The sequence below is a fragment of the uncultured Sphingomonas sp. genome, assembly GCF_964243315.1.
Lineage (GTDB): Bacteria > Pseudomonadota > Alphaproteobacteria > Sphingomonadales > Sphingomonadaceae > Sphingomonas.
In genome coordinates, this window is sequence record NZ_CAXTEM010000006.1 from 1 (window position 1) to 55,454 (window position 55,454).

Sequence of the window (55,454 nt, forward strand, 5' to 3'; positions counted from 1 at the left end):
GGATCACCGTCGGCCCGACATCGGCATAGGGCACGCGGACATATTGCGCCTGCCCACCGTCATAGCCGCCCGCGGTGTGCGAATAGCCGTAGATGCCGCCAACCGCAGTCGCCTGCGCGTTCGACTCGTGGCAGTTGCCGAACAGGCCCTGCTGGCAGAAATGACATTTGCCGCACGCGATGTTGAACGGCACCAGCACGTGATCGCCGACCTTCAGGTTGCGCACCTCTGGCCCGACTTCCTCGACGATGCCGCAGAACTCATGGCCGAAGGTCATGCCGACGCGGGTGTCGGGGACCATGCCGTGATAGAGATGCAGGTCCGATCCGCAGATGCACGACCGCGTCACCCGCACGATGGCATCCTCTGGATGCTCGATCTTGGGCATCGGCTTCTCGTCGACACGGACGCGGTACGGCCCGCGATAATTCATTGCCAACACGCTTCTTCTCCTGCGCTCGTTCGACGTCACGGTGACAAGAAGTTCGTGGGCGGCTTGGTTCCACAGATGTGGAGCAAACTAGTTGAGCCATGTAATTGATTGAAGTTAAACGGAACTTACCCGGGTAACACAGGTTCAAACGCTGCCATCCCATGGGAGAGATATGATGAAACTCATGACGACGATCGCGGCAGCGACGCTGATGTTCGGTTCCGCCGCAACCTCCGCGCAGACCCCGCCGCCGCCACCCCCCGCCGAAGCCAAGACGACGGCAACCGCCTATGTCCCTGCGGCCGGTGCCAGCGACCTGTTCGAGATAAACTCGAGCCAGATCGCGCTCGACAAGTCGCAGAACGCCGACGTGCGCAAGTTCGCATCGATGCTGATCAAGCACCACACCAAGACGACCGCCGCGACGATGAAGGCCGCCAAGAAGGCCGGCATGAACCCGCCGCCGCCCGCGCTCGATCCGGGCGCAACCGCCTCGATCAACGAGCTGCAAAGCGCCTCCCCGGCCGACTTCGATCGCGTTTATCTGACGCAGCAGATCCCGGCCCACCAGGCCGCGCTCGATCTGCACCAGAGCTACGCTTCGAATGGCGACCAGGCGCCGCTGCGGACGAGCGCAAAGGCCGCCGTGCCGATCGTGAAGCAGCACATCGCGGCGGCGACCAAGCTGCAGAGCGGCAGCAAGATGGGCGCGATGTCGGGCATGTAAGCCTCGACGCATAAAGCCTGTCATGCAGCGAGCCGTGCCTCACCAGGCGCGGCTCGTCTGCGTTTTGCTTGAACGTTATGCAAGAACGGGGTTGCGCTCGACGCGGCGACGGGCTGATGATCCGTAACATAAACGAGAGGGGATAAGCCGATGAAGAGGCTGCTGATACTTGCCGCGCTGTTGACCTGTAGCCAGGCGAACCCAGACCCGCACCGTCCCGCGCCGACCTATGACAAGGTCGCGCCGGCGCTGCCCACCGGCTTGAAGGGCGCGGTGCTGATCGTGTCCAAGACCAACGGCTGGCGGCACCTCGAACACCTGCCCCATTCCACCGCGGTGATCGCCGACATCGCCAAGCGCCTCGGCAAGCGCAGCTTTGCGACCGAGAACGCCGCCGTCTTCAACGACGCGCAACTGCGCCACTTCTCGGTCGTGGTGCTCAACAGCGCCAGCGGCGACTTCCTGACCCCGGACCAGCGCGACGCGTTCGCCCGCTTCGTCGCCGCGGGCGGCGGGGTGGTCGCGCTGCATGCCGCAGGCGACAACAGCCATGTCGCGCCCTGGTATGTCGACACTATCATCGGCACGCAGTTCACCGGCCACCCAGGAGGCGAGGACCAGTTCCAGAAGGCGAAGATCGTGATCGCCGAGCCGAAGCATCCGGTGATGTCGGGCGTCAAATTGCCCTGGTCGCCCCGCGACGAATGGTACAGCTTCTCGGGCAGCCCGGCCGCGAAGGGCATGCGCGTGCTCGCACGCATTGACGAGACGAGCTACCGGCCCGGCGCCAAGCTCACGATGGGCGATCACCCGGTGATCTGGTACAACCCGAATACCCGCGGCCGCGTCGTCTATTCGGCACTGGGCCACGATCCCGAGGCGTATGACGACGCCAACTATCGCCGCATCATCACCAACGCGATCCGCTGGGCGGCCCGCTAGGCCCCGAGCACCTCCCGCAGCATCAACGCGTCGCCGGCGGCCGCCGATGACGCGGTGTTGTCGAAGATGCACCAGCTAATCGCGGGATCGGCACGGATCGCCGTTGCGATCGGCTCCAGCGCATCGCGCTCATACGCCGACCGGTAGATGACCGGCGAACCGTGCAGCCGGTAGTAGCGCAGTCCCGGCCACCCGCCTGGCTGGTCGGCGAACGGGTGGCGCGCCGGATCCGTCGCGACCCGCGCGATCCGCCGCTCCGCCATCCATCCGTCGACCTCGGGCGCGAACCAGCTCGCATGCCGCGGCTCGCACGCAATCTCCCCGCCGAATTGCGCCTGCACTGCCAAGAAGAACGCGCCGAAGTCTTCGTCGAACCCGAGGCTGGGCGGGAGCTGCACCAGCACCACCGCCAACTTCGCCCCGAGCGGCGCGCATTGTTCGGCGAATGCGGCAAGGTCGCCGTCGCAATGGCGCAGCCGATGCTGATGAGTGATCAGCTTGGGCATTTTAATCGCGAACCGGAAATCGTCCGGCACCGCCTCCGCCCAGCGCAGATACGTTGCCGGTCGATGCGGGCGGTGGAACGACGAATTGATCTCGGCGCATTCAAGCAGTGCGGCATAGCGCTGCAAACTGGTCCCACCTTGGGGGAACCGGTCGCGCACCGCCGCCGGGATTGCCCAACCGGCCGTTCCGACCCGGTGCCTCATTGCATATCCTTCCCTTGCAGGGGCCGTTCGCGGATCATTCGCCGGCGCAGCGGATCCTTTCCGGCAGTACGCGTTATCCTCGACGATAGCTAAGCGCTCGCTGGAGAAGTCCGTTGCAATTCCTTGTCGCCGAAAGTGAAACGCCCGACGAGCGCGAGGCGCGGCGGGAGAGTGCGGGCAAGAGCTCGGGCGAGACCTACGCCGCGACGCTCGAACAGATGCGGCCGGGCTGCACGATCACCATCGTCGCGCCTGCCGACGAGGATCCGCTGCCGCTGACCCCCGACGAGATCGCCGCGTTCGATGCGGTCTTCGTCACTGGGTCGCCGCTTCACGTCTACGACGACACGCCCGAGGTGCGGCGACAGCTCGCCTTCATGCGCGCGGTGTTCGCGTCGGGTGTGCCCTCGTTCGGATCCTGCGCCGGGCTGCAACTGGCGGTCGTTGCCGCCGGCGGGCGGGTCCGCAAGATGGCGGACCGTCTGGAGGCGGGGATCGCACGCCGCATCGCCGCGACCGATACCGGCCGCACGCATCCGTTGCTCGCCGGCCGGCCCGCGGTGTGGGACGCGCCCGGCATCCATGGCGACGAGGTCGAGACACTGCCGCCCGACGCCGATCTGCTCGCCTCCAATGCGGTCACGCGCGTTCAGGCCGCCGAGATCCGCCATCAGGGCAGCGTCTTCTGGGGCGTGCAATATCATCCCGAACTCGCGATCGGCGAGATCGCAGCCGCCCTTCGCCGCCAATCGAAATCGTTGATCGAGTCCGGCCTCGCGCATGATGAAACCCAAGTCGAGATGCTGGCCGACCAGCTCGACCACCTGCACCGCGCGCCGGACGACCGGTCGCTGAAATGGCTGCTCGGGATCGACGATGAATTCGCGCGGGAGGACCGCCGCCGTACCGAGATCGGGAACTTCCTCGCCAATCTAGCGCTACTGCGAAGGAACGAGGAACATACCATGCCACAGACCCTAAGCGCCAGCTTCGACACACGACGCGAGGCAGAGATGACGATCGAACGGCTGGTGCAGGATCACGGGTTCGAACGCAGCGATATCTTCGTCGCGGCCGAAGGCGATGACAACAGCGCCGGCCTGGAGATCGCCGGCTCCGATCGCGAATCTGCGCAGCCCAGTCCCGAAACGCGCGACGATGCCGCTCTCGAAGGTCGCATCAAGGTGTCGGTCGACATCCAGGATGACGATCGCGCGGAAACCGTGCGCGCCGCCTTCGCCGAATTCGACGCCGAGCACGTCGACGTCGACTGATCGATCGTCCGGGCCGCAGGGCGCATGATTTTCGACGATCGCGCGGCACGTTAGTGAACATGCAGCGTTCCATCAGGAATGAAGCATCCGCGCGAAGCCCCTAATAGCATTAGCAGCTTCGCCTGGTGGCTGATCGTCGCGATGCTCGGCGCCTTCGTGCTGGTCTCGCACGGTGATCCGTTCACGCTGGATCGTTCCGGGGCCGTGGTGCCGTTTACGGGTGTTGCGACCCTTGGCCTTGCGATGTGGCTGGGTCATCGTCTTCACCGCCCGAGGCTGGCGCTGGCGAGCGAAGCCTTTCTCCAGATGACGCTCTTCACGATGCTCGGGGTCGTGCTCGCTTACGCGGTCGCGGCGCGCGGCGGCATGCTGTGGGACGACCGGCTCGCCGCTGCCGATCGCGCGCTGGGGGTCGACTGGCCCGGCCTTCGCGCGTTGCTCGATCGCCTGCCCCCGCTGGTCTGGCTGCTCGGGCTCGCCTATCACAGCCTCATCGTCCAGATGATCGTCGCGATCGTCGCGCTGAGCCATGCCGCGCGTGCGCCGATCCTCCGTATCACCGTCGGCGCGGCGATCCTGTCGGGGTTCGTGACGATCCTCGTGTCCGGCCTGTTCCCCGCAATGGGTAACCTGTTCGACCCCGCGAACTACCGACACCTCTGGCCATCGGTGGCGTGGCTCGAAACCGATCTGATCGGCGGTCTGCGCGCTGGATCGATTCGCGTCGTCGATCTCGGCGCGATGATGGGGATCGTCACCTTTCCGAGCTTCCACGCGACGCTGGCGCTGATATTCATCTGGGCGTTCGCTCACTTGCCGCGCTTCGCGGTGCCCGCGCAATGCTGGGCGGGGCTGACGATCGTCGCGACGCCGGTGTTCGGCGGCCACTACGCGGTCGACGTGCTCGCCGGGCTAGCCCTCGCCCCGCCCGCGATCATCCTGATGCGCCGCCTCGCACGCCCACGAACGGTAGCGAGTGCACTTGTCCGCGCCCCGGTGTAGGGTGACATCGTGAACGATGTATCAGCCCCCCGAACGCCGACCGGCCTCCTGCTCGCCGCCGCGATCGGTATCGCCTGGCTGGCGATCCACATCGGCGGGATCTTCTTCTGGACCTGGCGTGCGGAGCTGGTGCCGGTCGCGATCGTGCTGGTGCTGCTTCAGACCTGGCTTAGCACCGGACTGTTCATCGTCGCGCACGACTGCATGCACGGCTCGCTCGTGCCCGGCCACCGGCGCGCGAACGAGGTGATCGGCACGCTGTGCCTCGCCGCGTACGCGGGTCTCTCGTTCGGTGCCCTGCTACCCAAGCACCACGCGCACCACGCCGCGCCTGGCAGCCCCGACGATCCCGATTTCCACCCCGACGAGCCGCGCCGCGCGCTGCCGTGGTTCATCCGCTTCTTCACCGGCTATTACACCCACGGCCAGATCCTGCGTATCACGCTGGTCGCGAGCATCTACCTGCTGCTCGGTGCGTCGCTGATCGACATCGTCGTGTTCTGGGCGATCCCCGCGCTGCTCGCGCTGGTGCAGCTATTCGTGTTCGGCACCTATCTGCCCCACCGCCATGCTGACGAGCCCTTCGCGGATCGGCACCACGCGCGCAGCAACGGGCTCGGGCGCCTCGGCTCGTTGATCACCTGCTTCCACTTCGGCGGCTATCACCACGAACATCATCTGAGCCCCGGAACGCCCTGGTGGCGGCTGCCGACGCTACGCGAGGCGAAGGCGCCAGCGCCGCGCTGACCAGCTTCGCCGCATGGTCGGCACCCGCCTCACCCGCCATCTCGCCGCCAAGCCGCGATGCCGCCGCCCGATAGGACGGGTCGTTCAGCACGCTACGCAGCGCCGCCGCCAGCCTCGCCACGTTCAGCCGCCTTGGCGAGAGCCGCACGCCCGCGCCGACGTACGCCAGCCGTGCCGCGGTCGCGGGCTGCTCGAACGCGATCGGCACCGCGACGATCGGGATCCGCGCCGCCAAGGCGTCGAGCACGCTGTTGAAGCCGCCATGGAGCACCGCCGCGCTGCAGTGTCGCAGCAGCGCGGTCTGCGGCCAAAAGTCGCGGACCAGCGGATCGCCCGGCAGGCTGCTCGCCTCCGCCTCGGTCAGCCCGCCGCCATGCGCCACCACCGCACGCGCGCCGATCGCCGCACAAGCCGCCGTCATCATCGCGAACAGCCCCTTACGCGCACCCTGCAGGCTCCCCAGCGAACAGAAGATCAACGGCCTCTCGTCCACCGAGGGCCGCGCGATCTCCGCCTCTGGCAGCCGCCATGCCGATCCATACCGAAAAGCGACAGGCGCCGTCTGGCGCGGAAAGTCGAGACCGCGCGGGCATTGCGCGATCTGGAGAAGGTCGGAGAACTCGCCGTCATCGGCAAGTCCCCAGCGTTGCCGCCGTTCCGCGACGACGCGCGTGATCGGCCGCATGAGGACATCGGTGACCGAATAGCCGCCCGAGTTGCGAAACCGCCCCAGCGGACCCGGAATATACGGCCAGTCGACGAACGGCGGCGGAACGTCAGGCTCGCGGATCAGCGGCAACCCGGTGACGCTGGTCACCACCGGCAGGCCCAGGTGCCGCGCGACCGGCACGCCTGCGGCTTCGGCCGAGTCGGCGATCACCGCGTCGGCGCCGATCCGAGTCAGCGCCGCCGGAAGCTCGTCGAGCAGCTGCGCGGTCATCGCCGCGGTCGCCGCGATCATCCGGTTGACCCCGACCGGTCCGGTCGCTGCGGCAAGCTGCGCCAGATAGGCGGGTAGCAGCCCGGGTCGATCGCGCGGACCGCCCAGCGGCTCGAATCCAATCGGCGCGCGCGCCAGCATTCCGCGCGTTTCGGCGACATGCACCAGCGTCGCTCGGTGGCCACGCTCCTGCAGCGCGGCGCCTAGCGCAATAAGCGGATTGACGTGCCCCGGCGTCGGGGGCGCGACGATCGCGATATGCAAAGGGCGGGAGCTCGAGCGTGTCACTCGAAGCGAACGAGCTTGCGCGGGTTCGGTTCAGCGATGCGCGACGTTCTTATGCGCCGAGCGCGCGCCGCACCGCGCCGATCGAGCGACGCACGATCACCTGCACGCCCGCAGCGTTGGGATGCAGCCCGTCGGCCTGGATCAGCGACCGCCGCCCCGCGACCCCGTCGAGGAAGAAAGGATAAAGCGGCACCCGGTATTTTCGCGCGAGCGCGGGATACATCGCCTCGAACCCGCGAACATAGTCGGCGCCGAGATTGGGCGCGGCGCGCATCCCCATCAGCAGCACCGGAATTTGCCGCCGCCGCAATTCCGCCAGCACCGCATCGAGGTTCGCCTGCGCCTGCGCAGCCGGCAAGCCGCGGAGCATGTCGTTCGCACCCAGTTCGACGATCACCAGATCGGGCTTCACCTTCAATCCGCGCAATCCCCAGGCGAGCCGCGCGCGCGCCTGCGATGCGGTGTCCCCCGCCACCCCGCCATTGCGCACCGTCGCCGCGACACCCGACCGCCGCAGCGCCGCCTGCAACTGCGCCGTGAACCCCTGCGCCGGGGGCAACCCGTACCCCGCGACCAGGCTGTCGCCGAACGCCCAGACCAGCGGCGCACGCGGCGCCGCCATGGCGTCACTTGCGACGATCGCCGCGCATAGCATCGCGAGATGGACAACCACCCGGCGCAGTCCGTACCATGAGGCCAGTGACCATCGCTTCATCCCTGCCCGATAGCGCGTTGATCGACGTGCGCAACCTGTCCCTCTCGCTCGGCAACCCGCCGACCCGCATCGACATCCTTCGCGACATCGACCTGCAGGTCGCAGCCGGCGAGACGGTGGCGCTGCTCGGGCCGTCGGGCTCGGGCAAATCGTCGTTGATGGCGATCCTCGCCGGGCTGGAACGGCCGAGCGGAGGCGAGGTGCGGGTCGCGGGACTCGATGTCGGACGGCTCGACGAAGATGCGCTCGCGGTCGCACGGCGCGGGCGGATCGGCATCGTCCTGCAAGCCTTTCACCTGCTGCCCACGATGACCGCGATCGAGAACGTCGCGGTGCCGCTCGAGCTGGCGGGCGAGCGCGACGGCTTCGACGCCGCGCGGGCGGAACTCGAGGCGGTCGGCCTCGGCGCACGCACCACGCATTATCCCGCGCAACTCTCGGGCGGCGAGCAGCAACGCGTCGCGATCGCGCGTGCGCTGGTCGCTCGCCCGGCGCTGCTGTTCGCCGACGAGCCGACCGGCAATCTCGATGCGGCGACCGGTCGATCGATCATGGACATGTTGTTCGCGCGCCAAGCGGATCGCGGCACGACGCTGTTTGTGATCACCCACGATGCCTCGCTCGCGGCGCGGTGCGCGCGCGTCATCGAACTATCGGACGGGCGGATCGTCGCGGACAGGCGAACCGCGTGACGATCGCCTGGCGGCTGGCACTGCGGGATCTGCGACGTGGCGGAGGCGGGCTGATCCTGCTCGCCTTGTGCCTGTTCCTCGGCACCGCGGCGCTGGCGGGGATCGGCAGCCTGTCCGCCAGCCTGCTCGCCGCGCTCGATGCGCAGGGCCGGACGATCCTCGGCGGCGATGTCGAGCTGCGCGTATCGCAACGTCGCGCCACGGTGGAGGAACTCGCCGCCTTCTCGACAGCCGGCAAGCTGTCCGAAAGCGTGTCGATGCGCGCGATGGCGCACAGTGACGGCGGCGACGCGCTGGTCGATCTGCGCGCAGTCGATCGCGCATGGCCATTGTTGGGCCGATTGCGACTTGCTCCCGGCGCGTCCGCAGCACGGCCGACCGGCAAGCAGGTCGTGATCGCGCCCGCGCTTGCCGACCGCCTTCGCGTGAGGGTCGGCGGCACGATACGACTCGGCGCCGCGGATCTGCGGGTGATCGGGCTGATCGCCGACGAACCCGACCGCCTTGGCGCCGGCTTCGCGCTCGGCCCGCCGGTGATCGTCGACCTTGCCGGGCTCGATGCGACCCGGCTGGTCCAGCCGGGCAGCCTGTACGAGAGCCGCTACCGCCTGTTGCTCGCGCGCCCCGATCGTGCCGAGGTCACCGGCAAGCGTCTGGTGGCGCGCTTCCCCAATCAGGGTTGGTCGAGCCGCACCAGCGACCGAGCCGCGTCCGGCCTTCGGCGCGCGATCACGCAACTCGGCCAGTTCCTGCTGCTGGTCGGGCTTGCGGCGCTGGCGATCGCGGGGGTCGGCGTCGGCAGCGGAGTAGCCGCCTATCTCGGCGCAAAGACCCGGATCATCGCGACGCTGAAGGTGCTCGGCGCCCGATCGGGCACGATCGCGACCATCTTCCTGCTGCAACTCGGCATCGTCGCCTTCATCGGCATCGCGGCGGGGCTGTTGCTGGGCGCCGCGGTGCCATGGATCGTCGCCGCGGTCGCAGGCGACGCGCTGCCGGTGCCGCCGGCGCTGGCGCTCTACCCTGCCCCGCTCGCGACCGCCGCAGCGCTCGGCCTCCTTGCGGCGCTGCTGTTCGCGCTGCCCGCGCTGGCGCGGGCGCGCCGGGTGCCTGCGGCGACCCTGCTCCGCGATGTCGTCGGCAGCGCGACGCGGCCCTCGCGGCGGGTGATCGGCGCGATGCTGCTGCTGGTCGCCGCGATCATGGCCTTGGCGGTGCTGACCGCGTCGGACCGGACGCTCGCGCTCGGCTTCGTCGCCGCGGTGACCGCGCTGATCGTGCTGCTCTGGTGCCTCGGTGTCGCGATCCGCTACGGGCTCCAGCGCCTACCCCGGCCACGGCACCCGCTCGTCCGGCTCGCGATCACCAACCTCTACCGGCCCGGATCGCAGATCGACCGCCTCGTCGTCGCGCTCGGGCTCGGCTTCTCGCTGTTCGTCGCGCTCGCGGTGATCGACACGAGCCTGTCCGCCGAACTGCGGGACGCCGCCCCCGCCAAGGCGCCGCGCTTCTTCGCAATCGACCTGCAACCCGGCGACGCGGCGCGGTTCCGATCGACGATCACCGCGGCGGCACCGGGCACCCGGATCGAGGCGGTGCCGTCGCTGCGCGGCTCGATCACCGCGGTGAAGGATGTTCCCGTCGCTACCATGAAGACCGTGCCCGAGGCGGCATGGGTGCTGCGCGGCGACCGTACGCTGACCTGGTCCGCGACCGTCCCCCCGCGCAACATGGTGACCGCAGGCAGATGGTGGCCCGCCGACTACCAAGGGCCCCCGTTGGTCTCGATCGAGGACCGTGCCGCGGCCGCGCTGGGACTGCGGGTCGGTGATCGCATTACCGTCTCGGTGCTCGGCGTCGACATCCCCGCGCGGATCGCGGCGTTGCGCAAGATCGATTGGGGCGGGCTCGGGCTCAACTTCGCGATCGTCTTCTCGCCCGGCTATATCGAGGAAGCACCCTATTCGCTGCTCGCCTCGGTCTATTCGCCGGCGTCACGCGACGGCCTGATCGCGCGCCGGGTCGCGAGCGCCCTGCCATCGGTGACGATGATTCGCGTCGGCGACGTCATCGCCCAGATCGGCGACGTGCTCCGCCAGGTCGCGCTGGCGATCCGCGTCGCCGGCGCGGTCACCGTGGCGGCGGGGATCGCGGTGCTGGTCGGCGCGGTCGTCGCCTCCGGACGCGTGCGACGCTATGACGCCATCATCCTCAAGCTGCTGGGCGGAACCTCGCGCCAGGTGCTCGCGGTACAGGCAGCGGAATATGGGTTGCTGGCGCTGGTGCTGGGATCGGTCGCGGTCGCAATCGGCAGCGCGGCGGGCTGGTACGTCGTCGTCGAGGTCTTCGATCTCGGCTTCGCGCCCGATTGGGCAACTGTCGCGATGACGCTGGGCGCGGCGATGGCGATCACGCTTGCGATCGGCTTGATCGGCAGCCTACCCGCGCTCAGATCACGACCCGCGGCGATGCTCCGGGACCTTTGAGGAAGCGGACCACGCGATGACCGTAGAACCAGCGCCAGTGAAGATCGACCGCCTCGTCCGGATCATGGCCCGGCTGCGCGACCCGGAGACCGGGTGCGAATGGGACCGCGCACAAAGCTGGGCGACGATCGCGCCCTACACGATCGAGGAGGCCTATGAAGTCGCCGACGCGATCGCGCGCGATGACGCGGGCGATCTGGTCGACGAACTCGGCGACCTGCTGCTCCAGGTCGTGTTCCACGCGCGCATCGCCGAGGAAGCCGGCGCCTTCGCATTGGGCGATGTCGTCGCGGCGATCTGCGACAAGATGGAACGCCGCCACCCGCACATCTTCGGCGATGCTGCGACGAGCCCTGGCTGGGAGGCGATCAAGGCCGGTGAACGCGCCGCCAAGATCGACGAAAGCGCGCTCGCCGGCGTGGCGGTCGGGCTGCCCGCCCTGCTCCGCGCGGTGAAGTTGCAGAACCGCGCCGCGCGGGTCGGCTTCGACTGGCCCGATGCGAGCGGCCCGCGCGCCAAGATCGACGAGGAACTCGCCGAGATCGCCGACGCCCCGCCCGAAACCCTCGAGGAAGAAGTCGGCGACCTGCTGTTCGCGGTCGTCAACTGGGCCCGGCATCTCGGCATCGACCCGGAGGCCGCGCTGCGCAACGGCAACGCCAAATTCGAGAAGCGCTTCCGCGGCATGGAGGCGATCGCGGGCGACGCCTTCGCAGCGCTCGATCTCGACCAAAAGGAAGAGCTGTGGGCGGCGGTGAAGCGTGCGGGTGAGAAGGAGTGCTAGAGCGGAATGACTTTGCATCAATCAAATCCGTCATCCCCGCGCAGGCGGGGATCCATACTGGCTGGCTTCAGTATATAAGTCGCAACGCTTGCCAGTCTGGATCCCCGCCTGCGCGGGGATGACGAAGAAGTTGGCGAGTTCTACCTGAATTCAAGTGGCCCTATCGCTGCAGAAACCGCTCGTAATCGCGCTCTGCCAGCCGAACCTCATACTGGGTCTCAACCCCGTCCGGAGTCTGCCCGAGCACCTCGCCATGCGCGTGCAGCCAAGCCGCGCCCGCGCCGTCGCCCGCATCGAGCGTGATCCAGTAACGCCGATGTGCCTCGGTGAGCTTGCCCGCCACCTCGGTCAGCAGTCGGTCGACGCCCTCGCCGCTCAGCGCGGAGATCGCCACGACATCGTCGCGCCGCTCCGACTCAGCGACCATCGCGTCGTGACGATCACCGTCGAGCAGGTCCAGCTTGTTCCAGACCTCGAACCGCGGTGTCGTATCGGCGACCCCGATCTCGTTCAGCACCGCCTCGACATCGGCGCGCTGTGCCTCGGTATCCGGGTGCGCGATATCACGCACATGGACGAGCAGATCGGCCGAAACGACCTCCTCGAGCGTCGCCTTGAACGCCGCGACGAGCTGCGTCGGGAGGTCCGACACGAAGCCCACCGTGTCCGACAGGATCGCCTTGTCGATTCCCGGCAGAGAGATCTGGCGCAGCGTCGGATCCAACGTCGCGAACAACAGATCCTCCGCCATCACGTCCGCGCCGGTGAGGCGGTTGAACAGCGTCGACTTGCCCGCATTGGTGTAGCCGACCAGCGCGATGACCGGCCACGGCGCGCGTTGACGCCGCTCGCGATGCAGGCCGCGGGTGCGGCTGACCGAGTCGAGTTCGCGCCGCAACCGCGCCATGCGGTCGCGGATCAGCCGGCGATCGGCCTCGATCTGAGTTTCGCCGGGACCACCGAGGAAGCCGAAGCCGCCGCGCTGGCGTTCGAGATGGGTCCAGCTGCGCACCAGCCGCCCCGCCTGATAATCGAGATGCGCGAGTTCCACCTGCAGCCGCCCCTCGGCGGTCGCGGCGCGCTCGCCGAAAATCTCGAGGATCAGGCCGGTGCGATCGATCACCTTGGTACCGAGCGCGGTCTCGAGATTGCGCTGCTGCACCGGCGTCAGGCTGGCGTCGAATACGACCAAGGTCGCTTCCGCCATCCGCGCTGTCGCGGCGAGCTGCTCGACCTGCCCGCTGCCGATCAGCGTCGCGGGCTTGGGCGCGCGGACGCGGAATACCACCTTATCGCTGACGACAAGCCCGATCGCCGCGGCAAGGCCTGCGGTCTCCGCAAGCCGCGCGTCGGCATCGCGCGTGGCATCGCCCTGGTCGGGCAACACCACGATCGCATGCGCGCCACGTGCGACGTCGTCGCGGTCCCGATCAAATCCGCCGGTCAAGACTCCTCGACCTCCTCCTCGCCTGCATCCGACAGATTGAGCGGACGCGCGGGCTGGATCGTCGACACCGCGTGTTTGTAGACGAGCTGCGCCATACCCTCACGCTGCAACAACATGCAGAACAGGTCGAAGCCGGCGATCTGCCCCTGGAGCATCACGCCGTTGATCAGGAACATGGTCACCGAATCTTCGGACTTGCACACCGCGTTGAGGAAGATCTCCTGCAACAACGGCTGCTTGCGCGAAGGTTCTCCGACAGCGTCAACGATCGCGGCGATGTCCATCGGCCCTGACGGCATGATTGTCGAGATCGCGTGCTTGTAGATCAGCTGGCTCTGCCCGTCGCGACGCAACAGCACCGAGAAATTATCGAACCAGGTGACGATCCCCTGGAGCTTGACGCCCTTCACGAGGAACATCGTCACCGGGATTTTGCCGCGCCGGAGCGCGTTGAGGAAAAGGTCCTGAAGGGAGCCCTGCTTGTCGGCCATGTCGGTGGGCCTTTCGGTTCTTGGCAGGCCGTTCGCCCGCAGCGCGCCGGTTCCCGGCGTCGGATGGCAGCACGAAGTTCGCTGCCGTTGCGTAATCTATGGTGCCGGACCCGTTACGTCCAGATGCGCGACATCAATCCTCGCGCATGTCGGTGATCCCGAGCAGCTTCAGCTTCCGATGCAGCGCCGACCGCTCCATGCCGATAAAGCTCGCGGTGCGGCTGATGTTCCCCGAAAAACGCCGGATCTGGACCCGCAGATATTCCCGCTCGAACGTCTCGCGGGCCTCGCGCAGCGGCGCCCCCATGATCGTGCCGCCGGTGCCGCCCCCGATGTCGCCCTGGTCGCCGAGCACTTCGGCGGGCAGAAGATCAAGGTCGATGCGGCCGATCCGGTCGCCCGGTGCCAGGATGATCGTGCGTTCGACGACGTTGCGGAGCTGGCGGACATTGCCCGGCCAATCGTAGGATTGCAGCGCAACCATCGCATCCGCCGCGATTTCCGGTGTCGGGACGCGTCGTTCGGCGGCATAGTGCGCGATGAAATGCTCGACCAGCGCCGGAATGTCCTCGCGGCGATCGGCGAGCGATGGGATCATCACCGGCACGACGTTGAGACGGTAGTACAGGTCCTCGCGGAACCGCCCTGCAGCGATCTCGTCGTTGAGATCGCGTGCCGTGGCCGAGACGACCCGCACATCGACCTTCACGACCCGCGTGCCGCCGACGCGGGTGAAGCTCTGGTCGGTCAGCACCCGCAGGATGCGCGCCTGGGTCGCGATCGGCATGTCGGCGATCTCGTCGAGGAACAAGGTCCCGCCATGCGCCTGTTCGAGCATCCCCGGACGGACGAGATCGCCGCCCTCCTCGACCCCGAACAACTCCTCCTCGACGCGCTCCGGCGTCATCCGCGCCGCGCTGACGATGATGAACGGCGCCTGCGTCCGGTTGCTCCAGCCGTGGAGCAAGCGCGCCGCGACTTCCTTGCCGACCCCGGCGCCACCCATCACCAGCACCCGGCTGCCGGTCGCCGCGACCCGCTTCAGCGTCGCACGGACGCCGTTGATCGCGCCCGAACTTCCCGTCAGATCGCTCTCTCGCCCGGCATAGGCGCGCAACGACGCGACTTCGCGCCGCAGCCGCTCGGTCTCGGTCGCGCGCGCGACCATCAGCAACAGGCGCTCGGCCTCGAACGGCTTCTCGATGAAGTCGGCGGCACCACGCCGGATCGCCGCGACCGCGGTGTCGAGATTACCGTGCCCGGAGATCACCAGTACCGGGATCGACGGATCGCGCCGCTTGATCTCGTCGAGCAGCTCCAGCCCGTCCAGCCGCGAGCCTTGCAGCCAAACGTCGAGCAGCACCAGCGACGGCCGCCGCGTCGCGATCGCCTCCAGCGTCGCGTCGCTGTCCGCTGCGGAGCGCGTCTCATAGCCTTCGTCCTCAAGGACTCCGGTCACCAGTTCGCGAATGTCGCGTTCGTCGTCGACGACGAGGATATCGAGCGCCATCAGGTCATTGTCCGATTTCGAGTAAGTGCCGCCAGTTGGCCGTCGCCGATCGGCTCACGGTCGGTATCCCCCATGTCGAACGTCGCCAGCGTTCCCGCGTCGAAGCACATCCGCACCACGGCGCCCCCTCCCTCACGATCGAAGAAACTGATCGTACCAAGATGTTCTTCAACGATTTTCTTGACGATCGCGAGCCCCAGCCCGGTGCCACGTGCGCGCGTCGTCATGTACGGCTCGACGATCCGGTCGCGTTCGGCAGGCAAGCCGATACCGGTGTCCGCCACATCCACCGTTACCTGGTTGCCCTCTTGGTTCAGCGTCATCACGATCGTGCCGGCGACATCGCCTTTGCTTTCAATCGCTTCCACCGCATTCTTGACGATGTTGGTGAAAGCCTGGCCTAGCTGCCTGCGGTCGCACACCAGCACCGGACCCGGATCGTCATGGACCAGTTCGAACGCGATCCCCGAATGCGCGACCTCGTGGAGGAACATCGCCTGGCGCGCGATGTCGACGACCGACTCCTCGCGGAACACCGGTTTCGGCATGCGCGCGAAGGACGAGAACTCGTCGACCATCCGGCGCAAATCGCCGACCTGGCGGACGATCGTGTCGGTCAGCCGCGCGAACGTGGTGTCGTCGGGATCGATCTTGCTGCCATATCGCCGCTGCAGACGCTCGGCGGCAAGCTGGATCGGGGTGAGCGGATTCTTGATCTCGTGCGCGATCCGCCTCGCCACGTCGGACCAGGCGGCACGGCGCTGGTCGAGCACCTGCTGGGTGATGTCGTCGAAGGTCAGGATCGGCCCAGCGTCGGTCCGCGCGATCCGCACCGCCAGCGTGCGGGTGTCCGACGACCGCGAGACCTGGACGATCGCCTCACGGTCCCGCCCGGCGACGAGTTCCGCCAGTTCCGGGGCCACCGCGGCCAGCCGGTGCCCGACGAGCCCGTCGACCTCGGTCCCGATCAGCGACGTCGCCGACTGATTGGCGAGCCGGATCGTGCCGTCGCCCGCGGTCGCGATCACCCCCGCCGAAACCCCCGCCATCACCGCCTCGATCAACGCGCGGCGGTTTTCGAGCTGGTCGTTGGCGGTGACGAGCTCGGTATTCTGCTCCTCCAGCCTGATCGTCATCTGGTTGAACGCCTTGGCGAGCGTCCCGACCTCATCGCGGCTGCGCGGATCGGGCACGCGCGCGCGCAGATCCCCGCCGGCCACCCGCCGCGCCGCCGCGACCAGTTCCTCGACCGGCCGGACCAGCCGATCGGCGACCGCAAGCGCGATCCATACCGAGATGCCGACGATGAAGAGCGACACGAACAGCAGCGCCGCGTTGAACTGGAGCTGGAGACTGCGCGCGCGGGCCAGCAGCGCGCGGTAATCGGTGACGATCGCCTCCGCGCGCGCGGTCTGCACGGTCATCCGCTTCGTATCCTCGACCCGCGCCGCATAGAGGTAGAGCTGGTCGGAGCCGGGGAGAGCGGTGAGCGTCTGGATCCGGTCGCCGGTCACCGTGACGATACTGCGCCGCCCGGATTTCAGCCGCGCGATCGCCGCGGGGGTCACCTGTTTCGACAGGTCGATCGCATAGGGGTTCACGATCGCCATCGTCTGGATGCCGCTCTTCGGCGACACCGCGAACAGCGCGCCTTCGGACAGGCTGCGGTAATAGACCTGCTGGAAGAAGAACGACGCGAAGCGCGGGTCGATCGAATTGTCGCGCAGATACACCGACATGTCGTCGGCCATCGTCACCGTCGCCTCCTCCCAGCGCCGCAATTGCTGGTCGTAGGAGGTGCGCGCCAGCACGGTCGCGTTTTCGAGCATCCCGCGCGCACGATCCGAATACCAGAATTGCACGCCGTACTGAAATAGTAGCGAGGCGAAGATCGCCACCAGCAGCATCGGCACCGCCGCGACGATCGAGAACAGCCCGACCAGCCGCACATGCAGCCGCCCGCCCCCACCGATCGCCGATCGCGCCGCGCGGCGCATCGCGACCCGGCGGCCGAGCAGCATCATCAGCGCAACGCCCGAGACGAGGTTGGCGACGAGGATCAGCGCCACCACCGGGGGCGGGATCAGCCGCTGCGGCGAATTCTGGTTGACGATGACGAGATAGCTGGTGATCGCGACGACGATCGCGATGGCGACGACCAGCGCTTCGACGGCGGGGGTAATCGCGAACCGGCGGCTTTGCTCTTCAGCGCCTAAATCTGGCGTCGGCGACGCAATCATCGCCATCTCCGTACAACGTGGATTGTTGCACGGAAACCACATAATTGCGCAAAGCTCAGCGTCGCTCGCTCCCATCGTCCCCGGTGACGACAATTCCGAGCGTGTCGAGGCGCTTGCGAAGCGTGTTGCGGTTGATGCCAAGGGCACGTGCCGCGCGCAGCTGATTATGGCCGTGGCGCGCGAGCATCATCTCGATCAACGGACGCTCGACTTCGCCGATCACCCGTTCGTACAGCGTGCCGTCCTCCAGTGCGCCGCTGCGCTCGCCGCCGATCCGGTCGACCAGGTGGCGAACCGCGGCGGCAATACCGGGATCGGGCACCTCGCTCGCCACCGCACGACCGCCGAGAAGCGCGTGGATCGCGGGTGCGTCGATCACCTCGTCGCGGGCGAGCACCGCCAGCCGGCGCATCAGGTTCTCGAGCTCGCGGACGTTGCCCGGCCAGTCGTGCGCGGCGAGCGCCGCCATGGCGTCATCGGCGAGTTCACGGCGCGGCAGGCCCTGCGCGGCGGCATGCTCCAGGAAATGCGGCGCGAGCAGCGCCACGTCCTGCCGCCGGTCGCGGAGCGCGGGCAACGCGATCGGAACGACGTTCAGCCGGTAGAACAAATCCTCGCGGAACAGCCCCGCCGCAACCTGCACCGCCAGATCGCGGTTGGTCGCGGCGACGATCCGCACGTCGCTACGGATCGTCCGCGCGCCGCCGACGCTGGTGAATTCGCCCGATTGCAGCACCCGCAACAACCGCGTCTGCGCCTCCATCGGCATGTCGCCGATTTCGTCGAGGAACAGCGTCCCCCCCTCGGCCTGTTCGAAGCGCCCGGCGTTGCGCTGCGCCGCGCCGGTGAAGGCGCCGCGTTCATGCCCGAACAGCTCGGCCTCGATCAGCTCGCGCGGGATCGCGGCCATGTTGATCGCCACGAACGGTGCCTGCGCGCGGTGGCCCAGATCGTGGATCGCCCGCGCGACCAGTTCCTTGCCAGTCCCCGATTCGCCCGAGATCAGCACGGTGAGGTCGTTCGACACCACCCGCGCGATCACCCGGTAGACATTCTGCATCGCCGGCGACCGCCCGATCAACGGCAGCGCGTGATCTTCGCTTATCGGCAGCGACGCCGACACAGATCCCCGCGCCAGCGCCCCCGACACCGCGCGGGTGAGATCGTCGAGGTCGAACGGTTTGGGCAGGTATTCGTACGCGCCGACCTCCGCCGCCCGGACCGCGGTGGTCAGCGTGTTCTGCGCCGACAGGATGATGATCGGCAGCGTCGGCATCCGCGCGGTGATCTCCGCCATCCGCGCGATGCCGTCGCCGTCGGGCAAGACGACGTCGCTGATCAGCACGTCGGGGATGCTGGTCGCCAGCGCGCGGTCGAGCTGCGCGAGCGTCTCGGCGGTGCTGACCTCATGCCCTGCGCGGCGCAGCGCCTGCGCGACCACGGTGCGGATCGCGCCATCGTCGTCGACGACGAGCACGCGGCTCACGGCGCGGCACGCGGCAGGAGGAGGCGGAGGACGGTCATCTCGGGTGATCCTTCGCGGGCATATTGAACGATTCCGCCCATGTCGCGGGTCAGCTTGTCGACGAGCGCGAGGCCGAGCCCCTGCCCTTCGCGACGGCCCGACACGAACGGGTTGAACAGGTGATCGACGATCTCGGGCGGCGCGCCCGGCCCGGTATCGATCACGCAGATCTCGATCGGCAGCGGCACCCGCGGCCGCCCCGGACCGGCACTGACCGACATGCCGTGGCGATAGGCGGTGGCCAGGATGATCCGGGGTTTCGTCACGGATCGAACGGCTTCGCGCGCATTCTTCAGCAGGTTGATGACGATCTGCAGGACGGCGTCGCGGTTGACCGTCGCAGGGGGAAGCGAGGGATCGAAGCGTTCTTCGATGACGATGCCCCGCGCGAAGCCCGCCAGCGCCACGCTGCGGGCGTGATCGAGCAGCGGGTAGATGTTCTCGGCGGTCAGCGGCAGCGGTCGGGTGTCGCTGAAATCCTGCATCCGGTCGATCAGTGCCGCGATCCGATCGACCTCGGTGACGATCAGGTTGGTGAGTTCACCCGCGCCGATCAACTGCGCCGCGCCGCGAATCCCCGATAGCGGGTTCTTGATCTCATGCGCCAGCATCGCCGCCGCGCCCACCGCGGCCCGCGCCCCCCCGGCACGATCCGCGGCATGTCCCAGCCCGCGCGATCCCGCGGCGGAGTGAAGCGAGATGGTGCGCCAGCCCGGATGGTCGGCGATCATCGCCTCGACGAAATCGACGCGGATCTTGCCGCGCGAAGTCGCGATCTCGGTATCGTACACCGCGACGCCCTGCCCGTCGCGGCGATCGTTGGCAGTCGGCGGCGGCAGGATCGCGTGCAGCGGTTGCCCGGTCATCACCCGTTCGGACAGGTTCAACAGTTCCTCGGCAAGGCTGTTGGCGTGCGCGATGCGATCGTCCGGATCGACCACGAGCACCGCGACCGGCAGGGCGGCGAACAACTCCGCGAAGCCGGGGCGTCCCGCGACCATCCGGATCAGGCGGCTTCGCGCTGACGCCAGGGCTGGTAGAAGTCGGCCAACATCGCCTTCACCCGATCGGGATCCGGCACCTGGTTCACGGCGTTCCGAAACTCCGCCGATCCGGTCAGCCCGCGGGTGTACCAGCCGATATGCTTGCGCGCCATGTTGACGCCGATGACGTTTCCGTAATGCTCGAGCATCGCTTCGTAATGCTCTGCAATCGCGTCATATTGCTCGGCGATGCTCGGATCCGGCCGGCGTTCCCCGGTGGCGAGCCATTCCATGACCTGGCCGAGGAACCACGGCCGACCGTAAGCACCGCGCCCGATCATCACCCCGTCCGCGCCCGATTGCTCCAGTGCCGCGTCGGCATCCTCGATCGTGTTGATGTCGCCGTTGGCGATGACGGGCACGGTAACCGCCTCCTTCACCCGGCGGATGAAGGCCCAGTCGGCCTCGCCCTTGTACATCTGATTGCGGGTGCGGCCGTGAACGGTGATCATCCGGACGCCGAGGTCCTCTGCGATACGCGCGAGCTCGGGCGCGTTGAGGCTGTCATGGCACCAGCCCATCCGCATCTTCAGCGTCACCGGTGCGGATACAGCCTTCACCACCCCGGCGATGATCGCACCAGCAAGCGCCGTATCGCGCATCAGCGCCGACCCGGCATCGCCATTGGTGACCTTGCGCACGGGGCAGCCCATGTTGATGTCGATGATCGCGGCGCCGCGATCCTCCGCCAGCCGTGCAGCCTCGCCCATCTCGTACGGCGTGCAGCCGACCAGCTGCATCGACACCGGCTCTTCGGACAGATGCCACGCCGCCTTCTGGATCGACTGCCGCGTCTCGCGGATCGCGGCCTGGCTCGCGATCATCTCGGTGACGTTCAGGCCCGATCCGTAGCGGCGTACCAGCGTGCGGAACGGCATATCGGTGACGCCGGTCATCGGCGCGAGCACCACAGGGTGGTCGATCCGGACGGGCCCGATCTGGATGGGGTTCAATTTACGCATGTGCCTGAAAAACGGGCACCTAAGGCAAAGCCGCCTCTTAGGCAAGGCTGGCGGCGGCAAGGCTGGCGAACGCGACGATGCGACGCTAGGGCGACGCCATGACCGCCCAGCCCCGCGTAGCCGCGCTGATCGTCGCCGCCGGATCCGGGGTCCGTGCGGGCGGCGACACCCCCAAGCAATATCGTCACCTCGGGGGCCGCGCCCTGGTCGCTCATGCCTATGCAGCCTTCGCGAACCATCCCGCAGTGGACGAGGTGATCGTCGTCGTCGCGCCCGGCGCCGAGGCCCTCGCCCGTGACGCGCTCGGCGCGGCAACGATCGTGACCGGTGGCGCATCCCGCCGCGACTCGGTGCGGCACGGCCTTCATCATGTCACCGCGCGGCTGGTGCTGGTCCACGATGCGGCGCGGCCCCTCGTACCCGCAGCGGTGATCGACCGCGTGATCGCGGCGCTGGAGGAGGTCGACGGCGCTACGCCGATGCTGCCGGTCGCCGACACGCTGGCGATGGACGACGACGAGCTGCTCGGCGAGATCGTGCCCCGCGAGGCGCTGGTGCGCATCCAGACGCCGCAGGGCTTCCGCACGTCCGTGCTCATCTCAGCGCATGTCCATTGGCCCGAAGACGCGGAAGCCACCGACGACGCGCAGATGGTACGGCGGCTTGGCGGCGACGTTCGGTTGGTGCAGGGCGACACGATGCTCGACAAGGTTACCCATCCCGAGGACTTCGCGATCGCCGAGGCGCGGATCGCGTTTGAGAGCCGCAGCGCCAGCGGCTTCGACGTCCACCGCCTCGAAAGCGGTGAAGAATTGTGGCTGGGCGGCGTGCTCGTCCCGCACGACAAGGGCCTGTCGGGCCACAGCGACGCCGATGTCGCGCTCCACGCACTCACCGACGCGCTGCTCGGCACGATTGCCGCTGGCGACATCGGCACCCATTTCCCTCCGAGCGATCCGCAGTGGAAGGGTGCCGACTCGGCGCAGTTCCTCCAGCACGCGGCATCGCTGATCGTCGAACGCGGCGGCCGCATCGATTTCGTCGACCTCACGATCATCTGCGAGGCGCCCAAGATCGGCCCACACCGCGACGCCATGCGCACCCGCATTGCGGCGCTGCTCGATCTTTCGCCCGATCGCGTCAGCATCAAGGCGACCACGACCGAACGCCTGGGCTTCACCGGCCGGGGCGAAGGCATCGCCGCGCAGGCCGTGGCTACCGTCAGCGTACCGCGGACATGAAGAGGATCGCGCTCGCCCTGGCTACGGCCGCTCTGGTCGCCTCGCCCGCCACCGCTCAGCAGCGCTGCATCACCACGCCCGAGGCGGAGGCGATGGCGCTGGTCGCGCTGCCCGACCTCATGCGCCAGACCGGCATCGTCTGCGTCGGCCGGCTGCCCGCGGCGAGTTCGCTGCGCAACCCGCAAAGCCGCCTGATCGGGCGCTACGAAGCGGAGGCGGTGCGCGCCTGGCCCGTGGCCCGAGGTGCGATCGTCAAGCTGAGCGACCCCGCGGTCGATGCGCTACTCGACTCGGAATTCGCGCGTCCGCTGCTGACGTCGCTGCTGGTGCCGCTGCTGGTCGGTCGGATCGCGCCCGCGGATTGCGGCACGATCGATCGGCTGGTCTCGCTGCTCGAACCGCTGCCGCCGCGCAACACCGCGGGTATCGTCGTCGCGACGCTGCAATATCTGAAGGCGAAGAAGGCCAAGGGCGACCGCGTGTCGGTTCCCGACCTGCCGCTCTGCCCGGCGGAGGCACCATGACGATGGACACGATCCTGCCCGATCAATTGGTCGAGGCCGCGCGCAAGGTGATCGAGGCGAACCGCGCGGCAGGCCGCACCGTGACGCTCGCGGAAAGCTGCACCGGTGGCCTGGTCGCAGCGGCGTTGACCGAGATCCCGGGGTCGTCAGATGTCCTCGAAGCCGGCTTCGTCACCTATTCCAACGACGCCAAGCAGGCGTTGCTGAAGGTCAGCTCCGACGTGCTCGACACCTTCGGCGCGGTGTCGATCGCGGTGGCGTGGAGCATGGCGCAGGCGGCGCTGGAGCGATCGGGCGCCGATGTCGCGGTCGCGATCACCGGCGTCGCAGGTCCGGGGGGCGGAACCGCGAAGAAGCCGGTCGGTACGGTGGTGTTCGCGCGCGCGATGAAGGGCGGCGATCCGTCCGACGTACACGCCGATCGCAAGGAGTTCGGCGACCTCGGCCGCGGCGGCGTACGCCTTCAGGCGGCGCTGTGCGCGCTCGAGCTGCTGTTGCCGGTGGAGCCGTAAAGCTCCGCGGCGCGGGTTTCGAACGCGCCGATCATCTTGCGCAGCGCCTGCCCGAACACCTGCCCGGCAAGCATCTCGAACATCCGGTTCTTGAACGCGAAGTCGACCGAGAAGTCGACCGCGCAGCCGCCCTCTTCGCGCCGGAAACGCCATTCGTTGCGCAGGTATTTCAGCGGCCCGTCGATATAGTCGACCATGATCGTGTCCGGGTGCGACTTCTTGACCCGCGACGTGAAGGTCTCGCGCAGCCCCTTGAAGCCGACGATCATGTCGGCAAGCGTCTCGGTCGCACTGTCCGATCGGACCCGCATCGCGCTGACCCAGGGCAGGAATTGCGGATAGCTCTTCACGTCCGCGACCATGTCGTACATCTGCTCGGGCGTGTACGGCAGGTGCCGGGTCTCGCTATGCTTGGGCACTAGGCGCGCGCCAGCTGCGCCTCGCGCGCGGTGCGGAGCTTCGCGAAATCGTCCCCGGCATGATAGCTCGACCGGGTCAGCGGCGACGATGCGACCAGCAGAAATCCCTTGGCGCGCGCGATCCCGGCATAGGCGTCGAACGCCTTGGGGGTGACGAACTCCGCGACCTTGGCATGCCGCGGCGTCGGTTGGAGATACTGGCCCATGGTCAGGAAATCGATGTCGGCGGAGCGCATGTCGTCCATCACCTGATGGATCTCCAGCCGCTCCTCGCCCAGCCCGAGCATCACGCCCGACTTGGTGAAGATCGACGGATCGTGGCGCTTCACGCTCTCCAGCAGCCGCAGCGAGGCATAATAGCGCGCGCCGGGACGGATCGTCGGGTAGAGCCGCGGCACCGTCTCGAGATTGTGGTTGTAGACGTCTGGACGCGCCTCGACGATCGATTCGACTGCAGCCTGCGCCTTGTTGCGGAAGTCGGGCGTCAGGATCTCGATCGTGGTCGACGGCGTGGTCCGACGCAGCGCCTGGATCACCTTCACGAACTGCGATGCACCGCCATCGGGCAGGTCGTCGCGATCGACCGAAGTGATCACGATGTGCTGCAAGCCGAGCTCGGCCGCGGCATCGGCGGTATGCTGCGGCTCCAGCGGATCGACCGCGCGCGGCATGCCGGTCTTGACGTTGCAGAACGCGCAGGCCCGCGTGCAGGTGTCGCCCAGGATCATCACCGTCGCGTGCTTCTTGGTCCAGCACTCGCCGATATTGGGGCACGCCGCCTCTTCGCAGACGGTCGCGAGGTTGAGCCGACGCATCAGCGCCTTGGTCTCGCCGAAGCCGATGCTGGTCGGCGCCTTGACGCGGATCCAGTCGGGCTTGCGCTCTCTGGCGGGCCGGGCGAGCGGGGTCATCTCGTTCATGCCGCGCAGATAGCGATGCGGGCTGTGGTAGACAACCGCAGCGGGGCCTTCGAAAGAGAGCCTGTCGCTGATTGAACTCCTAAAGGGAGTCCGAGGCTATCGGTCTATCAAGTCCTGCAAAGCCGCAACCAGCGGCACATCGGCCGGCGGCATTGGCAAAGCCGCCATCTCGTCCATCGTCACCCACTGCAAAGCACTAGCCTCCAGCGCCTGCGGATCACCCTGCCACGTCCGCGCCGCGTACAGCATCAGTACGAGGTGCCGACCCGCCAGCGCCTCGCTCGCGAACGCCACCGGGGACAGCGTCTCCAAAGCCACCTCGATCCCCAGCTCTTCGCGCAGCTCGCGCACCAGCGCCGCTTCCGGGCTCTCGCCCATTTCGATCTTGCCGCCGGGAAATTCCCACAGCCCCGCCAACTGCTTACCCGTGGGCCGCTGCTGGGCCAGCACCGTGCCATCAGGTCGGATCAGCGCCGCGGCGACGACCAGCAGAAGGGCCGGGGCGGGCACATCATTGGTCATTCGTTAAGTCCTAAATGGCTATTCGGTTCGCATGAGAATTCTCGCGCCCCTGGTCAAAGCCGCCATGCGACATGCCCGCCGCTTCGGCAGGGACAGCAAAGGCGCGACCGCGGTCGAATACGGGCTGATCATCACGCTCGTCGTCCTGGCGATGATAGTCGGCCTGCGCGAGACCGCAAAGGTCACGATCGACATGTGGAACGACATCAGCACCAAGGTTCAGGCCGCGCGCTGATCGTTCACTGTCTACTTACCAACCGGCTTAAATCTTTCTCAACCTACGACCCTTAGATCGATCCTTGCTGCTCCGGAATGCCGGTTCAGCCGGGTGACTGAAGCGTTAGACCATGGAGACCGGAATGCAGAAGATTCGCAACTTCATCAAGAACAGCAAGGGCGCGACCGCCATCGAGTACGGCTTGATCGCCGCGCTGATCGCCGTTGCCGCCATCGCAGCGATGCAGGGCCTGGGCAACCAGCTCAAGACCACTTTTGGCAACGTCGCGACGAACATGAAGGGCCCGACCTGATCGGGACTGCGATCGAACCTGGTTCGATTGCACAAAGGGCGGCGCGACTTCGGTCGCGCCGCCTTTTTTTTCGTTTGGCGGCGCGAGAACAACCTGAAGGTCGAGATCACACCTGCTTCCACGGAGGGAGTCTGCGTGAAATCTTGCTTGGGTGGGCGAATTCTCGTCCTCTACAACCGCCCCATCGCCAGGAACTTGTCGCGGCGTTCCTGCCGCAACACCGCCGGCGACAGCGCGGTGAGCGTGTTCAGCGCCGCCTCGATCGCATCGCCCAGTCCGGCGATCGCCGCCGCGGCATCGCGGTGCGCGCCGCCGACCGGTTCGGGCACGATCGTGTCGATGATCCCGAACGACTTCAGATCCTGTGCGGTGATCCGCATCGCCTCCGCGGCATCGGCCGCACGGTCCGAGGTCCGCCAGAGGATCGACGCACACCCTTCCGGGCTGATCACCGAATACACCGCATGTTCGAACATCAGCACCCGGTTGCCTGCTGCCAGCGCCACCGCGCCGCCCGATCCGCCCTCGCCGACGATCGCCGCGACCACCGGCACCCCAGCGGCAAGACACGCCTCGGTCGACCGCGCGATCGCTTCCGCCTGGCCGCGCTCCTCCGCCTGGATGCCGGGGAAGGCGCCGGAGGTGTCGACGAGCGTCACGATCGGCAGGCCGAACCGGTCGGCAAGCTCGACCAGCCGGATCGCCTTGCGGTAACCCTCGGGCTTACCCATCCCGAAATTATGGCGAAGCCGGCTCGCGGTATCCTCACCCTTCTCGTGGCCGAGCACCATCACCCGGCGTCCGCGAAACGTCGCGAAGCCACCGAGGATCGCCTGATCGTCGCCGAACGCGCGGTCCCCCGCCAGCGGCATGAACTCGTCGAACAGCCCTGCCGCGTAATCCTTGAAGTGCGGGCGTTCGGCATGACGCGCGACCTGCGTCTTCTGCCACGGCGTCAGCCGCGCGAAGGTGTCCTTCAGCAGCTTGTCGGATTTAGCCTGGAGGCGGCGGACATCGGCGTCGATGTCGACATTCCCGTCCGCGGCGGTCTCGCGGAGTTCATCGATGCGCCCCTGCAGTTCGGCGATCGGCTTCTCGAAGTCGAGGAAACTTGGCATCGGCGGCGGTTAGGACCGCGTGCGCCCCGCGTCAACGAGCGGGTGGCGGGTGTTGACCAGCTCGACCAGCCGGCTGGCATCGACATGCGTGTAGATCTCGGTCGTCGCGATGTCGGCATGACCGAGCATCGCCTGCAGCGCCCGCAGATCGGCGCCGCCCTCCAGCAGGTGGCTGGCGAAGGCATGCCGCAGCACGTGCGGGCTGACCCGGTCGGGCGGGATGCCCGCATCGGCAGCGAGCGCCTTCACCAGCTGGTAGAGCCGGATCCGCGACAGGTGCGTTCGCCCCGACGGGAACAGCCAGGCGCGGTCCACCGCGACATGCGCGCGCCATGTCGCCACCGCGGCGCGCGCGCGGTCGGAGATCGGCACCAGCCGCTCGCGCCCGCCCTTGCCGCGCAGGATCAGGAACGGGCGATCGGGCGCGACCGCGTTGCGCGGCAGGCTGACCAGCTCGGTCGCGCGCAGGCCCGATCCGTAGAGCAGCTCGATCAGCGCCGCGAGCCGGAGGTCGCCCGGCGACGGGTGAGCCACCTCGGTACGCTCGGCGATCGTCGCGAACAGCCGGTCGACATCGCCATGGCCGAGCACCTTGGGCAGCGACCGCGCCGCCCCCGGACGCGGCAGCGCTTTGCCCGGGTCGTCCGCGCGCAACCCTTCGTCGGCAAGGAACGCATAGAAGCGCCGCAACGCCGCCGCCTTGCGCGCGACCGTGCTCCGCGCCAGCCCCGCCCATTGCGACGACAGCGCGGTCAGCGCGTCCGCATCCGCCTCGCCCAGCGACCCCTCGATCGCACCCGCGGCCAACATCAGATCGCTTCGATACGCCGCGATGGTGTTCGCCGCAGCCCCCGCTTCGGCCGCCAGCATCTCCAGGAATCGGTCGATCAGCGCGGCGTCGCTGGCGCGGGTCACGCGCGCGCGATCGCCTCGGCCGCGATCATCCGCGCATCGCCGTCGAGCCCGACGCTGCGCAGCGCCGCGAGGATGCGGTAGAGCATCGCCGGCGGCACACCGCGCCACGACCCGGTCTGCATACCGATCGCCGCGAGCAGCACCACCGTTCCCGGCTCGCGCGCCGCGACCGCGCGATCGAGCGCGCGAGTCCAGCTGTTCTGCGCACCGATCGGCACCTCGAGCGCAGTCGCCGCGCGCTCGACGTCCTCCGCCGACATCCGCCCCAGCCCCGCCAGCCCCGCGAACAGCAACCGCTGCTTCAACGCGGTGTCGCCCTTGCCGGCATAGGATGACAGGCTGCCATAGCCCACCGCCCCCTGCGCGTCCGGGTTCGATAGCGTGATCATCGCCCAGCTATCGCTCCCCGCCTCCACCGCGCCGGTCCAGCGCGCGGCGCTGCGGTCCAACCCAGCCGTCAGCATCGACGCGATCAGCAGCGGCGCCTCATCGGTGTCGTTCGCGACCGGCACGCGGGCCGCCGCGCGCGAAGTCAGCACCAGCCTGGCGTAAGCGGGTGCGCCGGCAGGATCGCCCCATACGGATCGCAACGCAGCCAGGCGCGCACCACGATCCGCGCCGACATAGGCGGTCCGAAGATCGGTCGCGATCGCCCCCGCCGCCCCGGCATCCTCGGATCCCGCCAGCGCACCGTAGACGTCGATCAGCGCAGCGGCCGAGATCACGCCCTGCGCCGCGGCGGCTTCCGCGGCAGGCAGCCGGTCGGTTAGCGCGATGCCCGGCGCGATGCCGTACCAGTAGAGCGCCTGCCGCCCGGCCGTGTCGAACAGCGCCGCCGGGATCGCCACGTTGGTCGCGGTCGCCAGACCGAAGCGCCATGCCGAAAGCCGGTCGACCCCATCCCATTCGATCGTCACCGCTTGCCCGCCATCGGGCCCCGCGCCGACCACCTTCTGCGCGAGCTGCAGGTCGATCCCGGTGGCGAGGCCGCGTCGGCGCACTGCGGCGATCTGCGACTTCGCCTCGTTAGGGTTGCCCGACAGTCCCGCGCACATCGCCTGCGCAACCGTCCAGCCGCGCTCGCGCGTCGCCGCCAACGCGGCGTCGGCGATCGGGCACAGCTCGCCCGGATCGCCGTTCGCCAGCGCCGAGTTCATCGCCACCTGGTAGAGCTTGGGCGTGTAATCGCCATTGTCGACCGCCTGCACCACCGCGCGTGCCGCCGCCGCTTCGCCCATCCGCAGCAGTAGCCAGCCGCGCTCCGCAGCGAAGTCCGCCCCGCCGACCCCGCGGGGCGTCGTCACGCGCGACACCAGCGTCCGCCGCAGCAGGATCGACAGCCACCGCGATGGCAGCGGCGCCGCGACCCGGCGCATCAGCGTTTCGAGGAACGGCCCGTCGGTCGCCCCGAACGCATCGGGAGCAAGGCCGCCCTCGCTCGTCCCGGTCGGGCCGACCTCGGCCAGCGACCGGCGCGCAAAGCTCGGCATCTCATATTGCGCAAGTATCGCCGGATCGATCGTCGCCGAGGCAGTCGGCGTCGGCGATGCGCTGTCGGACGGCGTCGGCGTGGCGGACGGCAGCGGCTGCACCGTCGCGACCGGCGCCCCATCGGGGGCCGGCGGCGTCACACGCGTCGGTCCGGTCGGCACCGGGGTTGGCGTAGGCGCAGGCGCAGTGGTGCCGAAACCGGGCGGCAGGATCGATTCGGGCTTCTCCTGCCCGATCGCAGGCAATGCCGCGATCGCGATCGCCAGCCCGGCGACGCCCAGCCGGGTGCTAGCTGAAATTGGCAAGCGTCACGGCCTTTTCCACGCGGGTCTGCGGCTGTTCGGTGGCGCGGCCGGCCAGCAGGAACAGCCCCCCGATCAGCACCACGACGACGAGGACGACCGAGATGGCGAAACGAGTCATTGCGATACCCTGGTACTTAATGGACGCGAGCTTTTGCCCGATGCGTGGTCGCGCTGTATAGCGCCGACCGCCATGTTGCAAAGCGCCAACCCGATGCCCCGCTGGACCGGACGGCCGATCGTGCTCGTCGGGCTGATGGGCGTCGGCAAGTCGACCGTCGGGCGGCGCCTCGCGGGTCGCTTGGCGCTGCCCTTCGTCGACGCCGACAACGAGATCGAGGAAGCGGCGGGGATGACCGTCAGCGAGATCTTCGATCGCTTCGGCGAGCCCTATTTCCGCGACGGCGAACGCCGCGTGATCGCGCGACTGATGGACGGCAAGCCCAAGGTCATCGCCACCGGCGGCGGCGCGTTCATCAACGACGATACGCGCGCGATGATCCTCGACGAGGCGACCGCGATCTGGCTCAACGCGCACCCCGACGTGCTCGCCGAACGCGTTCGCCGTCGCGATACCCGTCCGCTGCTGCGCGGCCGCGATCCGCGCGAGGTGCTCGAAGAACTGGCGCGGGTCCGCGATCCGATCTACGCGCTCGCTCCAATCCATGTGTCGAGCCACAAGGCGCCGCACGAAAACACCGTAGAGGCAATCATGCGAGCGATCGGCCGTTGAAGACCATCACCGTCGAACTCGGCGACCGCCGCTATCCGATCCTGATCGATGCCGGCGTGCTCGGTCGCGCGGGCGAACATATCGCCCCGCTCGCGCGGGGGCGCCGGGTGACCATCGTCACCGACGAGAATGTCCGCGTGCACCTGCCGACGCTCCAGGCGTCGCTGTCCGCAGCGGGGGTCGAGAGCGAGGCGATCGTCCTCGCGCCGGGCGAGAAGACCAAGAGCTGGGGCGTGCTCGAGACGCTGTGCGACCGGCTGCTCGATCTCGGCGTCGAGCGTGGCGACCATGTCGTGGCACTAGGCGGCGGGGTGATCGGCGACCTCGTCGGCTTCGCCTGCGCGATCCTCAAGCGCGGCTGCGGCTTCATCCAGATCCCGACCACGCTGCTCGCGCAGGTCGACAGCTCGGTCGGCGGCAAGACCGCCATCAACACCGCGGCGGGCAAGAACCTGATCGGCGCCTTCTATCAGCCGTCGTTGGTGCTGATCGACCCCGACCTGCTCGACACCCTGCCGCCACGCGAGTTGCGCGCGGGCTATGCAGAGGTCGTGAAATACGGGCTGATCGACGACGTCGTTTTCTTCGACTGGTGCGAGGCGCACGGTGCGGACCTGCTGGCAGGCGACCCCGCCGCCCGCGTCCACGCTATCGCACATGCGGTGTCGGCAAAGGCGCGGATCGTCGCCGCGGACGAACACGAGACCAGCGGCGTCCGCGCGCTGCTCAATCTCGGCCATACCTTTGGCCATGCGCTGGAGGCGGAGGCGGGTTTCTCGGGCCGGCTGTTGCACGGCGAGGCGGTCGCCGCGGGCTGTGCGCTGGCCTTCCGCTATTCGGCGGCGCACGGTCTGTGCTCGCACGCCGATGCCGACCGCGTCGCGGCGCACTGGCGCGCGGCGGACCTGCCGGACGGGCTCGCCTCGGCCGGCATCGCCGCCCCGTCCGCACGGCTGATCGACCATATGCGCCACGACAAGAAGATGGCCGCGGGCACCCTGCCCTTCCTGCTCGCGCGCGGCGTCGGCGAGACCTTCCTCGATAAGACCGTGGCGCTCGCCGACGTCGAAGCCTTCCTCGACGCCGAGCCGCGCTGATGCCCAACGGCGTCCGCAAGCAGGATCTCCCGACCAAGACCTGCCCCGCCTGCGACCGCCCCTTCGCCTGGCGCAAGAAATGGGCGCGGGATTGGGATAGCGTGGTCTACTGCTCCGACGCCTGCCGGAAGAAGCGGTAGGGGCAGAGCTCGTCCTCGGGCGAGCAGAGGGCCTCACCACTTCGCACCACCCCGGCGAAGGCCGGGGCCCAGTTACGCAACGTGCGTGACGTCGCGCTGCGCCCCGTTACCTCCACCTTCGCAACTGGGCCCCGGCCTCCGCCGGGGTGGTGACTTCAGCAAGGCGAGATCACGCGTTGGTCGTGCTCCGAGCGGCCGACGGCCAATCACCCCCGCATCGCCACCCAGGCCAACCACAACCACCCGGCAATCAACAGCGCGCCGCCCACCGGCGTGATCGCCCCCAGCCACCGCGGCGCGCCGAGCGCCATCAGGTACAGCGTTCCCGCGAACACCGCGCCGCCGATCACAAACAACCACGCCGGCCCGCGCGCCTCCAACCGCAGCGCCACCAGCGCCGCCACCGCATGGACCAGCTGGTAATGCGCGCCCGTCTTCAACCACTCCACCGCCGCACCGCCGGCGCCATGCGCGCCGAACGCCCCCGCGGCCACCGCGATCGCGCCCGACAGCGCGGCCAGCATCATCAGCAGGTTCATCTGTCGGTCCCCCACGGCACCTGTGCCGCGGTCTGCGCGCGCGCCGCCTGGATGTCCCCCGCCGCGATCTGGATGCGCAACCGTTCGCGATCCTTCGACCGGTACATGTCCTCGGCGCGGTCGATGTCGACGCGCTCGATGCCGAGTTCCTCCATCGCCAGCCGCGCCATCTTCACCGCGGATTCCAGCACCTCGCGGACCACGAACTTGACCGGCCCCTGCTTCAGCTTGACCAGCGATCGGCGGTCATAGGCCCTGACGTAGATCGCCGCGTTTGGAAACGCCTCGTGCACCGCCTCCAATATGTCGCGGGTGATCTGGTCGCCGTCGATGCAGAACATGATCAGCTCCGCCTCCGCCGCGCCCGCCCGGCGCAGCAGGTCGAGCCGCGTGCCGTCGCCATAATAGACCTTCGCACCGAACTCGCCGGCGATGTCGATCATGTCGATATCGGTATCGATCAGCGTCACCGGGATGTCCTGCGCGAGCAGCATCTGCCCCACGGTCTGACCGAAGCGACCATAGCCAACGATCAGCGCATTGGCGCCGTCCGCGGTCGGGCCGTCGCGCTCCTGGTGCTTGGCGAGAGGCTCTTCGCGGAACCGCCGCGTCGCCGACATCAGGAACGGCGTCGTCGCCATCGACAGCGTGATGATCGCCCCGAACAGGCTCACCGCCTCGCCCGATACCAGCAGCCCCTTCTGCGCCTGGGCAAGCAGCACGAAGCCGAACTCGCCGCCCTGGCTGAGCAGCAGGCCAAGCGCCAGCGCAGCGCGCCACCGCATCTTGAACAACAGCCCGATCGCGAAGATCACCGCCGTCTTGGTGGCGACCAGCGCCAGCGCCATCAGCACCACGAAGAACGGGCGCTCGGCGATCGCGGACAGGTCGAGCATCATGCCGACCGCCAGGAAGAACAGCCCGAGCAGGATCGACCGGAACGGCTCGACATCGGCCTCGATCTCATGCCGGTACGGGCTGTCCGCGAGCATCACGCCCGCGATGAACGCGCCGAGCGCGGGCGACAGCCCCAGCCATTCCATCAACGCCGCCGCGGCGATGACGGTGAACAACCCCGCGAACACGAACATCTCGCGCTCACCCAGATTGCCGATCAGCCGGAAGAACGGCCGCAGCAGGAACCGCCCCGCGATGATCAGCCCGACCACCGCGAGCACTGTATTGATCCCGAGCAGCCACCCCGGCGGTGCGTTGATGTCGGCGGGGTTGCGGGACATCGCCGCGACGATCGTGATCAGCGGCACGATCGACAGGTCCTGGAACAGCAGGATCGAAAACGCGCGCTCCCCGAACGGCGTCCGCAACCGCCCCGACGATTGCAGCATCGGCAGCACCTGCGCGGTCGACGACAGCGCCAGCGGCAATCCCAACGCGAAGGCGGCGGGGATCGAGAAGGCGGTGCTCACCCAGATCACGCCGCTGATCGCCAGCCCGCAGGCGACCACCTGCATCAGCCCGAGCCCGAAGATCTCCTGTTTCATCCGCCACAATCGCGATGGATTGAGCTCCAAGCCGACGATGAACAGCAGCAGCGTGATGCCGAGTTCCGCGATCCCGATCTTCGATTCGGCGTCGCCGACCAGCCCCAGCAGCTGCGGCCCGACCACGGCGCCCGCGACCAGATAGCCCAGCGTCGCACCCAGCCCGAGCCGCCGGAACAGCAGCACGAAAACCAGCCCGAAGCCGAACAGGATCACCCCGTCGCGCAGCAGCGACACCGAATGCACGTCATCCATCCGCGCGGACCAGCCGTGCCGCGGCAGCGGCCTCGGCCGCGGCCTCGAACGCGAGCCGGATCGAGGCGTGGCGCGCGGGATAATCGAGCGCCGGGCCGAACACGTCGATGCCCGGCCAATCGGGGGCGTCGCCGCTTCGCGCGAGCCATGCGGTCAGCGCATCGCGGGTCGCCGCGATCTCCTCCGCGGTTCGCCCGATCACGCTCGCGCCGAGCAGCGCCGACGACGCCTGCCCCAGGGCACAGGCGCGGACCAGCATGCCGACTGCGCTGATCCGCCCCTCTTCGTCGACATCGACGTCCACCGTGACCCGACTGCCGCAGATCGGCGAGCGCTTCTCGACCGTCGCCATCGGCGCCGGCAGGCGTTCCTGATACGGGATCGAGGTCGCCAGCCGCAGGATCTCGGCATTGTAGAGCGGTGCGCTCATGCGCCCTTCTCCGTCGCCTTGGAGGCCGGCGTGCGCGGACCGAACACCGGCAGGCCGCGGCGCCGGCGATCGACGAAGTCGGCTATGCTGGCGGAGGTCGCGTTGAGCAGCGGATAGGTGCGCGACTTGGTCATCCAGTCGGGGCGCTGCGCCCGCCCGCCCCTCGCGGTGTCGATCACCAACGTCGTCAGCAGAAAGGCAAGGCTCGCCAGGATCAGCCCCTTCACCGCACCGAAGCCGAAGCCCAGCGCGCGATCGACCGGCCCGAGAACCGAGGTCCGCGTCCGCTTGCCGATCGCGGTCGCGACCAGCCGCCCGACCAGATAGGTGACCCCCGCGATCAGCGCGAACGCCGCGACCGCCGCGCCCGACACCGTGCCGATCACCCCGGTCAGCGCCGCCGCGACCGGCACGTGGAGCAGTTTCAGCGCAGCGACGATCGCGAGCCACGCGAACAGCGACAGCACTTCAGTCACAAACCCCCGCCACAACCCCATCGCCGCAGCACCGAGGACGAGGAGAAGGACGATCATGTCGAGTGCGGTAAGATCCATGCAGCGTCGCTTACAATCCTGGAGCGCGGGTGGCCACCGAGCTTCTTCCCGGTGCCTGGAAGCAATTCTACACCTATCGACCCTCGCCGCCGCCCCCAGCCGTTCGTCCCGAGTAGCCGTCGAGTAGCCCCGCAGGGGCGTATCGAGACGGCGTATCGAAGGACAGGTTAGCACGTGGAACCTGCACCTCGATACGAGCCCTCGTTACGCTGCTGACGCAGCTACTCGGTCTCTACTCGGCACGAACGGGAAAAAAGGACACGAACGGCGGAGATGGACCGCGAGCGGGACCAGTCAGGCTGGAGTCATCATTCTCTACCCCTTGCCCAACATGTGATCGACAAACGCCCCCAACGTGCGGAACCCCGCCAACGCCATCGCGCCGTCATCCTTCGCCATCGCGGTCGGCACCATCGCGCGTTCGAACCCGAGCTTGCCCGATTCCTTCAGCCGCAGCGCACCGTGCGCGACCGGGCGGATCTCGCCCGACAGCGCGACCTCCCCGAACACCACCGCGTCGACCGGCACCGGCCGCTCGGACAGCGCCGAGATCAACGCCGCGGCGACCGCCAGATCGGCGGCGGGATCCTGAACCCGGTAGCCGCCGGCGATGTTGAGATAGACCTCGCAACTGGAAAAGCTCAGCCCGCAGCGTGCCTCCAGCACCGCGAGGATCATCGCCAGCCGCCCGGAGTCCCAGCCGACCACCGCACGCCGCGGGGTGGCGCCCGACGCCAACCGCACCGTCAGCGCCTGGATCTCGACCAGCACCGGGCGGGTCCCCTCCAGCGCGGGGAACACCGTGGTCCCGGTCACGCCCTCGTCGCGGTGGGTGAGGAACAGCGCCGAGGGGTTGGCGACCTCGGCGAGGCCTTCGGTCTGCATCGAGAACACGCCGATCTCGTCGGTCCCCCCGAAGCGGTTCTTCACTGCGCGCAGGATCCGGTACTGATGGCTGCGCTCGCCTTCGAAGCTCAGCACCGTATCGACCATGTGCTCGAGCACGCGCGGTCCCGCGATCGAGCCGTCCTTGGTGACATGCCCGACCAGCACCACCGCGGTGCCGCGTTCCTTGGCGAAGCGAATCAGCTCCTGCGCCGACGCCCGCACCTGGCTGACGGTGCCGGGCGCGCCCTCGATCAGGTCCGAATGCATCGTCTGGATCGAATCGATCACCAGCAGGGCGGGCGCCCGACCCTGCCCCAGCGTCGTCAGGATATCGCGGGTCGAACTCGCCGCCGCGAGCTGCACCGGCGCATTGCCGAGCCCCAGCCGCCTCGCGCGCAGCCGCACCTGGTCCGCGGCTTCCTCGCCCGAGACATAGGCGACCGGCAATCCGGCAAGCGCCATCTTCGCCGCCGCCTGCAACAACAGGGTCGACTTGCCGATCCCCGGATCCCCGCCGATCAGCGTCGCCGAACCCTCGACAAAGCCGCCGCCGAGCGCACGGTCGAACTCGGCGATCCCGGTCGCCATCCGATCGGGCAACGCGATCTCGGTGTCGAGCCCGACGAGCTGCAACGCCCGTCCCCCGGTCTGCAAATTGTGCTTGGCCTGGAACGGCGTGATCGTCGCGCCCGCCTCTTCGACCAGCGTGTTCCATTCTGCGCAGTCGGCGCATTGCCCCGCCCAACGATAGGCGACCGAGCCGCAAGCCTGACACACGTAACGCTTCTGAGGTTTTGCCATGCCGCCAACCGTAGCAAAAGCGGAACGGGAGGGGAACACCCGACTCGTCGCGCCTGACGGCGCGCGGTGTGGCCACCGCCGCCCCCGCCCGCTATGCCCCCGCGCACCATGAAGCCAACCGAGCTCCGCGTCGCCCTGTTCAGCGGCAACTACAACTATGTCCGCGACGGTGCGAACCAGGCGCTTAATCTGCTTGTGGGGCATCTGTTGGCGCAGGGCGCCGCCGTACGCATCTATTCGCCGACCACCGCGACCCCAGCCTTCGCGCCGATCGGCGACCTTGTCAGCGTGCCCGCGCTCGCGCTTCCCGGCGAGCGTGGCGAATACAAGATCGGTCTCGGCCTGCGCGCGCGCACTCGCCGCGATCTCGCTGATTTCGCGCCAAACATCATCCACGTCTCGGCGCCCGATATGCTAGGCCACGCCGCGCTGACCTACGCCCGCCGGCGCGGGATAGCGTCGGTGGCGTCGCTCCACACCCGGTTCGAGACCTATCTGCGCTATTACGGCGTCGGCTTCGCCGAACCCATGATCGAGCGGCTGCTCAAGCGCTTCTATAATCGCGCCGACCGCGTCCTCGTGCCGAGCCCGAGCATCCGCACCCTATTGCACCAATGGGGCGTCACCACCGGTATAGCGATCTGGTCGCGCGGGATCGATCATGATCGTTTTCACCCGACGCGGCGCAGCCTCGACTGGCGCCGCTCGCTGGGGATCGCGGACGACGAGATCGCGCTCGGCTTCCTGGGCCGGTTGGTGAAGGAAAAGGGCCTCGGCATCTTCGCCGACGTCACCGCCGAACTCCGCCGCCGCGGCGTACGCCACAAGGTGCTGGTGGTCGGCAAGGGCCCCGCCCAGTCGTGGTTCGCCGAGCAGGCGCCGGGTGCGGTGTTCGCCGGCTTCCAGTCGGGCGATGAACTCGGCCGCGCGGTCGCGTCGATGGACATCTTCTTCAATCCCTCGGTCACCGAGACCTTCGGCAACGTCACCACCGAAGCCATGGCCGCGGGCGTGCCCGTGGTCGCTGCGCGGGCGACCGGCGCGGTCGACCTGATCGCGGACGGCGTCGATGGCTATCTGGTCGCGCCGACCGACGTCGCCGGCTATGCGGACGCGATCGAGCGCATCGTCGCCGATTCCGATCTGATGCGCCGACTGGGCGAGTCCGGCCATGCCAAGGCTGCGAGCTACCGCTGGGACACCGCGAACCAGGCGGTGCTCGATACCTATCTCGACCTCATGAAAAACCGCGCACGTTGTCCAAGCTAGACCGCATCGCGCCCGCTCTCCCTGCGTCCCGCTTATAATAGCGAAGACAGGGTTCGACGACTGCGCGGCGGTGTCCGCTCGCAAGGTGGCGACTGAGACGGCGAAGATGGCGACTTACCGCGGCATACAGGTATCGGATCGCGTGCAGGACGTGATCCGTTACATGGACTGCATCGACGAAAGCCGCGAGGCGCTGATGGCGCTGGAGCAGCGCTGGGACCTGCTCGACGTGCTCGGGCGGGTCATCGACGTGCCCACCGAGGTGAGCCGAACGCGGCGCGAGTTCAGCGCGCTCAACGCCGCGCTGATCGACGCGCTGGCCGAGGAGAGCCTCAAGAAGGTCACCGCCTCCCTCGGCACGCGGGCGCAGATGGTCGTCGACATCGTCGTCCGCAATCTGTTCGAACGCACCGCCGACATCGGCTTCCTCGCCACCGACGAAGACCTCCGCCAGTTCCTGTCACCCGGCGCCATGCCCTCGACGGAGGCGATCCGTCAGCGGCTGATCGAATATCGCGCCAAATATTCGGTCTACCGCAACGTCGTCCTCCTCGACACCGGCGGCGAGATCCGCGCGGCGGCCGAGACCGCGGGACTGCCCGACCGCTGCGACGACGCCTTCATCCGCCAGGCGCTCGCCACCGCCGCGCCCTATGTCGAGACCTTCGCGCCCTCCGATCTGGCACCGGGAACCACGCCGCAGCTCATCTACTCGCACCGCATCGACGACGCGTCCGGCCGGCCGCTCGGCGTGCTGGCGCTGTTGTTCGGGTTCGCCGAGGAACTCGCCGGCGTGTTCGGCACGCTGCTCGCCCCGGACGATTGGACGATCGCGGCGCTGCTCGATGCCGACGGGCTGGTCCTCGCCTCCAGCGACCCCGCCCAGCTGCCGATCGCGACCCGGCTGACCGTCAACCCCCAGGCCGACCAGCAGATCGTCCGCCTCGCCGGCCGCCGCTATATCGCCGCCGCGCGTACCACCGCAGGCTATCAGGGCTATGCCGGCCCCGGCTGGCGCGGCTGCGCGCTGATCCCGGTCGAGGTCGCGTTCGACGGCGACTCAGGTGATGAGACGCACGGCGCGATCGCCTGCGACAGCGAGATCTTCTCCGCCGCGGTGCGCGACATTCCGCGCCGCGCCGAAGCGATCCAGGCCGCGCTCAACCTCACCGTCTGGAACGGCACGCTGGCGATCGGCGACGATGCGCAGGATGTCGTCGCCCGCGACAGCGACGCCGCCGCGCGCCGAACGCTATTGACGGAGATCAGCGCGACCGGTGGGCGGACGCGCCAGGTGTTCGCCGACGCGATCGCCACCCTGACCAGCACGGCGGTGGGTGCGATCGTCGCCGATTGCGCGGCGTCGGCGGCGCTCGCGGTCGATATCATGGACCGCAACCTCTACGAACGCGCCAACGACTGCCGCTGGTGGGCGCTGACGACACGCTTCCGCGAAGCGCTCGCTGCGCCGGACACGATCGCCATCTTCCGCGCCGAACTTACCGCGATCCTGCGCTACATCAACGACCTGTACACCGTGTACACCAATCTCATCCTGTTCGATCATGATGGGCTGGTGCAGGCAGTGTCGGATCCCGCGCAGGAGCACCTCGTCGGCACGACCCTGCCCGATGGGCTCGCGACGAGGTTCATGGCGCGCGCCGCCACCGCCTTCTACGGCGTGTCGGACTTCCGGCCGACGCCGCTCTACGGCGATGGCGCCACCTATATCTACGGCGCGCCGGTCCTGCATCCCGCGGAGCCGGGCCGGGCGATCGGCGGCATCGCCATCGTCTTCGACGGTACGCTGCAATTCCAGTCGATGCTCTCCGACTCGCTCCCGACCGACGCCGCGGGCGAGGTGCTGCCCGGCGCGGCGCTGGTCTTCGTCGACGGCGCCGGACGCATCCTGTCGAGTACCTCGGACGATCATCCCCCCGGCAGCAAGCTGACCTTACCGATCACCGCGGGCGACCCGGCCGGAACGCGGCTGATGGAGTGGCAGGGCAACTCCTACGCGGTCGGCGCGAGCGCCAGCACGGGCTACCGCGAGTATAAGGGACCTGCGGACGCGTATCGTAACGCGGTCCACGCGATCTGCGTGGTGCCGCTCGGCGCCCAGCAGCCGGTCGCCGCCACCGCACGGCAGGCCACACCGCTAGCGGCGATCCCGGCGGGCCGGTCGTCGCGCGACGGCCGGCGCGTCGCCACCTTCCAGCTCGGCCACCACCGTCTGGCGCTGCCCTGCGAGCGACTGAAGGAGGCGATGATCCCAGATCGAATCGCCCGCGCGTCGGACAGGTCGCACGGCATCGCGGGCTATGCCGTCCATGACGGCCGCGGCGTGCTCGTCCTCGACCCGCGAAGCTATTTCGGCCTGCCCCCCGCCGTCGAACCCCGCCGTCCTGTCATCATGATGCGCACCGACCAAGGCCTGCAAGGACTCGCCGTCGACGCGCTGGGCGAAGTCATGACGGTTCCCGCCGATCGCCTGAGCGACCCCGGGGTCGGCGACACCGGCAGCGGAGTCGAGGCGATCATCCAGGGCGTCGGCGATCCGATCGTCCTGCTCGACGCCGACGCGTTCCTAGCGGCACTGAACAAGGCACGCCCGCTCGCCGCATGACGCGCGCTAATCGCATCAGCCGAGCGCGGTCTTCAGCAGTTCGTTGACGACCGCGGGATTGGCCTTGCCGCCCATCGCCTTCATCGTCTGCCCGACGAAGAAGCCGAACAGCTTGTCCTTGCCGCCGCGGTAATCCGCGACCTTGTCGGCATTGGCGGCCATGATCTCGGCGATCACCGCGTCGATCGCGCCGGTGTCGCTGGTCTGCTTCAGCCCGCGTTCCTCGACGATCTTAGCGGGGCTGTCGCCGGTCTCGAGCATCACCTCGAACACCTGCTTGGCGAGGCTGCCCGACAGCGTGCCGTCCGCGACCAGGCCGAGCAGCTCGGCCGCCTGCGCAGGCGACACCGGCGAATGCTCGATGTCCTTGCCCGTACGGTTGAGCGCGCCGAACAGCTCCGATGTCGTCCAGTTCGCCGCAGCGACCGGCTTGGTCCCCGTCTCGAGCAGCGCATCGAACCACCGAGCCGCTTCGACCTCGGCGGTCAGCACCGCCGCCTGATAGGCACTGATCCCCGCCGCCTCGTAACGCTTGCGCTTGGCATCGGGCAGCTCGGGCAGCGACCCGCGGCATTCGTCGAGGAACGCGTCATCCAATTCCAGCGGCAGCAGGTCGGGATCAGGGAAGTACCGATAGTCGTGCGCGTCTTCCTTCGACCGCATCGACCGCGTCTCGTTGCGGTCGGGATCATAGAGCCGCGTCTCCTGCACCACCGTGCCGCCCCCCTCGAGCAGCGCGACCTGACGCCGCGCCTCCTGCTCGACGACGGCCATGACGAAGCGCACAGAATTGACGTTCTTGGTCTCGGTCCGCGTGCCCAGCTCGTCGCCCGGCTTGCGCACGCTGACATTGACGTCGGCACGCATTGATCCTTCTTCCATGTTGCCGTCGCAACTGCCGACATAGCGCAGGATGGCACGCAGCTTACGCAGGTAAGCTCCTGCTTCGGCCGGAGAGCGCATGTCGGGCCGGCTGACGATCTCCATCAACGCAACGCCCGACCGGTTGAGGTCGACATAGCTGCGCGTCGGATGCTGGTCGTGCATCAGCTTGCCCGCATCCTGCTCGACATGGATCCGCTCCACCCCGATCCGCTTGCCGCTGGCGTCCGGGTTCTTGTCGTCGAGGCTGATGTCGATCGCGCCTTCACCGACCAGCGGATGGTAGAGCTGGCTGATCTGATAGCCTTGCGGCAGATCGGCGTAGAAGTAATTCTTTCGGTCGAACCGCGACCATTTGTTGATCTGCGCATCGATCGCCATGCCCGTGCGCACCGCCTGTCGGATGCACTCGCGGTTCGGCACCGGCAGCATCCCCGGCATCGCCGCATCGACCAGCGACACCTGCGTGTTCGGTTCCGCCCCGAACGCGGTCGCCGCGCCCGAAAACAGCTTGGCGTTCGAGGTCACCTGCGCATGGACCTCCAGGCCGATCACGACCTCCCACGCGCCGGTGTCGCCCTGGATGCGGTAATCGGTGTCGGTCATGGATGCGTCTCTGGGGTGATGAGGGTTAGGTCGGGAAAACAACGGGCAGTCGTTGCCTTTCTACCGTCTACCACCAAGCCTCCGGTCGCGCCACGAACCCCGCGCGTTCCTCGATCGCCAGCCCTGCGTTCAGCACGCCCTGTTCGTCGAGCGGCCGGCCGATGATCTGCAGCCCCAGCGGCAGCCCGCCCTCATCAAGGCCCCCAGGCACGCTCATCGCCGGCAGCCCGGCCAGCGACGACGGCACCGTGAACACGTCGTTGAGGTACATCGCGATCGGATCCGCCGATTTCTCGCCCAGCGCGAACGCCGCCGACGGCGCGGTCGGGGTCAGCAGCACGTCGCACTGCGCGAAGGCCAACTCGAAATCGCGCGCGATCAGCGTCCGCACCTTCTGCGCCTGGGTGTAGTAGGCGTCGTAGAAGCCCGCCGACAGCACGTACGTCCCGATCAGGATGCGCCGCTTGACCTCGTCGCCGAAGCCGTCCGCACGGGTCGCGGCATACATGTCCTGCAGCCCCGCGCCCTCGGGCAGGTCGCGCAACCCGTACCGCACGCCGTCATAGCGCGCGAGGTTGGACGACGCCTCGGCCGGCGCGATGATGTAATAGGCGGGAAGCGCGTACTTGGTGTGCGGCAGCGACACCTCGACGATCTCGGCGCCGGCATCGCGCAGCCACGCCACGCCCTGATCCCATAGCGCCTCGATCGCGGGCGGCATGTCGTCGACGCGGTACTCGCGCGGGATACCCACGCGCTTGCCCGCCATGCTGCCCGACAGGCCGCGCTCCCACGCCGGTACGTCGAGCTTCAGCGAGGTCGCGTCGCGCTTGTCGAACCCCGCCATCGCCTCGAGCAGGATCGCACAGTCGCGCACGTCGCGCGCCATCGGCCCGGCCTGGTCCAGCGACGACGCGAACGCGATCGTGCCCCAGCGCGAACAGCGGCCATAGGTCGGCTTGATCCCGCTGATCCCGGTGAACGACGCCGGCTGGCGGATCGAGCCGCCGGTATCGGTCCCGGTCGCACCCGGGCACAGCCGCGCCGCCACGGCCGAGGCGCTGCCGCCCGACGATCCGCCCGGGGTCAGCGCCGCGTTGCCGCCGTCCTGGCGCCGCCACGGCGAGATCACGTTGCCGAACGCGCTGGTCTCGTTCGACGATCCCATCGCGAACTGGTCCATGTTCAGCTTGCCGAGCATCCCCGCGCCCGCGTCCCACAAATTCTGCGACACAGCGGATTCATACGGCGGCACGAAGCCTTCGAGGATATGGCTCGCCGCAGTGGTCGCCACGCCGGCTGTACAGAACAGGTCCTTCATCCCGATCGGCACGCCGGCGAGCGGCTTCAGCGTCTCGCCCGCCGCGCGCGCGGCATCCGCCTCGCGCGCCGCCACCAGCGCATGATCGGGCGTCTCCACCAGGAACGCGTTGAGCGCCTTCGCACGCGACACCTTCGTCACGAAGGCATCGGCGACATCCACCGCGGAGAACGCGCCGCTGCGCACCCCGTCGCGGATCGCGGCGACGCCCAGGTCGGTCAGCTCGGTCATTCGATCACCTTCGGCACCGTGAAGAAGCCGTGCTCGGCCTGGGGCGCGTTCGCCATCAACTGCTCGCGCATGCCGCCATCGTCGACCACGTCGTCGCGCAACCTAAGCGTATTCGCGATCACCGCGGTCATCGGTTCGACGCCGCTGGTGTCGACCTCGCCCAGTTGCTCGATCCAGCCGAGGATGTTGTCGAGTTCGGGGGCGAGCCGGCTCGCCTCCTCCTCCGATATGGCGATCCGCGCGAGGCGCGCGATCTTGTTCACGGTTTGAGTGTCTACGGACATGGCCGCAGCGGCTAGCATCCCGGCTCGCGGTGGCGCAACCGCGAAGGTCGCTCGACCGTCAGCACCCTTGTTCGATCGACGGCACAGCGGCTAGGCGTACGCGAGCGATCGAACACTCGGAAAGTCCCCGCTTGGCCCGTAAATTCCTCTACGTCGTCGTCGTCCTGATCGCCCTCGCGATCGCGGGTGCGGTCGCTTACCGGCTGTTCGGCCCGCAGATGCTGAAGTTCGCCCTCGTTCCGCGCGAGGCGTTTCGGACCCAGCCCGCGGTCGCGCCCAGCGCCTATCGCGAGGCGCGGATGTGGATCGCGCGGCCGGACATCGGCAACAACCCAGCGCTCTGGACCCCGGCCGGCTACACACCCGCCAAGACCCCGGGCGCCGCGGTCTTCTTCGTCCACCCGACTTCCTATGTCGGTCGCGACCATTGGAACGCCTTGCTCACCGATGCGGAGACCAATGCCCGCGCCGACATCTTCCTCCGCGGCCAGGCGAGCGCCTTCAACGAGGCCGGGCAAATCTGGGCGCCGCGCTACCGCCAGGCGACCTTCGGCGCGTTCCTGACCAGCGCAGACGACGCCAACCGCGCGCTTGCCCTCGCCTATACCGACGTCCTCGCCGCCTTCGACGCCTTCGTGACGCAGGTCGATCGCAAGCGCCCGATCATCCTCGCCGGCCACAGCCAGGGCGCGCTCCACCTCACCCGGCTGCTGCGCGAACGCATCGCCGGCAAGCCGATCGCGCGACGGATCGTCGCCGCCTATGTCGTCGGCTGGCCGGTCTCGCGCGCCAACGATCTCGCCGCGATGGGCCTGTCCGAATGCGCCCGCGCCGATCAGGCCGGGTGCGTGCTGTCGTGGCAAAGCTTCGCCGAGCCAGCCGATCCGTCGCAAATCCTCGACGTGTACGACGCGACGAAGGGCTTCGACGGCCGACCGCGCAAGGGCGAGCCGATGGTCTGCACCAATCCGCTCACCGGCGCCCCCGGCGCGACCGCCCCCGCGGCCGCCAATCTCGGCACGCTCTACCCGTCCGCAGACCTAGCCACCGCCGACATCCGCCCCGGGACCGTCGGCGCGCGGTGCGACGATCGCGGCTTCCTGCTGATCGGCGAAGCACCCGATCTCGGCAGCTATGTGCTGCCCGGCAACAACTACCACGTCTACGACTACAGCCTGTTCTGGGCGAACGTCCGCGCCGACGCAGCAAGGCGCCTCGCCGCCTTCGCCCGGCGGTGATCACGGTGATGATCGAGCCCTCATGATTACCACCGCACGCGAGGCGTTCCGCGATGCGCTGCCGAGCGGCGGCCGCCTGATCGGGCTCGATCTCGGCACCAAGACGATCGGCACCGCCTTGTGCGACGCCGGCTGGAGCTATGCGAGCCCGGCGACCCTGGTCCGCCGCACCAAGTTCACCAAGGACAAGGCTGCCCTATCCGACCTGATGGGGGCCCAGAATGTCCGCGGCATCGTCCTCGGCCTGCCGCTCAACCTCGACGGCACCGAAAGCCCCCGCTCGCAATCCACCCGCGCCTTCGCGCGCAATTGCGAGGATCTCGGGCCCATCCTGCTATGGGACGAGCGCTGGTCTACCGTCGCGGTTGAACGCACGATGATCGAACAGGACATGAGCCGCGCCAAACGTGCCGACCGCATCGACAACCTAGCGGCGGCCCACATCCTCCAAGCCGCGATCGACGCCTTGGTGATGATCCAGGACTGACGAGACGATCGCCACTGTCTGCGGCCGACCGATATTGCTCCCTACCAGTGCAGAAGTACCGCATCGCGGATCCAGCTGCTCGGTCGAGCGAAGTTTGGCTATCGCCACCCTGACCATCGTCACCCCGGACTTGATCCGGGGTCCCGCTTGCGCGAGTTCCATGACTCCGGCTCGCGCGCATCAGCGGGATTCCGGATCAAGTCCGGGAAGAGGAGGTAAGCCGCGTTCTCGCCACATCGGTCGGCCCGCACCACATTGCCACGACGACGCTCACATGCAGCGGGATAGGACGATTCTGCTCACGCGGAGGCGCGAAGGCGCGGAGGTGTCGCCCGCGGAATTAATCGCCCGAGCAGCAACGCTGCTCCCACTGCCCGCCGCAGCGACGGCGAGACGCCGCCTCCAACCGCATCACCTCCGCGCCCTCCGCGTCTCCGCGTGAACCACTCTTCTTCTCGCTACGCGAGCCTCACCAACGAAGACCGCACACCCTCAGCCGAAGGCAGCCGAACCACGTATCACCGGCTTGCGTCGGCGCAGCCCCGCACCGACCATGCCGAAGCCGAGGATCATCAACGCCCAGCTCGCCGGCTCCGGAACCGCGGCGATTGAGTCCGCTGCGACGATGCGGAACTGAAGGTCGAGCGTGCCGCCCCCGGCCCCGATCGGGTAATCCGACAGGTCAAGCTGGGTATAGGCCTGCCCACCATCGTAATTGTTCGGTGTGGCGGCGACACCGAAATAGGCATTCGAGGTAGAGACAGCGGCCGTATAGATCGATCCGACGGTCAACGCCGTGCCGGTGAAGTCCGCGTCGAAGATCGAATTCGTGGCGGCCGTGGGCGTGAAGGTCCGCGTCGCGACCAGATTGCCCGTAAAGCCGGCACCTTCGTACAGGTTCATCGTGACGGGAGCGATCGGGAGCCAAGAGCTGCTCACGCGATAACCGAAGCCGATGCTGGTGAGCTTCGGCGCGAAGGCGACGAAGCTCTGCCCCACCGGGCCGAAGAACGAGATCTGAAGCGTTCCCCGCACCGGTCTCTCGTTGACGATCTCCGCGGCGGAGGCACCGCCGGCGCCGAACATCGCGCAGGCCGCGCTAATCAATGCGGTCATCTTGGCGTTCATGGTCGTTCTCACTTTATCTGGCTGTCGGTCGATGAAGGCGCCTCGACGCGCTCAGGCGTAGGTCACTCGCACCGCGCGTCGACGGCGCGTCGTGACCCCGACCAGCCCGAACCCGACGAGCATCAACGCCCAGGTCGCGGGCTCCGGCACCGGGGATACCGTCGTCCCGATGACGCGGAACGCGAGGTCGACTGAGCTCGTGCTGACGCCGAGCGCAGGACCCACGTCCCGCGGGCTGCTAATCTGCCCCCCGTCGTAATTGTTGCCGGTGATGACCGCGAAATACTCGCTCGTGGTAGCCCTCACGGCAGCAGTATAGGTCGATCCCACGGTCAGACCGGTCCCGGTAAAATCGGTGTCGAAGAACCCGTTCTTCGTCGGCTTGAAGGATCGTGACGCGATCAGGTCGCCACCCGCGCCGACACCGTCATACAAATCGATTAGCAGCGAGTCCGAAGGCTCGGGATTGAAGACCAGATAGCTGAAACCGATGCTCTTCAGCCACGGATCGACCGCCACGAAACTTTGGCCGAGCGGGGCGAAATGCGCGATCTGCACACTGCCGAAGATGCCTTGATCGTTGACGATCTCGGATGCTGCGGCGCTGTTCGCACCGAGGATTGCGCCGGCGGCGCCGATCAGTGCGGCGATCTTGATGTTCATGGTGGTTCTCCTGTCTTGAGGATTGTTGATCGATCGATGAAAGGGCCCCGACGCCCTCACGCGTACGTCACGCGCACAGCACTCCGCCGCCGCATCGCAGCGCCGACCAGCCCGAACCCGACGAGCATCAGCGCCCATGTCGCGGGCTCCGGCACCGCCTGAACAGGCGTCAGCAGGAAGCCGTGCGGTGCGCCGTTCGCGTTGGTGCCCCAGCCGACGATCTGCCCCCGCGTGTTGATGCCCCGCGCCACCGCTAGCGTGAAGCGCGTCCGCGGATCGATCAGGTCGTTCAGATTCTGCATGCGCCCCGCCGCGTCCCACAGCACCGCGGTTTCGCCGTTCGCACCACCGCTGGACCCCACGATCTTGCCGGCATCGTTGATCGCGTAGGCGATGCTGGTGTTGAGCCCGCCGGGCAGGTCGCCGAGATCCAGCATGCCCCCGCTCGCGCTCCACAGGACCGCACGCTGGCCGCTCGCGGCGTTGCCGAATCCGACGATCTGACCGAACGCGTTGATGGCCTGCGCACCACTCACATCGGTCCCGCCCGCCAAGTCCCCGAGATCACGCATGCCCGCGCCCGCCACCCACACGAAGGCGCGCCGGCCGGTGGCGATCGCGCTCGCGCCCACCACGCGACCGGCATCGTTGATGCCGAATGCCACGCTGTTGTCGGGTCCACCGGGCAGGTCGCCCAGGTTCACCATGCCCCCGCTCGCGGTCCAGAGGAACGCACGGGTGCCCGTCCGTAATTGGCTCGACCCCACGACCTGCCAGGCATCGTTGATGCCGTTGGCGATGCTGTCCCCGGTCCCACCGGGCAAAGTACCCAGGTTCTGCAGGGTCGCACTATTGCTCGACAGGAAGGCGCGGGTTCCTTCCGTCGCGCGGCTCGACCCGACCACGTCCCCCGCATCGTCGATCGCATTGGCGACGCTGTTGTTGCCGCCACCCGGCAGGTCGCCCAGATCCTGCATGCCGGTCGAGGCGGTCCACAGGAAGCCGCGGTTGCCGGTAGATGCGCCGCTATATCCCACGACCTGACCCGCATCGTTGATGCCGTGCGCGAAGCTCTGATCGATGCCGCGGGGCAGGTCGCCCAAATCGGTCAGCAGATAGGTGGCCGCGGCCGCCGGCGTGGCGGCGCCAAGCAGCAGCCCGGATACGGCAGCGGCGAAATGGAACTTCTTCATGCTTACCTCAGTAGAATTCGTAAAATCTCCGGGAAGCTTCCTACCCTATCCTATCCCACGGGTAATTGACCGAGCATCCGAATGGCTTGACTGTCCGTCCGCCCTCGCAGCCAATCCACGCAGTCGAAGCACCGTCCCCGCTCAACCTGCGCTTGCCCCCGCCCCGCCCCGGCGCTACCCCGCGCTCTTGATGACGCGATCGGATCACCGCCCCGCCACCCTGATCGAGGGCGGCGCCGTCTTCCCGCACCGGCACCTCACCGGGATCGACGGCCTCCAGCCGCATGAGATCGCATTCCTGCTCGATGAGGCGGAGCTATGGGTCGACGCCAACCGCACCCATGCCAAGCCCGACAAGCGGCTCGACGGCCTGACCCTGATCAACGCCTTCTTCGAAAACAGCACCCGCACGCTGTTGTCGTTCGAGATCGCCGGAAAGCGGCTCGGCGCCGATGTCGTCAACATGCACGCCGCGCAGTCGAGCGTGAAGAAGGGCGAGACGCTGATCGACACCGCGCAGACGCTCAACGCGATGCGCGCCGACGTGATCGTCATTCGCCACATGTCGTCGGGCGCGGTACGGCTGATCGCGGACAAGGTCGATTGCCCGGTGCTCAACGCCGGCGACGGCCGCCACGAACATCCGACCCAGGCCCTGCTCGACGCGCTGACGATCCGCCGCCGCCGCGGCAGCATCGCCGGGCAGCGCGTGGTGATCTGCGGCGACGTCCTCCACAGCCGGGTCGCACGGTCGAACATCCTCGCGCTGACCGCGCTCGCCGCCGAGGTTCGGGTCTGCGCGCCGTCGACGCTGATGCCCGCCGCGATCGAGCGGATGGGGGTCGCCGCCTTCACCGATTTCGATGCGGCGCTGGTCGGCGCCGACGTGGTGATGATGCTCAGGGTCCAGAACGAACGCATGGCCGGCGGCTACATTCCGTCGAGCCGCGAATACCGGCTGCGCTACGGCCTCACCCCCGATCGCCTCGCGCGGCTGCCGGGCGCGCTGGTGATGCACCCCGGCCCGATGAACCGCGGGGTGGAGATCGATTCGAGCGTTGCCGACGGCGCGCAATCCGCGATCACCGAACAGGTCGAGATGGGCGTCGCGGTGCGCATGGCCTGCCTCGACGTATTAACGCGGCGCGCGCGCGGCGTGGCGGGCTGGGCGTGACGCTCGCGATCCTCAACGTCCGGCTGGTCTGCCCGGTCGGCGGCGAGAAGCGCGGCGACCTCCTCGTCCGCGACGGTACGATCACCGCGGTGGGCGTGATCGACCTGCCCGCCGACGCCGATCGCATCGACGGCGGCGGCATGGTGCTCGCCCCCGCGATCGTCGATCTCGGCGTGTTCGCGATCGATCGCGCCGCCTGTCGCGCCGGCGGCATCGTCCGCGTCGGGCTGGTGCCCGACGGCTCGCCGGTGCTCGACGATCCCGGCATTGTCCAGCGCGCGGCGCTGATCGGCAAGCCCGACCTGTGGATCCATCCGATCTCGGCCGCGACCCGCGGTCTCGCGGGCACCGACCTCGCCGAGATGGCGGTGTGCCGCTCCGCCGGCGCGCGCGCGGTCGGCACCGGCAACCGCTGGATCGCGGATTCGGGGGTCATGCGCCGGGTCCTCGCCTATGCCAACGACCTCGGTATCGTCGTCGTCACTCATGCCGAAGACGGCGGCCTGATCGCCGGCGCGGTCGCGACCGAGGGCGAGACCGCGACCCGGCTCGGCCTGCCCGCCGCCCCCGCCATCGCCGAGGCGCTCGCGATCGCGCGCGACCTGATGCTAGCGGAAGATACCGGCGCGGCGATCCATATCCGCCAGGTAACCACTGCCGCGGGCTTCGATCTGGTCCGCGCCGCCAAGCGCCGCGGCGTGCGCGTCACCTGCGGCATCACGCCTGCGCATCTCCATCTGTCGGACATCGCGATGAGCGACTTCCGCACCTTCGCGCATCTCTCGCCGCCGCTGCGTGCCGAAAGCGATCGTCAGGCGGCGCGCTCGGCGGTGGCGGACGGCACGATCGACGTCATCGCCTCGGGCCACGATCCGCGCAGCGCCGAGGAGAAGCGCCTGCCCTTCGCCGATTCGTCGGCGGGGATGTCGGGGGCGGAGACGCTGCTCCCGCTCGCGGCGATGCTGGTGCGCGACGGGCTGTTGTCGCTGCCCGCCCTGTTCGCGCTGCTCGCGCGCAATCCGGCACGGGTGCTCGGGCTGGACACCGGCACGCTGGTGTCGGGCCAACCCGCCGACCTGCTGTTGTTCGATCCGGATGCACCGTGGCGGATCGACACCAGCATGATGCGCGCGTCGGCGGGCAACACCCCCTTCGACGGCCTTCCCGTCCAGGGCCGGGTGCTGCGGCTCTGGAAGGGCGGTCGCGAGATCAGCTAGACGCGAGCTGGGTGGCGGGCTTGCGCAGCCACTGCGCGGTCTGGTCGCCGGCTCCTGCACGGACGAAGCAGGCGCCGCCCGCGTCACGATAGCGGCGGCACATCGCGTCGGCGTCGCCCCGCGTGAAGCCACCGACCGACAGGCGGTAGACCGCGCCGATCTTCGAGGTGAAGGCGGTCCCGGTCGGCACATGGCCCTGCAACGCGGCGAAGCGGCGGGTCGCCTGGCTCCAGCCGTTCTTGGCCACCCCGGCGTTCTGGAACGCGCCGATCTGGACGTACCAATTGCCCTTGGCGCGCGCCTGCAGCTCGCCTTGTGCACGAGCCTGAGCGGCACGGAAGAAGACCTTGGCGGGGATTCGCTCGGCGCGGATCAACGTCACCGGCAACGGCTGGACGACCTCGCTCGACGCGGCGAACGCGACCTTCGCCAGCATCGCCGGGACCGGCGTCGGCACCGCGATCGGCAGTGGCTGAGCAATCGCCGCCGGCTGGGCGACGGGCACCTGAACGATCATCGGCTCGACCGCAGCGGTCTGTACCGGCGCCGCAGCAAGGGGAGCCGGCACGACCGGCGCCGGCGCGTTCAGCGCCAGCGCCACCGGCATGCCGCCGTCCGCTGACGCCTTCACGCCGAGCAGCGCGGCGATCTGGTCCGATGCTGCCTGGGGCTGCGCGAACGCCGCCCATTCCTCGATCCGCCGGTCGACATCGGCGGGCGACATATCGCTCGCCGCAACGACCCGCGCCATGTTCCACTGCCCCGCCAATGCGAAGCTAAGCGCCAAATTCTGCCGCACCTTCGCGTCCGCATCCGGCGTCCGCGCGATCTGCGTCAGCAACGCCACCGCCCCCGCGGGATCACCCGCCAGTGCCATCGCCAGCCCGCGATCCGCCGCCGGAATCACCGCCGCGTTTGCATCCAGCGTCCGCCGCGCGCCCGCCCAGTCACCCGTCGCGACCTTGGTCAACGCGAGGTTGAGCGCCGCCTTGGCGTTCCCCGGCGACAAGGTCAGTACGTCGGTGAAGATCTGCTGCGCGGACGCGAACCGACCGCCCTGCAGATAGCTCTGCCCGAGCAGCATGCGATACCCCGCCTCACGCGGCGCCAACTCGACCGCCGCTTCCGCGAAGCCGATCGCCGCCTTGCCGTCGCGGCGTGCCAGCGCCTTCTCGGCCTTGCGGGCATTGTCCGCCGCCGCTTTCGCGACGATCCCGGCATCGCGATCGCTGGCGGAAGCGACACCCTTGCCGCCGCCCGCAGTGCAGCCGACCATCGTGCCGCCGAACACCAACGCCGACAGGCCGAGCGTCAGAACCAACCGGATCTTCATCGAGCTATTCCCTTGTTACCGCTTGCGGCTCGCCGCGGGGAGCTGCGCGACCAGCGCCTCAACCTCGGTGACCGACTTCAACAGCGCGTCCAGCGCTTCGGTGACGAGCTGCTGCGACGATCGGTTGGTCACCGCACTCGCCAGCCGCAGCCGCAGATGGCGCTCGGCATCGAGCCGCAGCGTGAAGGCTGCCTTCCCCGACCGTGCGGTCTCGCGCCGAAACCGTGTCGCGGTCGCGACAGACACCGATTTCACCGCAACCGGCGCGGTGATGAAATCTTCCAGCGCCTCGCGCTCGACCAGAACCTGCGGCACCGGCGCTTCCACCGGCTGCTCGGTTTCGATCGGCTCGATCCGGACCACCGGCGCCGGTGCGGGCGCGACCTCGACCGGCGTCACCGCCAGCGACGCCGCGTCGCCTGCCCCCATGTCGTTCCAGCCGAGATCGTCGAGCCCCTGCCCGACGCCGCTGAACCCCGCATAACCTTGGCTGCGCATTGCCGGCCGCGCCTGGCCCTTGCGGGCGAGCAGGCTGGACGAAAGTGAGCCGATCTTGGCACTCCCCAACATCGTGCCGCCCTTCAACCGACGACCCGGCGACCGAAGCCGCCGGATGCGCTGCGCTGGCCGAAGCCCGCTCCTCCGTTCGCGCTCGGCACCGAGAACACGGTGCGGCGGAAGTTCTTCTCGAGCCGATCGGCGATGTACGACCACAACGCCGCGACCTCCGCCGCCGACTTGCCCTTGGGATCGCACTCCATGACCGTACGGCCATCGATCATCGACGCCGCAAAATCGGTGCGCTGGTGAAGCGTGATCGGCGCGACCGTGCCGTGCTGCGACAACGCCACCGCGGCGTCGCTGGTGATCCGCGCCTTTGGCGTCGCGGCGTTGACTACGAAGATCAGCGGCTTGCCCGCGCGGTCGCACAGGTCGACCGTGGCACCGACGGCGCGCAGGTCGTGCGGGCTCGGCCGGGTCGGAACGACGACCAATTCGGCGACGTTGATAACGCTCTGGATCGCCATCGTGATCGCGGGCGGCGTATCGATCATCGCCAGCTTGAAGCCCTGCTGACGCAGAACCTCCAGATCCGCGGCGAGCCGTGCCACCGTGGTCTGGGCGAAAGCCGGATATTCGGCGGTGCGCTCGTTCCACCAATCCGCCAGCGACCCTTGCGGATCGATGTCGATGAGAACCACGGGGCCGTGACCGGCCATTTGTGCCTGCACCGCGAGGTGCCCCGACAAGGTCGTCTTGCCCGAACCACCTTTTTGCGATGCCATCGCGAGAACGCGCATAGGACCTCTGAACTCCCGCTAACCGACGGGAGGATTGCCATGCGGGGCGCTAAGAAGCCGTTAACGCCGATTGGTCATAGGTCGCGGCGACAGATGGTGAAGCGAGCCTTTGCCATGAGCACGGTTCGCGTCATGATGCGCGTGGGGTTGGCGGGGGTCGGGACGATGCGACGGACGAACATGATCGGGCTTGGCGCGATGCTGGCGACGGCAATGACTGTGGTCACCGTCGCGCCGGCCGCGGCGCAGACGGTAAGCGCTGGCGAGGTAAAGCTCGGCGTCGATGCGTGGGCCAGCGGCGACTATGCCGCCGCAGTAGCCAAATGGCGCCCGTCCGCGCTCGCCGGCGATCCCGACGCGCAGTTCAACCTCGGTCAGGCGTACAAGCTCGGCCGCGGCGTACCGCTGGATGGCGCCGCAGCGCAGGAATGGTTCCTGAAGGCGGCCAAGCAGGGCCACCAGCAGGCCGAGGACAATTACGGCCTCGCGCTCTACACCGCCGGCCGCAAGAGCGACGCGGTGCCGTGGCTGGCGAAGTCGGTCGCCCGCGGCGAGGCGCGCAGCGAACTCGTCCTCGGCACGATGCTGTTCAACGGCGACGGCATCGCCCGTGACGTGCCCCGCGCGTATTCGCTGATGACGCTCGCCTCGCAAAAGGGCCTGAAGTCCGCCTCCGAGACCCTGGCGCAGATGGACCAGTACATCTCCGCTGGCGACCGGGAGAAGGGCGTCCGCCTCCTCGCCGGCTCCTCGGCAATCGCACCGGACCCGACGGCGACGCTCATGCCTAAGCCAGTAAGGGTCGCCGCCGCCAAGCCGTCGGTCACCCCCGCGCCGGCAAAGCTCGCAAGGGCAACCCCGAAGCCCACCCCGCAAGGCGCCTGGCGGATCCAGCTCGGCGCCTTCCACGACCGCGCTAATGCCGAAACCATGTGGAAGCAGGTCCGCGCCAAACTCGGCAGCGCACAGCCGACCTATGTGAAGGCCGGCGCCGTCACCCGTCTCCAAGCGGCCGGTTATGCGGGCAAGGCGGACGCCCAGCGCGCCTGTTCGGCGGCAGGCACCAGCTGCGTCGTCGTCGCGCCCTGATGCACTCGCCTCCGCTGACGCTGGCCGATCGCTCGATCCTTAAGCCCCGGCTCGCTTCAGCAACACACCCGCCCGCCAATAATGCCACAAGGCCCACGGCGTCGCCGCCGCGAAGGTCAGCATCGCATAGCGTAGTGAATCCTCGCCGAACGCCGGCCGCAGCAGGTCGCTGATCACCCCGATCGCGGTCGGCCCGAGGCCGAGCCCGACGAGGTTGATCACCAGCAGCGTCACCGCCGCCCACAACGCGCGCATCCGCAACGGCGCCAGACCCTGGATCAGCGCGAAGCTCGGCCCGAGGTAGCTGCTGACGAACAATAGCGACACCCAGTAGAGTGGCACCGCGACATAGGGGTTGCTCGATGCGTAGAACAGGAACGACAGCGGCAGCCCGATGCACTTGAGTGCCAGCACCAGCCACGCCTGGGCATGCAAGCCGTACCGCGCCGCGACCTTGTTCGCGAGCCATCCGCCCCCGACCGCGGAGATCGTGCCGCACACCGCCCCGACCGGCGCGACGTAGCGGGCGACGTCGATCATCGACAGCCCGACCGATCTTTGCAGGAAGCTCGGCCCGAACGCAGCATGGCCATAGCCGATCAGCGACGTGATCGTCACGCCCATCACCAGGTTGAACGCCGGCCCGCTCGCCAGCATCGTGCGGAACCCGTCGCCGAGCGGCGGGATCACGCCCTTGTCCTGTCCTTCCGCGACGATCTGTGCGTCCGACATCCCCCGCGGCGGCTCGACCACGAACAGCTTGACCAGGATCGCCAGCGCGATGCCCGGTAGCCCGACCGTGAACATCGCCACCCGCCAGCCATAGAGATGCGCGACGGTGCCGCCGATCATCGTCCCGAACGCGGTGCCCAGCACCACGCCGAGCGAATAGATGCCCATCGCCCCCGCGCGCTTTTCGGGCGGGTAGAGATCGGCGATGATTGAATGGCTGGGCGGGCTCGATCCCGCCTCGCCGACCCCAACCCCGATCCGCGCCGCCAGCAGCTGCGCGAAGTTCTGC

At 68.4% G+C, this 55,454-nt stretch carries 56 protein-coding genes and 1 pseudogene (1 of these 57 running past the window's edge); 23 read left to right on the forward strand and 34 right to left on the reverse strand.

Features of this window, described 5'->3' with window-relative positions:
* A partial coding sequence (locus tag ACFE77_RS03185) for an alcohol dehydrogenase catalytic domain-containing protein (RefSeq protein WP_375420277.1) occupies window positions 1-433 on the reverse strand: 433 nt, incomplete at its 3' end.
* A 175-nt stretch (window positions 434-608) separates the two neighbouring features.
* Here ACFE77_RS03185 and ACFE77_RS03190 point away from each other — a divergent pair.
* Complete coding sequence (locus ACFE77_RS03190) at window positions 609-1,160, forward strand: DUF4142 domain-containing protein (protein ID WP_375420182.1); 552 nt, start codon at window positions 609-611, stop codon at window positions 1,158-1,160.
* A gap of 150 nt (window positions 1,161-1,310) precedes the next feature.
* A complete protein-coding gene (locus ACFE77_RS03195) occupies window positions 1,311-2,102 on the forward strand; it encodes a ThuA domain-containing protein (protein WP_375420183.1) in 792 nt (263 codons plus the stop codon).
* Here the strand turns inward: ACFE77_RS03195 and ACFE77_RS03200 are convergent.
* A complete protein-coding gene (locus ACFE77_RS03200) occupies window positions 2,099-2,812 on the reverse strand; it encodes a DUF72 domain-containing protein (protein ID WP_375420184.1) in 714 nt (237 codons plus the stop codon). The genes ACFE77_RS03195 and ACFE77_RS03200 overlap by 4 nt on opposite strands.
* Before the next feature lie 113 nt (window positions 2,813-2,925).
* Between ACFE77_RS03200 and ACFE77_RS03205 the strand changes: the two genes are divergently transcribed.
* The 3 genes from ACFE77_RS03205 (at window position 2,926) to ACFE77_RS03215 (ending at window position 5,835) form a co-directional block, all read left to right on the forward strand.
* Entirely contained in the window at window positions 2,926-4,086 is a 1,161-nt protein-coding gene (locus tag ACFE77_RS03205; protein ID WP_375420185.1) for a type 1 glutamine amidotransferase, read from the forward strand.
* 78 nt (window positions 4,087-4,164) lie between these two features.
* The gene (locus ACFE77_RS03210) at window positions 4,165-5,088 is read left to right on the forward strand and encodes a phosphatase PAP2 family protein (protein ID WP_375420186.1); all 924 of its coding nucleotides are present in this window, start codon (window positions 4,165-4,167) and stop codon (window positions 5,086-5,088) included.
* Window positions 5,089-5,097: 9 nt separating this feature from the next.
* Window positions 5,098-5,835 (forward strand): fatty acid desaturase, encoded by a 738-nt coding sequence (locus ACFE77_RS03215; RefSeq protein ID WP_375420187.1) that lies wholly within the window; start codon window positions 5,098-5,100, stop codon window positions 5,833-5,835.
* Here ACFE77_RS03215 and ACFE77_RS03220 read toward each other — a convergent pair.
* Window positions 5,726-7,039 carry a glycosyltransferase gene (locus ACFE77_RS03220; protein WP_375420188.1) on the reverse strand — a complete coding sequence of 438 codons (1,314 nt, stop codon included), beginning with the start codon at window positions 7,037-7,039 and terminating at the stop codon, window positions 5,726-5,728. The two genes, ACFE77_RS03215 and ACFE77_RS03220, sit on opposite strands and share 110 nt — an antisense overlap.
* Window positions 7,040-7,112: 73 nt before the next feature.
* The gene (locus ACFE77_RS03225; protein WP_375420278.1) at window positions 7,113-7,718 is read right to left on the reverse strand and encodes an arylesterase; all 606 of its coding nucleotides are present in this window, start codon (window positions 7,716-7,718) and stop codon (window positions 7,113-7,115) included.
* A 35-nt stretch (window positions 7,719-7,753) separates the two neighbouring features.
* On the opposite strand from ACFE77_RS03225, the gene ACFE77_RS03230 reads away from it, so the two are divergent.
* From ACFE77_RS03230 to mazG, 3 genes are read left to right on the forward strand one after another with little or no spacing between them, the layout of a single operon-like run.
* On the forward strand, window positions 7,754-8,470 hold the full coding sequence (locus ACFE77_RS03230) for an ABC transporter ATP-binding protein (RefSeq protein ID WP_375420189.1): 717 nt from the start codon (window positions 7,754-7,756) through the stop codon (window positions 8,468-8,470).
* Entirely contained in the window at window positions 8,467-10,956 is a 2,490-nt protein-coding gene (locus ACFE77_RS03235) for an ABC transporter permease (RefSeq protein ID WP_375420190.1), read from the forward strand. Before ACFE77_RS03230 ends, ACFE77_RS03235 begins: the two co-directional genes overlap by 4 nt.
* Window positions 10,957-10,972: 16 nt before the next feature.
* Window positions 10,973-11,740, forward strand: a complete 768-nt coding sequence (gene mazG / locus ACFE77_RS03240) for a nucleoside triphosphate pyrophosphohydrolase (protein ID WP_375420191.1) — start codon at window positions 10,973-10,975, stop codon at window positions 11,738-11,740.
* A 160-nt stretch (window positions 11,741-11,900) separates the two neighbouring features.
* On the opposite strand, the gene hflX is transcribed toward mazG, so the two are convergent.
* The 7 genes from hflX to dusB form a co-directional block, all read right to left on the reverse strand.
* The gene (hflX, locus tag ACFE77_RS03245; protein WP_375420192.1) at window positions 11,901-13,187 is read right to left on the reverse strand and encodes a GTPase HflX; all 1,287 of its coding nucleotides are present in this window, start codon (window positions 13,185-13,187) and stop codon (window positions 11,901-11,903) included.
* The gene (gene hfq, locus ACFE77_RS03250; RefSeq protein WP_375420279.1) at window positions 13,184-13,720 is read right to left on the reverse strand and encodes an RNA chaperone Hfq; all 537 of its coding nucleotides are present in this window, start codon (window positions 13,718-13,720) and stop codon (window positions 13,184-13,186) included. The genes hflX and hfq overlap by 4 nt, the downstream gene beginning before the upstream one ends.
* Before the next feature lie 91 nt (window positions 13,721-13,811).
* Complete coding sequence (locus tag ACFE77_RS03255; protein ID WP_375420193.1) at window positions 13,812-15,188, reverse strand: sigma-54-dependent transcriptional regulator; 1,377 nt, start codon at window positions 15,186-15,188, stop codon at window positions 13,812-13,814.
* The gene (locus ACFE77_RS03260) at window positions 15,188-17,428 is read right to left on the reverse strand and encodes an ATP-binding protein (protein ID WP_375420194.1); all 2,241 of its coding nucleotides are present in this window, start codon (window positions 17,426-17,428) and stop codon (window positions 15,188-15,190) included. The genes ACFE77_RS03255 and ACFE77_RS03260 overlap by 1 nt, the downstream gene beginning before the upstream one ends.
* 55 nt (window positions 17,429-17,483) lie before the next feature.
* Complete coding sequence (ntrC, locus tag ACFE77_RS03265; RefSeq protein WP_375420195.1) at window positions 17,484-18,914, reverse strand: nitrogen regulation protein NR(I); 1,431 nt, start codon at window positions 18,912-18,914, stop codon at window positions 17,484-17,486.
* A complete protein-coding gene (locus tag ACFE77_RS03270; RefSeq protein ID WP_375420196.1) occupies window positions 18,911-19,954 on the reverse strand; it encodes a nitrogen regulation protein NR(II) in 1,044 nt (347 codons plus the stop codon). Before ACFE77_RS03270 ends, ntrC begins: the two co-directional genes overlap by 4 nt.
* Window positions 19,955-19,959: 5 nt before the next feature.
* Complete coding sequence (dusB, locus tag ACFE77_RS03275) at window positions 19,960-20,958, reverse strand: tRNA dihydrouridine synthase DusB (RefSeq protein ID WP_375420197.1); 999 nt, start codon at window positions 20,956-20,958, stop codon at window positions 19,960-19,962.
* A 98-nt stretch (window positions 20,959-21,056) separates the two neighbouring features.
* On the opposite strand from dusB, the gene ACFE77_RS03280 reads away from it, so the two are divergent.
* The 3 genes from ACFE77_RS03280 to ACFE77_RS03290 are packed head-to-tail and all read left to right on the forward strand — an operon-like array spanning window position 21,057 to window position 23,235.
* Complete coding sequence (locus ACFE77_RS03280) at window positions 21,057-22,199, forward strand: bifunctional 2-C-methyl-D-erythritol 4-phosphate cytidylyltransferase/2-C-methyl-D-erythritol 2,4-cyclodiphosphate synthase (RefSeq protein WP_375420198.1); 1,143 nt, start codon at window positions 21,057-21,059, stop codon at window positions 22,197-22,199.
* Complete coding sequence (locus tag ACFE77_RS03285; protein ID WP_375420199.1) at window positions 22,196-22,723, forward strand: hypothetical protein; 528 nt, start codon at window positions 22,196-22,198, stop codon at window positions 22,721-22,723. The genes ACFE77_RS03280 and ACFE77_RS03285 overlap by 4 nt, the downstream gene beginning before the upstream one ends.
* A gap of 2 nt (window positions 22,724-22,725) precedes the next feature.
* On the forward strand, window positions 22,726-23,235 hold the full coding sequence (locus ACFE77_RS03290) for a CinA family protein (RefSeq protein ID WP_375420280.1): 510 nt from the start codon (window positions 22,726-22,728) through the stop codon (window positions 23,233-23,235).
* On the opposite strand, the gene ACFE77_RS03295 is transcribed toward ACFE77_RS03290, so the two are convergent.
* The 3 genes from ACFE77_RS03295 to ACFE77_RS03305 form a co-directional block, all read right to left on the reverse strand.
* Window positions 23,187-23,654: a type II toxin-antitoxin system RatA family toxin gene (locus ACFE77_RS03295; RefSeq protein ID WP_375420200.1), complete on the reverse strand. Its 468-nt coding sequence runs from the start codon at window positions 23,652-23,654 to the stop codon at window positions 23,187-23,189. The genes ACFE77_RS03290 and ACFE77_RS03295 overlap by 49 nt on opposite strands.
* A complete protein-coding gene (lipA, locus tag ACFE77_RS03300; protein ID WP_331043907.1) occupies window positions 23,654-24,574 on the reverse strand; it encodes a lipoyl synthase in 921 nt (306 codons plus the stop codon). The genes ACFE77_RS03295 and lipA overlap by 1 nt, the downstream gene beginning before the upstream one ends.
* Window positions 24,575-24,670: 96 nt before the next feature.
* Window positions 24,671-25,096, reverse strand: coding sequence for a (deoxy)nucleoside triphosphate pyrophosphohydrolase (locus tag ACFE77_RS03305; RefSeq protein ID WP_375420201.1), 426 nt, complete (start codon window positions 25,094-25,096; stop codon window positions 24,671-24,673).
* 64 nt (window positions 25,097-25,160) lie between these two features.
* Between ACFE77_RS03305 and ACFE77_RS03310 the strand changes: the two genes are divergently transcribed.
* Complete coding sequence (locus ACFE77_RS03310; RefSeq protein WP_375420202.1) at window positions 25,161-25,331, forward strand: Flp family type IVb pilin; 171 nt, start codon at window positions 25,161-25,163, stop codon at window positions 25,329-25,331.
* 124 nt (window positions 25,332-25,455) lie between these two features.
* The gene (locus tag ACFE77_RS03315) at window positions 25,456-25,626 is read left to right on the forward strand and encodes a Flp family type IVb pilin (protein WP_375420203.1); all 171 of its coding nucleotides are present in this window, start codon (window positions 25,456-25,458) and stop codon (window positions 25,624-25,626) included.
* Between the two features lie 170 nt (window positions 25,627-25,796).
* Here the strand turns inward: ACFE77_RS03315 and ACFE77_RS03320 are convergent, their stop codons facing one another.
* Genes ACFE77_RS03320 through ACFE77_RS03335 form a run of 4 tightly spaced genes read right to left on the reverse strand, consistent with a single transcriptional unit; the run spans window position 25,797 to window position 29,573 of the window.
* Complete coding sequence (locus tag ACFE77_RS03320) at window positions 25,797-26,744, reverse strand: acetyl-CoA carboxylase carboxyltransferase subunit alpha (protein ID WP_375420204.1); 948 nt, start codon at window positions 26,742-26,744, stop codon at window positions 25,797-25,799.
* Window positions 26,745-26,753: 9 nt separating this feature from the next.
* Window positions 26,754-27,614, reverse strand: a complete 861-nt coding sequence (locus ACFE77_RS03325; protein ID WP_375420281.1) for a tyrosine-type recombinase/integrase — start codon at window positions 27,612-27,614, stop codon at window positions 26,754-26,756.
* Between the two features lie 41 nt (window positions 27,615-27,655).
* A complete protein-coding gene (locus ACFE77_RS03330) occupies window positions 27,656-29,455 on the reverse strand; it encodes a hypothetical protein (RefSeq protein ID WP_375420205.1) in 1,800 nt (599 codons plus the stop codon).
* A complete protein-coding gene (locus ACFE77_RS03335) occupies window positions 29,439-29,573 on the reverse strand; it encodes a hypothetical protein (protein WP_375420206.1) in 135 nt (44 codons plus the stop codon). The genes ACFE77_RS03330 and ACFE77_RS03335 overlap by 17 nt, the downstream gene beginning before the upstream one ends.
* 93 nt (window positions 29,574-29,666) lie before the next feature.
* Here ACFE77_RS03335 and ACFE77_RS03340 point away from each other — a divergent pair, with 93 nt between their 5' ends.
* From ACFE77_RS03340 to ACFE77_RS03350, 3 genes are read left to right on the forward strand one after another with little or no spacing between them, the layout of a single operon-like run.
* On the forward strand, window positions 29,667-30,185 hold the full coding sequence (locus tag ACFE77_RS03340; protein WP_375420207.1) for a shikimate kinase: 519 nt from the start codon (window positions 29,667-29,669) through the stop codon (window positions 30,183-30,185).
* Window positions 30,182-31,282, forward strand: a complete 1,101-nt coding sequence (gene aroB, locus ACFE77_RS03345; RefSeq protein ID WP_375420208.1) for a 3-dehydroquinate synthase — start codon at window positions 30,182-30,184, stop codon at window positions 31,280-31,282. The genes ACFE77_RS03340 and aroB overlap by 4 nt, the downstream gene beginning before the upstream one ends.
* The gene (locus ACFE77_RS03350) at window positions 31,282-31,422 is read left to right on the forward strand and encodes a DUF2256 domain-containing protein (RefSeq protein ID WP_375420209.1); all 141 of its coding nucleotides are present in this window, start codon (window positions 31,282-31,284) and stop codon (window positions 31,420-31,422) included. The genes aroB and ACFE77_RS03350 overlap by 1 nt, the downstream gene beginning before the upstream one ends.
* 206 nt (window positions 31,423-31,628) lie before the next feature.
* Here ACFE77_RS03350 and ACFE77_RS03355 read toward each other — a convergent pair whose 3' ends face one another.
* From ACFE77_RS03355 to radA, 5 genes are all read right to left on the reverse strand, one after another.
* Window positions 31,629-31,961, reverse strand: a complete 333-nt coding sequence (locus ACFE77_RS03355) for a DUF423 domain-containing protein (RefSeq protein ID WP_375420210.1) — start codon at window positions 31,959-31,961, stop codon at window positions 31,629-31,631.
* Complete coding sequence (locus tag ACFE77_RS03360) at window positions 31,958-33,718, reverse strand: cation:proton antiporter (RefSeq protein WP_375420211.1); 1,761 nt, start codon at window positions 33,716-33,718, stop codon at window positions 31,958-31,960. Before ACFE77_RS03360 ends, ACFE77_RS03355 begins: the two co-directional genes overlap by 4 nt.
* Window positions 33,711-34,148 (reverse strand): iron-sulfur cluster assembly scaffold protein, encoded by a 438-nt coding sequence (locus tag ACFE77_RS03365; protein ID WP_375420212.1) that lies wholly within the window; start codon window positions 34,146-34,148, stop codon window positions 33,711-33,713. Before ACFE77_RS03365 ends, ACFE77_RS03360 begins: the two co-directional genes overlap by 8 nt.
* On the reverse strand, window positions 34,145-34,702 hold the full coding sequence (locus ACFE77_RS03370; protein ID WP_375420213.1) for a CvpA family protein: 558 nt from the start codon (window positions 34,700-34,702) through the stop codon (window positions 34,145-34,147). Before ACFE77_RS03370 ends, ACFE77_RS03365 begins: the two co-directional genes overlap by 4 nt.
* A 315-nt stretch (window positions 34,703-35,017) precedes the next feature.
* Window positions 35,018-36,391, reverse strand: a complete 1,374-nt coding sequence (gene radA, locus ACFE77_RS03375; RefSeq protein WP_375420214.1) for a DNA repair protein RadA — start codon at window positions 36,389-36,391, stop codon at window positions 35,018-35,020.
* A gap of 108 nt (window positions 36,392-36,499) precedes the next feature.
* Between radA and ACFE77_RS03380 the strand changes: the two genes are divergently transcribed.
* Both ACFE77_RS03380 and ACFE77_RS03385 read left to right on the forward strand, forming a co-directional pair.
* The gene (locus ACFE77_RS03380) at window positions 36,500-37,660 is read left to right on the forward strand and encodes a glycosyltransferase family 4 protein (protein ID WP_375420215.1); all 1,161 of its coding nucleotides are present in this window, start codon (window positions 36,500-36,502) and stop codon (window positions 37,658-37,660) included.
* Window positions 37,661-37,766: 106 nt separating this feature from the next.
* Complete coding sequence (locus ACFE77_RS03385; protein WP_375420216.1) at window positions 37,767-40,286, forward strand: chemotaxis protein CheW; 2,520 nt, start codon at window positions 37,767-37,769, stop codon at window positions 40,284-40,286.
* A gap of 15 nt (window positions 40,287-40,301) precedes the next feature.
* On the opposite strand, the gene gatB is transcribed toward ACFE77_RS03385, so the two are convergent.
* The 3 genes from gatB to gatC all read right to left on the reverse strand — a co-directional run bounded on the left by gatB (window position 40,302) and on the right by gatC (window position 43,610).
* Complete coding sequence (gene gatB / locus ACFE77_RS03390; protein WP_375420217.1) at window positions 40,302-41,774, reverse strand: Asp-tRNA(Asn)/Glu-tRNA(Gln) amidotransferase subunit GatB; 1,473 nt, start codon at window positions 41,772-41,774, stop codon at window positions 40,302-40,304.
* A gap of 67 nt (window positions 41,775-41,841) precedes the next feature.
* A complete protein-coding gene (gatA, locus tag ACFE77_RS03395) occupies window positions 41,842-43,326 on the reverse strand; it encodes an Asp-tRNA(Asn)/Glu-tRNA(Gln) amidotransferase subunit GatA (RefSeq protein ID WP_375420218.1) in 1,485 nt (494 codons plus the stop codon).
* Window positions 43,323-43,610: an Asp-tRNA(Asn)/Glu-tRNA(Gln) amidotransferase subunit GatC gene (gene gatC / locus ACFE77_RS03400; protein ID WP_375420219.1), complete on the reverse strand. Its 288-nt coding sequence runs from the start codon at window positions 43,608-43,610 to the stop codon at window positions 43,323-43,325. Before gatC ends, gatA begins: the two co-directional genes overlap by 4 nt.
* Window positions 43,611-43,741: 131 nt before the next feature.
* Here gatC and ACFE77_RS03405 point away from each other — a divergent pair, with 131 nt between their 5' ends.
* Both ACFE77_RS03405 and ruvX read left to right on the forward strand, forming a co-directional pair.
* Window positions 43,742-44,848, forward strand: coding sequence for a DUF3089 domain-containing protein (locus tag ACFE77_RS03405; protein WP_375420220.1), 1,107 nt, complete (start codon window positions 43,742-43,744; stop codon window positions 44,846-44,848).
* A 22-nt stretch (window positions 44,849-44,870) separates the two neighbouring features.
* The gene (gene ruvX, locus ACFE77_RS03410) at window positions 44,871-45,335 is read left to right on the forward strand and encodes a Holliday junction resolvase RuvX (RefSeq protein WP_375420221.1); all 465 of its coding nucleotides are present in this window, start codon (window positions 44,871-44,873) and stop codon (window positions 45,333-45,335) included.
* Window positions 45,336-45,827: 492 nt separating this feature from the next.
* Here ruvX and ACFE77_RS03415 read toward each other — a convergent pair whose 3' ends face one another.
* The 4 genes and pseudogenes from ACFE77_RS03415 to ACFE77_RS03430 all read right to left on the reverse strand — a co-directional run.
* Window positions 45,828-46,451 (reverse strand): PEPxxWA-CTERM sorting domain-containing protein, encoded by a 624-nt coding sequence (locus ACFE77_RS03415; RefSeq protein WP_375420222.1) that lies wholly within the window; start codon window positions 46,449-46,451, stop codon window positions 45,828-45,830.
* Between the two features lie 63 nt (window positions 46,452-46,514).
* On the reverse strand, window positions 46,515-47,126 hold the full coding sequence (locus tag ACFE77_RS03420) for a PEPxxWA-CTERM sorting domain-containing protein (RefSeq protein ID WP_375420223.1): 612 nt from the start codon (window positions 47,124-47,126) through the stop codon (window positions 46,515-46,517).
* Between the two features lie 56 nt (window positions 47,127-47,182).
* The gene (locus tag ACFE77_RS03425; RefSeq protein ID WP_375420282.1) at window positions 47,183-47,563 is read right to left on the reverse strand and encodes a PEPxxWA-CTERM sorting domain-containing protein; all 381 of its coding nucleotides are present in this window, start codon (window positions 47,561-47,563) and stop codon (window positions 47,183-47,185) included.
* A pseudogene (locus ACFE77_RS03430) lies at window positions 47,552-48,319 on the reverse strand (hypothetical protein); the annotation flags it as partial. The gene ACFE77_RS03425 and the pseudogene ACFE77_RS03430, both read right to left, overlap by 12 nt.
* A 190-nt stretch (window positions 48,320-48,509) precedes the next feature.
* Here ACFE77_RS03430 and ACFE77_RS03435 point away from each other — a divergent pair.
* Window positions 48,510-49,493 (forward strand): aspartate carbamoyltransferase catalytic subunit, encoded by a 984-nt coding sequence (locus tag ACFE77_RS03435; RefSeq protein WP_375420224.1) that lies wholly within the window; start codon window positions 48,510-48,512, stop codon window positions 49,491-49,493.
* Window positions 49,484-50,710, forward strand: a complete 1,227-nt coding sequence (locus ACFE77_RS03440; protein ID WP_375420283.1) for a dihydroorotase family protein — start codon at window positions 49,484-49,486, stop codon at window positions 50,708-50,710. The genes ACFE77_RS03435 and ACFE77_RS03440 overlap by 10 nt, the downstream gene beginning before the upstream one ends.
* Here the strand turns inward: ACFE77_RS03440 and ACFE77_RS03445 are convergent.
* Genes ACFE77_RS03445 through ACFE77_RS03455 form a run of 3 tightly spaced genes read right to left on the reverse strand, consistent with a single transcriptional unit; the run spans window position 50,703 to window position 53,344 of the window.
* A complete protein-coding gene (locus tag ACFE77_RS03445) occupies window positions 50,703-52,043 on the reverse strand; it encodes a tetratricopeptide repeat protein (protein ID WP_375420225.1) in 1,341 nt (446 codons plus the stop codon). The genes ACFE77_RS03440 and ACFE77_RS03445 overlap by 8 nt on opposite strands.
* Before the next feature lie 15 nt (window positions 52,044-52,058).
* A complete protein-coding gene (locus ACFE77_RS03450) occupies window positions 52,059-52,613 on the reverse strand; it encodes a hypothetical protein (protein WP_375420226.1) in 555 nt (184 codons plus the stop codon).
* 11 nt (window positions 52,614-52,624) lie between these two features.
* Complete coding sequence (locus ACFE77_RS03455) at window positions 52,625-53,344, reverse strand: AAA family ATPase (RefSeq protein WP_375420227.1); 720 nt, start codon at window positions 53,342-53,344, stop codon at window positions 52,625-52,627.
* Between the two features lie 114 nt (window positions 53,345-53,458).
* Here ACFE77_RS03455 and ACFE77_RS03460 point away from each other — a divergent pair, with 114 nt between their 5' ends.
* Window positions 53,459-54,433 (forward strand): SPOR domain-containing protein, encoded by a 975-nt coding sequence (locus tag ACFE77_RS03460; RefSeq protein WP_375420228.1) that lies wholly within the window; start codon window positions 53,459-53,461, stop codon window positions 54,431-54,433.
* Window positions 54,434-54,472: 39 nt separating this feature from the next.
* Here the strand turns inward: ACFE77_RS03460 and ACFE77_RS03465 are convergent, their stop codons facing one another.
* A protein-coding gene (locus ACFE77_RS03465; RefSeq protein ID WP_375420229.1) for a spinster family MFS transporter crosses the window boundary here: on the reverse strand, window positions 54,473-55,454 show its 3' portion. 320 nt of this gene lie beyond the right edge of the window; only the last 982 of its 1,302 coding nucleotides appear in the window; its start codon lies beyond the right edge, outside the window; the stop codon is at window positions 54,473-54,475.

Excerpts from the sequence above, each read along its gene's own strand:
- ACFE77_RS03190 (WP_375420182.1), top strand. The coding sequence starts at position 609 with ATGAAACTCATGACGACGATCGCGGCAGCGACGCTGATGTTCGGTTCC.
- ACFE77_RS03195 (WP_375420183.1), top strand. The coding sequence starts at position 1,311 with ATGAAGAGGCTGCTGATACTTGCCGCGCTGTTGACCTGTAGCCAGGCG.
- ACFE77_RS03200 (WP_375420184.1), bottom strand. The coding sequence starts at position 2,812 with ATGAGGCACCGGGTCGGAACGGCCGGTTGGGCAATCCCGGCGGCGGTG.
- ACFE77_RS03210 (WP_375420186.1), top strand. The coding sequence starts at position 4,165 with ATGAAGCATCCGCGCGAAGCCCCTAATAGCATTAGCAGCTTCGCCTGG.
- ACFE77_RS03225 (WP_375420278.1), bottom strand. The coding sequence starts at position 7,718 with ATGCTATGCGCGGCGATCGTCGCAAGTGACGCCATGGCGGCGCCGCGT.
- ACFE77_RS03230 (WP_375420189.1), top strand. The coding sequence starts at position 7,754 with ATGAGGCCAGTGACCATCGCTTCATCCCTGCCCGATAGCGCGTTGATC.
- mazG (WP_375420191.1), top strand. The coding sequence starts at position 10,973 with ATGACCGTAGAACCAGCGCCAGTGAAGATCGACCGCCTCGTCCGGATC.
- ACFE77_RS03255 (WP_375420193.1), bottom strand. The coding sequence starts at position 15,188 with ATGGCGCTCGATATCCTCGTCGTCGACGACGAACGCGACATTCGCGAA.
- ACFE77_RS03260 (WP_375420194.1), bottom strand. The coding sequence starts at position 17,428 with ATGATTGCGTCGCCGACGCCAGATTTAGGCGCTGAAGAGCAAAGCCGC.
- ACFE77_RS03270 (WP_375420196.1), bottom strand. The coding sequence starts at position 19,954 with ATGGTCGCGGGACGCCCCGGCTTCGCGGAGTTGTTCGCCGCCCTGCCG.
- dusB (WP_375420197.1), bottom strand. The coding sequence starts at position 20,958 with ATGCGTAAATTGAACCCCATCCAGATCGGGCCCGTCCGGATCGACCAC.
- ACFE77_RS03280 (WP_375420198.1), top strand. The coding sequence starts at position 21,057 with ATGACCGCCCAGCCCCGCGTAGCCGCGCTGATCGTCGCCGCCGGATCC.
- ACFE77_RS03285 (WP_375420199.1), top strand. The coding sequence starts at position 22,196 with ATGAAGAGGATCGCGCTCGCCCTGGCTACGGCCGCTCTGGTCGCCTCG.
- ACFE77_RS03290 (WP_375420280.1), top strand. The coding sequence starts at position 22,726 with ATGGACACGATCCTGCCCGATCAATTGGTCGAGGCCGCGCGCAAGGTG.
- lipA (WP_331043907.1), bottom strand. The coding sequence starts at position 24,574 with ATGAACGAGATGACCCCGCTCGCCCGGCCCGCCAGAGAGCGCAAGCCC.
- ACFE77_RS03305 (WP_375420201.1), bottom strand. The coding sequence starts at position 25,096 with ATGACCAATGATGTGCCCGCCCCGGCCCTTCTGCTGGTCGTCGCCGCG.
- ACFE77_RS03310 (WP_375420202.1), top strand. The coding sequence starts at position 25,161 with ATGCGACATGCCCGCCGCTTCGGCAGGGACAGCAAAGGCGCGACCGCG.
- ACFE77_RS03315 (WP_375420203.1), top strand. The coding sequence starts at position 25,456 with ATGCAGAAGATTCGCAACTTCATCAAGAACAGCAAGGGCGCGACCGCC.
- ACFE77_RS03320 (WP_375420204.1), bottom strand. The coding sequence starts at position 26,744 with ATGCCAAGTTTCCTCGACTTCGAGAAGCCGATCGCCGAACTGCAGGGG.
- ACFE77_RS03325 (WP_375420281.1), bottom strand. The coding sequence starts at position 27,614 with ATGCTGGCGGCCGAAGCGGGGGCTGCGGCGAACACCATCGCGGCGTAT.
- ACFE77_RS03335 (WP_375420206.1), bottom strand. The coding sequence starts at position 29,573 with ATGACTCGTTTCGCCATCTCGGTCGTCCTCGTCGTCGTGGTGCTGATC.
- ACFE77_RS03340 (WP_375420207.1), top strand. The coding sequence starts at position 29,667 with ATGCCCCGCTGGACCGGACGGCCGATCGTGCTCGTCGGGCTGATGGGC.
- ACFE77_RS03350 (WP_375420209.1), top strand. The coding sequence starts at position 31,282 with ATGCCCAACGGCGTCCGCAAGCAGGATCTCCCGACCAAGACCTGCCCC.
- ACFE77_RS03355 (WP_375420210.1), bottom strand. The coding sequence starts at position 31,961 with ATGAACCTGCTGATGATGCTGGCCGCGCTGTCGGGCGCGATCGCGGTG.
- ACFE77_RS03360 (WP_375420211.1), bottom strand. The coding sequence starts at position 33,718 with ATGGATGACGTGCATTCGGTGTCGCTGCTGCGCGACGGGGTGATCCTG.
- ACFE77_RS03365 (WP_375420212.1), bottom strand. The coding sequence starts at position 34,148 with ATGAGCGCACCGCTCTACAATGCCGAGATCCTGCGGCTGGCGACCTCG.
- ACFE77_RS03370 (WP_375420213.1), bottom strand. The coding sequence starts at position 34,702 with ATGGATCTTACCGCACTCGACATGATCGTCCTTCTCCTCGTCCTCGGT.
- radA (WP_375420214.1), bottom strand. The coding sequence starts at position 36,391 with ATGGCAAAACCTCAGAAGCGTTACGTGTGTCAGGCTTGCGGCTCGGTC.
- ACFE77_RS03380 (WP_375420215.1), top strand. The coding sequence starts at position 36,500 with ATGAAGCCAACCGAGCTCCGCGTCGCCCTGTTCAGCGGCAACTACAAC.
- ACFE77_RS03385 (WP_375420216.1), top strand. The coding sequence starts at position 37,767 with ATGGCGACTTACCGCGGCATACAGGTATCGGATCGCGTGCAGGACGTG.
- gatB (WP_375420217.1), bottom strand. The coding sequence starts at position 41,774 with ATGACCGACACCGATTACCGCATCCAGGGCGACACCGGCGCGTGGGAG.
- gatA (WP_375420218.1), bottom strand. The coding sequence starts at position 43,326 with ATGACCGAGCTGACCGACCTGGGCGTCGCCGCGATCCGCGACGGGGTG.
- gatC (WP_375420219.1), bottom strand. The coding sequence starts at position 43,610 with ATGTCCGTAGACACTCAAACCGTGAACAAGATCGCGCGCCTCGCGCGG.
- ruvX (WP_375420221.1), top strand. The coding sequence starts at position 44,871 with ATGATTACCACCGCACGCGAGGCGTTCCGCGATGCGCTGCCGAGCGGC.
- ACFE77_RS03415 (WP_375420222.1), bottom strand. The coding sequence starts at position 46,451 with ATGACCGCATTGATTAGCGCGGCCTGCGCGATGTTCGGCGCCGGCGGT.
- ACFE77_RS03420 (WP_375420223.1), bottom strand. The coding sequence starts at position 47,126 with ATGAACATCAAGATCGCCGCACTGATCGGCGCCGCCGGCGCAATCCTC.
- ACFE77_RS03425 (WP_375420282.1), bottom strand. The coding sequence starts at position 47,563 with ATGCTGGATCTCGGCGACCTGCCCGGCGGGCTCAACACCAGCATCGCC.
- ACFE77_RS03435 (WP_375420224.1), top strand. The coding sequence starts at position 48,510 with ATGACGCGATCGGATCACCGCCCCGCCACCCTGATCGAGGGCGGCGCC.
- ACFE77_RS03445 (WP_375420225.1), bottom strand. The coding sequence starts at position 52,043 with ATGAAGATCCGGTTGGTTCTGACGCTCGGCCTGTCGGCGTTGGTGTTC.
- ACFE77_RS03450 (WP_375420226.1), bottom strand. The coding sequence starts at position 52,613 with ATGTTGGGGAGTGCCAAGATCGGCTCACTTTCGTCCAGCCTGCTCGCC.
- ACFE77_RS03455 (WP_375420227.1), bottom strand. The coding sequence starts at position 53,344 with ATGCGCGTTCTCGCGATGGCATCGCAAAAAGGTGGTTCGGGCAAGACG.
- ACFE77_RS03460 (WP_375420228.1), top strand. The coding sequence starts at position 53,459 with ATGAGCACGGTTCGCGTCATGATGCGCGTGGGGTTGGCGGGGGTCGGG.